Annotated in this window: 59 protein-coding genes (1 of these 59 only partly in view); 44 read left to right on the top strand and 15 right to left on the bottom strand. The window is 48.5% G+C overall.

The features are described from left to right. The first annotated feature begins 246 nt into the window (after positions 1-246). From ACFSUS_RS21260 to ACFSUS_RS21285, 6 genes are all read left to right on the top strand, one after another. Complete coding sequence (locus tag ACFSUS_RS21260; RefSeq protein WP_381525766.1) at positions 247-1,044, top strand: alpha/beta fold hydrolase; 798 nt, start codon at positions 247-249, stop codon at positions 1,042-1,044. Positions 1,045-1,146: 102 nt separating this feature from the next. Then, entirely contained in the window at positions 1,147-1,848 is a 702-nt protein-coding gene (locus tag ACFSUS_RS21265; protein ID WP_381525767.1) for an SAM-dependent methyltransferase, read from the top strand. Between the two features lie 99 nt (positions 1,849-1,947). Further along, positions 1,948-2,586: an MBL fold metallo-hydrolase gene (locus ACFSUS_RS21270; RefSeq protein ID WP_381525768.1), complete on the top strand. Its 639-nt coding sequence runs from the start codon at positions 1,948-1,950 to the stop codon at positions 2,584-2,586. Then, a complete protein-coding gene (gene pssA / locus ACFSUS_RS21275; protein ID WP_381525769.1) occupies positions 2,583-3,269 on the top strand; it encodes a CDP-diacylglycerol--serine O-phosphatidyltransferase in 687 nt (228 codons plus the stop codon). Before ACFSUS_RS21270 ends, pssA begins: the two co-directional genes overlap by 4 nt. A gap of 91 nt (positions 3,270-3,360) precedes the next feature. Beyond that, positions 3,361-3,612 carry a phosphoribosylformylglycinamidine synthase subunit PurS gene (gene purS, locus ACFSUS_RS21280; RefSeq protein ID WP_381525770.1) on the top strand — a complete coding sequence of 84 codons (252 nt, stop codon included), beginning with the start codon at positions 3,361-3,363 and terminating at the stop codon, positions 3,610-3,612. A gap of 119 nt (positions 3,613-3,731) precedes the next feature. Next, complete coding sequence (locus tag ACFSUS_RS21285) at positions 3,732-4,739, top strand: 3-oxoacyl-ACP synthase III family protein (RefSeq protein WP_381525771.1); 1,008 nt, start codon at positions 3,732-3,734, stop codon at positions 4,737-4,739. Between the two features lie 44 nt (positions 4,740-4,783). Here the strand turns inward: ACFSUS_RS21285 and ACFSUS_RS21290 are convergent, their stop codons facing one another. Next, complete coding sequence (locus ACFSUS_RS21290; protein ID WP_381525772.1) at positions 4,784-5,158, bottom strand: CoA-binding protein; 375 nt, start codon at positions 5,156-5,158, stop codon at positions 4,784-4,786. Positions 5,159-5,475: 317 nt separating this feature from the next. Between ACFSUS_RS21290 and ACFSUS_RS21295 the strand changes: the two genes are divergently transcribed. Beyond that, the gene (locus tag ACFSUS_RS21295; RefSeq protein ID WP_381525773.1) at positions 5,476-6,099 is read left to right on the top strand and encodes an HNH endonuclease; all 624 of its coding nucleotides are present in this window, start codon (positions 5,476-5,478) and stop codon (positions 6,097-6,099) included. Between the two features lie 98 nt (positions 6,100-6,197). Here ACFSUS_RS21295 and ACFSUS_RS21300 read toward each other — a convergent pair whose 3' ends face one another. Continuing rightward, positions 6,198-10,070: a sensor histidine kinase gene (locus tag ACFSUS_RS21300; protein ID WP_381525774.1), complete on the bottom strand. Its 3,873-nt coding sequence runs from the start codon at positions 10,068-10,070 to the stop codon at positions 6,198-6,200. A 135-nt stretch (positions 10,071-10,205) separates the two neighbouring features. After that, positions 10,206-10,508, bottom strand: a complete 303-nt coding sequence (locus ACFSUS_RS21305) for an iron-sulfur cluster assembly accessory protein (RefSeq protein WP_381525775.1) — start codon at positions 10,506-10,508, stop codon at positions 10,206-10,208. Between the two features lie 135 nt (positions 10,509-10,643). On the opposite strand from ACFSUS_RS21305, the gene ACFSUS_RS21310 reads away from it, so the two are divergent. Beyond that, entirely contained in the window at positions 10,644-11,168 is a 525-nt protein-coding gene (locus tag ACFSUS_RS21310) for a DUF7935 family protein (RefSeq protein WP_381525776.1), read from the top strand. A gap of 62 nt (positions 11,169-11,230) precedes the next feature. Here the strand turns inward: ACFSUS_RS21310 and ACFSUS_RS21315 are convergent, their stop codons facing one another. Together ACFSUS_RS21315 and ACFSUS_RS21320 are read right to left on the bottom strand one after the other, a co-directional pair. After that, positions 11,231-12,073 carry a hydroxymethylglutaryl-CoA lyase gene (locus ACFSUS_RS21315; RefSeq protein WP_381525777.1) on the bottom strand — a complete coding sequence of 281 codons (843 nt, stop codon included), beginning with the start codon at positions 12,071-12,073 and terminating at the stop codon, positions 11,231-11,233. Beyond that, the gene (locus ACFSUS_RS21320; protein WP_381525778.1) at positions 12,070-12,420 is read right to left on the bottom strand and encodes a transmembrane 220 family protein; all 351 of its coding nucleotides are present in this window, start codon (positions 12,418-12,420) and stop codon (positions 12,070-12,072) included. The genes ACFSUS_RS21315 and ACFSUS_RS21320 overlap by 4 nt, the downstream gene beginning before the upstream one ends. 353 nt (positions 12,421-12,773) lie before the next feature. Between ACFSUS_RS21320 and ACFSUS_RS21325 the strand changes: the two genes are divergently transcribed. The 5 genes from ACFSUS_RS21325 to ACFSUS_RS21345 all read left to right on the top strand — a co-directional run bounded on the left by ACFSUS_RS21325 (position 12,774) and on the right by ACFSUS_RS21345 (position 19,971). Then, positions 12,774-14,060 carry a hypothetical protein gene (locus ACFSUS_RS21325; protein WP_381525779.1) on the top strand — a complete coding sequence of 429 codons (1,287 nt, stop codon included), beginning with the start codon at positions 12,774-12,776 and terminating at the stop codon, positions 14,058-14,060. Between the two features lie 574 nt (positions 14,061-14,634). Further along, positions 14,635-15,771: an oxygenase MpaB family protein gene (locus ACFSUS_RS21330; protein WP_381525780.1), complete on the top strand. Its 1,137-nt coding sequence runs from the start codon at positions 14,635-14,637 to the stop codon at positions 15,769-15,771. Next, on the top strand, positions 15,768-16,454 hold the full coding sequence (locus ACFSUS_RS21335; RefSeq protein WP_381525781.1) for a transmembrane-type terpene cyclase: 687 nt from the start codon (positions 15,768-15,770) through the stop codon (positions 16,452-16,454). The genes ACFSUS_RS21330 and ACFSUS_RS21335 overlap by 4 nt, the downstream gene beginning before the upstream one ends. After that, positions 16,444-17,835: a sensor histidine kinase gene (locus ACFSUS_RS21340; protein ID WP_381525782.1), complete on the top strand. Its 1,392-nt coding sequence runs from the start codon at positions 16,444-16,446 to the stop codon at positions 17,833-17,835. Before ACFSUS_RS21335 ends, ACFSUS_RS21340 begins: the two co-directional genes overlap by 11 nt. 150 nt (positions 17,836-17,985) lie before the next feature. Beyond that, on the top strand, positions 17,986-19,971 hold the full coding sequence (locus tag ACFSUS_RS21345) for a response regulator (RefSeq protein WP_381525783.1): 1,986 nt from the start codon (positions 17,986-17,988) through the stop codon (positions 19,969-19,971). Between the two features lie 53 nt (positions 19,972-20,024). Here the strand turns inward: ACFSUS_RS21345 and ACFSUS_RS21350 are convergent, their stop codons facing one another. The 5 genes from ACFSUS_RS21350 to ACFSUS_RS21370 form a co-directional block, all read right to left on the bottom strand. Next, entirely contained in the window at positions 20,025-20,996 is a 972-nt protein-coding gene (locus ACFSUS_RS21350; protein ID WP_381525784.1) for a PI-PLC domain-containing protein, read from the bottom strand. Between the two features lie 147 nt (positions 20,997-21,143). Continuing rightward, positions 21,144-21,467, bottom strand: a complete 324-nt coding sequence (locus tag ACFSUS_RS21355; protein ID WP_381525785.1) for a hypothetical protein — start codon at positions 21,465-21,467, stop codon at positions 21,144-21,146. Positions 21,468-21,767: 300 nt separating this feature from the next. Continuing rightward, positions 21,768-22,649 (bottom strand): sugar phosphate isomerase/epimerase family protein, encoded by an 882-nt coding sequence (locus ACFSUS_RS21360; protein ID WP_381525786.1) that lies wholly within the window; start codon positions 22,647-22,649, stop codon positions 21,768-21,770. A 174-nt stretch (positions 22,650-22,823) separates the two neighbouring features. Beyond that, positions 22,824-23,513, bottom strand: coding sequence for a tetratricopeptide repeat protein (locus tag ACFSUS_RS21365; RefSeq protein WP_381525787.1), 690 nt, complete (start codon positions 23,511-23,513; stop codon positions 22,824-22,826). Then, positions 23,491-23,766 carry a hypothetical protein gene (locus tag ACFSUS_RS21370; RefSeq protein WP_381525788.1) on the bottom strand — a complete coding sequence of 92 codons (276 nt, stop codon included), beginning with the start codon at positions 23,764-23,766 and terminating at the stop codon, positions 23,491-23,493. Before ACFSUS_RS21370 ends, ACFSUS_RS21365 begins: the two co-directional genes overlap by 23 nt. A gap of 38 nt (positions 23,767-23,804) precedes the next feature. On the opposite strand from ACFSUS_RS21370, the gene galK reads away from it, so the two are divergent. From galK to ACFSUS_RS21385, 3 genes are all read left to right on the top strand, one after another. Further along, a complete protein-coding gene (gene galK, locus ACFSUS_RS21375; RefSeq protein WP_381525789.1) occupies positions 23,805-24,959 on the top strand; it encodes a galactokinase in 1,155 nt (384 codons plus the stop codon). A gap of 98 nt (positions 24,960-25,057) precedes the next feature. Continuing rightward, entirely contained in the window at positions 25,058-25,726 is a 669-nt protein-coding gene (gene fsa, locus ACFSUS_RS21380; protein ID WP_381525790.1) for a fructose-6-phosphate aldolase, read from the top strand. A gap of 87 nt (positions 25,727-25,813) precedes the next feature. Further along, positions 25,814-26,494, top strand: coding sequence for a cell division ATP-binding protein FtsE (locus tag ACFSUS_RS21385; RefSeq protein ID WP_381525791.1), 681 nt, complete (start codon positions 25,814-25,816; stop codon positions 26,492-26,494). Positions 26,495-26,643: 149 nt separating this feature from the next. On the opposite strand, the gene porX is transcribed toward ACFSUS_RS21385, so the two are convergent. Then, positions 26,644-28,209 carry a T9SS response regulator signal transducer PorX gene (porX, locus tag ACFSUS_RS21390; RefSeq protein ID WP_381525792.1) on the bottom strand — a complete coding sequence of 522 codons (1,566 nt, stop codon included), beginning with the start codon at positions 28,207-28,209 and terminating at the stop codon, positions 26,644-26,646. 408 nt (positions 28,210-28,617) lie between these two features. On the opposite strand from porX, the gene ACFSUS_RS21395 reads away from it, so the two are divergent. The 4 genes from ACFSUS_RS21395 to ACFSUS_RS21410 all read left to right on the top strand — a co-directional run bounded on the left by ACFSUS_RS21395 (position 28,618) and on the right by ACFSUS_RS21410 (position 32,128). Further along, positions 28,618-29,790 carry a LysM peptidoglycan-binding domain-containing protein gene (locus ACFSUS_RS21395; protein ID WP_381525793.1) on the top strand — a complete coding sequence of 391 codons (1,173 nt, stop codon included), beginning with the start codon at positions 28,618-28,620 and terminating at the stop codon, positions 29,788-29,790. Positions 29,791-29,794: 4 nt separating this feature from the next. Further along, the gene (locus ACFSUS_RS21400) at positions 29,795-30,013 is read left to right on the top strand and encodes a hypothetical protein (RefSeq protein WP_381525794.1); all 219 of its coding nucleotides are present in this window, start codon (positions 29,795-29,797) and stop codon (positions 30,011-30,013) included. Between the two features lie 67 nt (positions 30,014-30,080). Next, positions 30,081-30,911 (top strand): TIGR02757 family protein, encoded by an 831-nt coding sequence (locus tag ACFSUS_RS21405; RefSeq protein WP_381525795.1) that lies wholly within the window; start codon positions 30,081-30,083, stop codon positions 30,909-30,911. Positions 30,912-31,096: 185 nt separating this feature from the next. After that, positions 31,097-32,128 (top strand): aldose 1-epimerase, encoded by a 1,032-nt coding sequence (locus tag ACFSUS_RS21410; protein ID WP_381525796.1) that lies wholly within the window; start codon positions 31,097-31,099, stop codon positions 32,126-32,128. 75 nt (positions 32,129-32,203) lie between these two features. Here ACFSUS_RS21410 and ACFSUS_RS21415 read toward each other — a convergent pair whose 3' ends face one another. Then, entirely contained in the window at positions 32,204-32,761 is a 558-nt protein-coding gene (locus ACFSUS_RS21415) for a hypothetical protein (protein ID WP_381525797.1), read from the bottom strand. Between the two features lie 394 nt (positions 32,762-33,155). After that, positions 33,156-34,694, bottom strand: coding sequence for an L-piperidine-6-carboxylate dehydrogenase (gene amaB, locus ACFSUS_RS21420; protein WP_381525798.1), 1,539 nt, complete (start codon positions 34,692-34,694; stop codon positions 33,156-33,158). 138 nt (positions 34,695-34,832) lie between these two features. Between amaB and ACFSUS_RS21425 the strand changes: the two genes are divergently transcribed. The 5 genes from ACFSUS_RS21425 (at position 34,833) to ACFSUS_RS21445 (ending at position 41,021) form a co-directional block, all read left to right on the top strand. After that, the gene (locus tag ACFSUS_RS21425; protein WP_381525799.1) at positions 34,833-35,903 is read left to right on the top strand and encodes a fasciclin domain-containing protein; all 1,071 of its coding nucleotides are present in this window, start codon (positions 34,833-34,835) and stop codon (positions 35,901-35,903) included. Positions 35,904-36,122: 219 nt separating this feature from the next. After that, positions 36,123-36,677, top strand: coding sequence for an RNA polymerase sigma factor (locus ACFSUS_RS21430; protein WP_381525800.1), 555 nt, complete (start codon positions 36,123-36,125; stop codon positions 36,675-36,677). Beyond that, complete coding sequence (locus tag ACFSUS_RS21435; protein WP_381525801.1) at positions 36,674-37,489, top strand: anti-sigma factor; 816 nt, start codon at positions 36,674-36,676, stop codon at positions 37,487-37,489. Before ACFSUS_RS21430 ends, ACFSUS_RS21435 begins: the two co-directional genes overlap by 4 nt. Positions 37,490-37,643: 154 nt before the next feature. Beyond that, positions 37,644-38,171 (top strand): peptide-methionine (R)-S-oxide reductase MsrB, encoded by a 528-nt coding sequence (gene msrB / locus ACFSUS_RS21440; RefSeq protein ID WP_381525802.1) that lies wholly within the window; start codon positions 37,644-37,646, stop codon positions 38,169-38,171. 258 nt (positions 38,172-38,429) lie between these two features. Further along, entirely contained in the window at positions 38,430-41,021 is a 2,592-nt protein-coding gene (locus tag ACFSUS_RS21445) for a penicillin-binding protein 1A (RefSeq protein ID WP_381525803.1), read from the top strand. 85 nt (positions 41,022-41,106) lie between these two features. Here ACFSUS_RS21445 and ACFSUS_RS21450 read toward each other — a convergent pair whose 3' ends face one another. Both ACFSUS_RS21450 and ACFSUS_RS21455 read right to left on the bottom strand, forming a co-directional pair. Next, positions 41,107-41,835 carry a LytR/AlgR family response regulator transcription factor gene (locus tag ACFSUS_RS21450; RefSeq protein ID WP_381525804.1) on the bottom strand — a complete coding sequence of 243 codons (729 nt, stop codon included), beginning with the start codon at positions 41,833-41,835 and terminating at the stop codon, positions 41,107-41,109. Further along, entirely contained in the window at positions 41,828-42,874 is a 1,047-nt protein-coding gene (locus ACFSUS_RS21455; RefSeq protein WP_381525805.1) for a sensor histidine kinase, read from the bottom strand. The genes ACFSUS_RS21450 and ACFSUS_RS21455 overlap by 8 nt, the downstream gene beginning before the upstream one ends. Positions 42,875-42,994: 120 nt before the next feature. Here ACFSUS_RS21455 and ACFSUS_RS21460 point away from each other — a divergent pair, with 120 nt between their 5' ends. The 19 genes from ACFSUS_RS21460 to ACFSUS_RS21550 form a co-directional block, all read left to right on the top strand. After that, entirely contained in the window at positions 42,995-45,412 is a 2,418-nt protein-coding gene (locus ACFSUS_RS21460; protein WP_381525806.1) for a TonB-dependent receptor domain-containing protein, read from the top strand. A gap of 48 nt (positions 45,413-45,460) precedes the next feature. Next, entirely contained in the window at positions 45,461-45,631 is a 171-nt protein-coding gene (locus ACFSUS_RS21465; RefSeq protein WP_381525807.1) for a class I lanthipeptide, read from the top strand. 146 nt (positions 45,632-45,777) lie between these two features. Continuing rightward, the gene (locus ACFSUS_RS21470; RefSeq protein WP_381525808.1) at positions 45,778-45,909 is read left to right on the top strand and encodes a hypothetical protein; all 132 of its coding nucleotides are present in this window, start codon (positions 45,778-45,780) and stop codon (positions 45,907-45,909) included. Between the two features lie 202 nt (positions 45,910-46,111). Next, the gene (locus ACFSUS_RS21475) at positions 46,112-46,288 is read left to right on the top strand and encodes a hypothetical protein (protein ID WP_381525809.1); all 177 of its coding nucleotides are present in this window, start codon (positions 46,112-46,114) and stop codon (positions 46,286-46,288) included. A gap of 21 nt (positions 46,289-46,309) precedes the next feature. Beyond that, on the top strand, positions 46,310-46,459 hold the full coding sequence (locus ACFSUS_RS21480) for a hypothetical protein (protein WP_381525810.1): 150 nt from the start codon (positions 46,310-46,312) through the stop codon (positions 46,457-46,459). Positions 46,460-46,527: 68 nt separating this feature from the next. Continuing rightward, positions 46,528-46,740, top strand: a complete 213-nt coding sequence (locus tag ACFSUS_RS21485) for a hypothetical protein (protein ID WP_381525811.1) — start codon at positions 46,528-46,530, stop codon at positions 46,738-46,740. A 13-nt stretch (positions 46,741-46,753) separates the two neighbouring features. After that, positions 46,754-47,149 carry a hypothetical protein gene (locus ACFSUS_RS21490; RefSeq protein WP_381525812.1) on the top strand — a complete coding sequence of 132 codons (396 nt, stop codon included), beginning with the start codon at positions 46,754-46,756 and terminating at the stop codon, positions 47,147-47,149. 120 nt (positions 47,150-47,269) lie between these two features. Beyond that, positions 47,270-47,398, top strand: a complete 129-nt coding sequence (locus tag ACFSUS_RS21495; RefSeq protein ID WP_381525813.1) for a hypothetical protein — start codon at positions 47,270-47,272, stop codon at positions 47,396-47,398. A 211-nt stretch (positions 47,399-47,609) separates the two neighbouring features. Further along, positions 47,610-47,774: a class I lanthipeptide gene (locus ACFSUS_RS21500; RefSeq protein ID WP_381525814.1), complete on the top strand. Its 165-nt coding sequence runs from the start codon at positions 47,610-47,612 to the stop codon at positions 47,772-47,774. Positions 47,775-47,820: 46 nt separating this feature from the next. After that, positions 47,821-48,000, top strand: a complete 180-nt coding sequence (locus ACFSUS_RS21505) for a class I lanthipeptide (RefSeq protein WP_381525815.1) — start codon at positions 47,821-47,823, stop codon at positions 47,998-48,000. A 150-nt stretch (positions 48,001-48,150) separates the two neighbouring features. Next, on the top strand, positions 48,151-48,321 hold the full coding sequence (locus ACFSUS_RS21510; RefSeq protein WP_381525816.1) for a hypothetical protein: 171 nt from the start codon (positions 48,151-48,153) through the stop codon (positions 48,319-48,321). Positions 48,322-48,588: 267 nt separating this feature from the next. Next, positions 48,589-48,894: a response regulator transcription factor gene (locus tag ACFSUS_RS21515; RefSeq protein WP_381525817.1), complete on the top strand. Its 306-nt coding sequence runs from the start codon at positions 48,589-48,591 to the stop codon at positions 48,892-48,894. A 204-nt stretch (positions 48,895-49,098) separates the two neighbouring features. Next, positions 49,099-49,305, top strand: coding sequence for a hypothetical protein (locus ACFSUS_RS21520; RefSeq protein ID WP_381525818.1), 207 nt, complete (start codon positions 49,099-49,101; stop codon positions 49,303-49,305). A gap of 52 nt (positions 49,306-49,357) precedes the next feature. Next, positions 49,358-49,495 carry a hypothetical protein gene (locus ACFSUS_RS21525; RefSeq protein WP_381525819.1) on the top strand — a complete coding sequence of 46 codons (138 nt, stop codon included), beginning with the start codon at positions 49,358-49,360 and terminating at the stop codon, positions 49,493-49,495. Between the two features lie 79 nt (positions 49,496-49,574). Next, the gene (locus ACFSUS_RS21530; protein WP_381525820.1) at positions 49,575-50,348 is read left to right on the top strand and encodes a GLPGLI family protein; all 774 of its coding nucleotides are present in this window, start codon (positions 49,575-49,577) and stop codon (positions 50,346-50,348) included. 1 nt (position 50,349) lies between these two features. Then, positions 50,350-52,995 (top strand): peptidase associated domain and porin domain-containing protein, encoded by a 2,646-nt coding sequence (locus ACFSUS_RS21535; protein WP_381525821.1) that lies wholly within the window; start codon positions 50,350-50,352, stop codon positions 52,993-52,995. Positions 52,996-53,449: 454 nt separating this feature from the next. Then, positions 53,450-53,779, top strand: coding sequence for a hypothetical protein (locus tag ACFSUS_RS21540; RefSeq protein ID WP_381525822.1), 330 nt, complete (start codon positions 53,450-53,452; stop codon positions 53,777-53,779). A gap of 1 nt (position 53,780) precedes the next feature. After that, entirely contained in the window at positions 53,781-54,992 is a 1,212-nt protein-coding gene (locus ACFSUS_RS21545) for a lanthionine synthetase LanC family protein (RefSeq protein WP_381525823.1), read from the top strand. A gap of 22 nt (positions 54,993-55,014) precedes the next feature. Then, positions 55,015-56,628, top strand: the 5' portion of a protein-coding gene (locus tag ACFSUS_RS21550) for a lantibiotic dehydratase (protein WP_381525824.1). Its footprint extends 1,545 nt past the window's final position; only the first 1,614 of its 3,159 coding nucleotides appear in the window; its start codon is at positions 55,015-55,017; its stop codon lies beyond the right edge, outside the window.

Here is a 56,628-nt window from a genome sequence, read left to right on the forward strand (position 1 = left end):
GGACTGGCCTCTGAATCGGCCCATGGGTCTGCAGCCCAGCCGAGCGATAGGATGTGCCAGTCCGTTTTACTTGCTGGCAAGCTACTCCATTCTTGGAATAATCTCACCCCACAAACCTAAAGGCCGAAGCGGGGTGGTTGACAAATAACTCTCCCTAATTCGCCCATTCACTCTTTCACTCATTCGACCTTTCACTCCTTCGCTCATTCGCTCCGCTTCGGCGGTCCGATTTCACTCTTTAATCAAATGAAACTATTCTTCCGCCAAACGGGCGAAACGGGGCCGGCCATTGTTATTCTGCATGGCATATTTGGTTCATCCGATAACTGGTTGACCACCAGCAAAGCCATTGCCGCACGAGGCTACCGCGTTTTCGCCCTCGATCAGCGTAATCACGGCCAGTCTCCGCACTCCGACGAACAGGATTACCAAAGCATGGCGGCTGACCTCCACGAATTTATCGTCGATCAAAAGCTTGATAAGCCTGTTCTGGTAGGCCATTCGATGGGAGGAAAAACCGTTATGCAATACGTGATGAGTTACCGTAACGACCGGTACGCCGGAGCGGGACCGCACAGTACGTTTGATAAGCTGGTGGTTGTGGACATTGCTCCTAAGTTTTACCCGGTTCATCATGCCGAAATCATACGTGGGCTGAATGCTATCGATCTGATGTCGATTGCGAACCGAAACGACGCGGACGCTATCCTGAGCAAGTACGAACCTATACTGTCGGTACGTCAGTTTCTGCTCAAAAATTTATACCGTAACGAGCAGGGGCGTTTCGACTGGCGGATCAACCTTCCGGTGATCGAGCGTGAATTGCACACCGTGGGTGAAGAACTGACTAACCCACGTATTGTGACGGAGCCAACGCTGTTTATTCGCGGGAGCGAATCACCTTACATACTAGACGAGGACATTCCCACAATCAAACGTATCTTCCCGAATGCCCAAGTCGAGACCATTCAGGGAGCCGGTCACTGGGTACAAGCAGAAAAACCCGTGGAGTTTGTAGATGTTCTAATGAAATTTGTTTCTTAACCGCAGAAGTAGCAGCGGATTACGCAGAGAAAAGAGAGTTTCTTTGTATTTTCTGTGACAACTCTGTTTCTCTGCCGGTCCGCCGGTGCGGTTTAACCACTTATGCCAACGTTATACCTCATTCCTACCCTACTCGCCGACGATACGGCTGAACAGGTCTTGCCAACCCACATCCGGGACGTCATTGACCATACGGATGCTTATTTTGTGGAGAACGTCCGCTCTGCCCGCCGGTTTATCACCAGCCTGAAAACGAATCGGGTTATTGACGAAACTACGTTTTTCGATCTGAACAAAGATACTCCACCGGCCGATACGCGTCGGCAGATTCAGGAGTTAATGGAGCGTAAACGGAACGCCGGTGTTTTGTCGGAAGCGGGTTGCCCCGGTGTAGCTGATCCAGGGGCGGTGGTCGTCAGCATGGCGCATGCGTTGGGCTGGCGCGTTGAACCATTGGTGGGTCCGTCTTCGATTCTGCTAGCCCTGATGGCATCGGGCATGAGCGGACAATCGTTTATCTTCCACGGCTATTTACCCATTGACCGACAAGACCGAGCCAGAGCCATACGGCATCTCGAAAAAGAAGCGCAGCAACGGCAGCAGACCCAGATTTTCATGGAAACGCCCTACCGGAACGACGCCCTCTTTGCCGACGTAATTGCGAATTGCCAGCCTAACACACGGCTTTGCGTTGCTAGTAACCTAACGGCGCCCGACGCGTTCGTACGTACCTTACCGGTTCGGGAGTGGAAAACGCAGGTACCCGATTTGCGCAAAAAACCAACGGTGTTTCTACTTTTGTAAGAGTAACGCGATGGTTCGTTCGCCACTGCGACGGTCCGCCAGTGCGGTGGAAACCCGCGCTCCATAGTTATCATCGCGGATTTCAGTCCGCCTTACTGCATGATCCAAACATTTGAATTTTCGCCCTTTCAGGAAAATACATACGTCATCAGCGATGACTCAACTGGCGAAGCCGTCATCATTGATCCTGGATGTTACGAGCAGGTGGAGAAAGAAGCGCTGAGCCAGTTCATCACCGACCATAAGCTGACAGTAAAATATTTATTACTCACCCATGCTCACCTCGACCACGTATTTGGCTGTGCTTACGTTAAGCGCAAATATGGTGTTAAGGCGTATCTGCATGAGTTAGACATGGTTATTTTCAATGATGTCCCAACGCGTTGTGCTCTGTATGGGCTACGAGGTTATGAGCCAAGCGAGATTGACGCGTTTCTCAAAGAGGGTGACCAATTTAAATTTGGCAATACTGTTCTGGACGTAATTTTTGTGCCGGGTCATGCACCGGGGCACGTAGCGTTTGTGAATCATGCGGATCGCTACGTAGTTGGGGGTGATGTTCTTTTTAAAGGAAGCGTCGGCCGGACTGATTTCCCCTATTGCAATCATGCCGACCTTATCAACAGCATCCGAACTCAGTTTTTCACCCTGCCCGATGATTACGTCGTTTACCCCGGCCATATGGACCCAACCACCATTGGCCAGGAGAAACGTACTAATCCCTTTGTTCGCTTATGAATCTACTCAAACACCTGCCCAATGCTATGACCTGCGGCAATCTGCTGTGTGGGTGCATTGGTTTGGTTATGGCCTTACGCGGGCATCTGGAACTGGCATCGTGGCTTATTGGCTTAGCCGCCATACTCGACTTTGGCGATGGCTTTGTCGCTCGTCTGGTCAATGTGTCAGGGCCGTTTGGTAAGGAATTGGATTCGTTGGCCGATGTCGTAACGTTTGGCGTATTGCCCGCTACAATTGTGTTTCAGCTTTGTTGGTTTCAGGAGTTAGGCTTCATTTCCTATGGCGCTTTTTTAATCGCAGTGTTGTCCGCTTTACGGTTAGCCAACTTCAACATCGATACGCGGCAGTCAGAGTCATTCATTGGCTTACCGGTTCCGGCGAATGCCATGCTGATTGCGGCTTTCCCGCTTATGGGCCGCTACCAGCCTCAGCTCGATACCATCTGGCAAAACGACATTGGCCTCGGTATGATGATTGCCTTTTCGTTCATGCTCGTCTCCGATGTACCCTTGTTTGCGCTTAAGTTCAAATCGTTCGGCTGGGCCGAAAATCGGATTAAATTCAGTTTTTTGCTGGCGTCCCTATTGCTTCTGTTATTTTTGCAGTACGCAGCCATACCGCTGATTATCCTGCTTTACATTATTGTTTCACTAATTTTTAAAGAGCGAAAGAGTGAATGAGTGAAACAGCGGCCCGTCGGTTATTGATCAGACACGGGCTGGCCTGTATTCTTTCACGCGTTCACTCATTCGCTTTTTCACTCTTTCAAAAATGAAATACATCGCCGAAATCAACATCATGACCCGTTCCGAAATTCTGGACCCGCAAGGCAAAGCCGTTAAGCTAGGGCTGCATAACCTCCAGATGGACACCATCGACAACGTTCGTATCGGTAAGCACATTCGGCTCGAAGTAGATGCAGAAAACGAAGCCAAAGCTCGGGAAACAGTTGATTCAGCTTGCCGCCAATTACTGGCGAACCTGATCATGGAAGATTATTCCTTTGAATTACGGGCAGCTTAAGGTTAGCAATTGTTTTATTCCGATACCAATAGCACAGTTGGGCACTCACGTAATATAGCCTCGGAAATAAGTACTAATTTTACCGGCTATTTTACGGTCCGCTATGCGGTCATCAACGAATGAATACGACTTACTCAAAGATCACCGGATTAGGTTATTACGTGCCTGACAATGTTGTCACAAACGATGACCTGAGACAATACATGGATACCTCCGACGCCTGGATTCAGGAGCGGACCGGCATTAAGCAACGGCGTTTTTTCACCTACGGCAAAGAGACCAATGCCAGCATGGCCACGGCGGCTTCTCGCATGGCACTCAGCCGAGCGGAACTTGAGGCCAGCGACGTTGATCTTATCGTGTACGCTACCCTTTCGCCCGACTATTACTTTCCGGGTTCAGCGTTTTTGATGCAACGCGAGCTGGGTTTAGAGGGTATTGCCGTGATCGACATTCGTCAGCAATGTTCGGGCTTCGTTTATGCCCTCTCGATTGCCGATCAGTTCATTAAAACTGGCATGTATAAGACCGTTCTGGTGGTTGGTTCCGAGATCCAGTCGACGTTGATGGATAAAACAACCGAAGGACGAGGGGTAGCCGTTATTTTTGGTGACGGCGCAGGAGCGGCCGTTGTGCAGGCCACGACTGATCCGAAACACCGCATTCTGTCAACCCATCTGCACGCGGATGGTCGTTATGCCGAAGAGCTTTACCTAAAAGATCCGGGCAGTAGCCGTCCTGATCGCTTCGTATCCACAGATATGATGGATACGGGTGGCAGTAGTGTGGTTATGAACGGTAATGCCGTGTTTAAGCATGCCGTGGTGCGGTTTATGGAGGTCATTAACGAAAGCCTCAACGCCAATGGTTATAAACCTGACGACATCTCCCTCCTAGTGCCTCACCAAGCTAACATACGTATCTCCAACTACGTACAGCAGCAAATGAACCTGCCTGAGGATAAGGTATTTAACAACATTCAGCACTACGGCAATACCACAGCGGCCTCCATCCCGATTGCCATGACCGAAGCCTTTGACCAGGGTCGCATCAAACCCGGGGACCTGATTTGCCTGGCCGCTTTTGGCAGCGGCTTTACGTGGGCATCAGCCCTGATAAAATGGTAAGGTGGTGGGTAGAGACGCAATACTATGCGTCTCTACCCACCACATCAATACGTCCCCACCGACAGCATAACCAGCGTACAAGCATCAATCGGCTCGATGCCCGTCTCACGCAGCTGTTTTGCGAATTCCGGATTCTCGGCACCAGGATTAAAAATCACCCGGCGGGGCTTTAATTGTTTGATGTAATTATAAAGCCCAGACTGATTACGGGCGCCAACGTACATGGTTACGGTATCAATATCCTGCAAGTCGGGCTGGCCTGTTCGTATCGGGTGACCAGCGATCTGCCCCTCCCGTAATCCTACTAGTTCTATGTCATGGCCATACCGAAGCAAGCTATGCGCTGCTCGGTTAGCATACCGTTGTCCATTTTCGGTGGCACCAACAATTAGCGTTTTCCCGGATTTTGTGTTTATCATATCGCCAAGTAGCTTTCTGTTGTACTTTTTTGCTTCCTTAACCAATCTGAAATGGAAGCAGTTTCTCACTCCTGAGCTCTCTAAGGACTATTTTGTTTAACCTTGGCAGTAGTTTTTCTGCTTTTACAAAACGTTTAGGTAAACATTTGTATCTATATACGTCTTTGCTTATAGCTACCAAACTGATTTTCAACGTTTTTTTTCAATAAAAAATTAACTATTTTGTTGTAGCTTTGTTAAGGTTTAGTTAAACAGATAATAGTAACAGAAAAAGTGTCATTATCGGATATTCTCTAGGCTCATAACTACCTCCAGCCATGGACGACAAGAAGAACCAAAGTTTTTGGAATGAGAAGTGGGTGCCTATTGCGTTCGAAGGTGTTGAGAACCCGCCACGCTATGAGGTTTCTAATTATGGTCGCTTACGCAGTTTTCAGTCGTCACCATCAACCCGACGAAGTGGTGTAGCAACGGAGCCTACCAGCACGCTTATTAAAGGATCAGTTATTCAGGGGTATCGATCGTTGAACATCCGATCCGAGAATAAAACGCTCAATCGTTACGTCCATAAATTGGTAGCAGAGCACTTTGTTACCCGCGATCATCCCGAACAGACGTTCGTTATCCACCTTGATCATGATAAGGTGAACAATTACTACCAGAATCTACGCTGGGTAACGAAGGAAGAAATGATTGAACACAACCGGAACAACCCAAACCTTAAGAATCGACAGATTCCCCGGCAGACCCGAAATTATAAGTTGACCGAGAGCAAGGTTAAAATCATTAAGAAGTTGTTGCGGAATGACAAAAACCGGCTGAAAATGATTGCCAAGCAGTTTGGCATTACGCACACCCAGCTCAACCGAATTCGATCGGGCGAGAACTGGAAACATGTAACCATTGAAGAAGAGGTTCTTAGCCAATCTTCTAAGAGCTAAAAGATAATGATTAGAGCGGTGCTCTATCTTTTAAGTGATGTTTGAGATTTCAGCTACAGCCGATCGGGTTTCCTGACCGGCTGGCTTTTTTATGGCCATCAGGGTTGACTAACTGATGAGCTCGTAACCGTCGGAATAGAGATGCCTGCCAGAGGCAGCGATACAAAGAAAGAGGTGCCGACGTTTTCGACTGTCTCGAACCAAATAGTGCCGCCCGCATGTTCAACCCCGCGTTTAGCAATGGCTAAGCCAAGCCCTGACCCGCCCCGTTTCGTACTGAAGTTTGGCAGGAACACCTTAGCGCGGATTGCCTCCGGAATACCCGCCCCGTTGTCATGAATCTCGATCTGTACTTCGTCAGACTTTGTGTATAGGCGCAGGTCAAGCTGGGGCTTACGGTCGGAAGGTACGGACTGAATACCGTTAATTAACAGATTGGTTATGATACGTCCAATCAGTTGTCGGTCGCCAATGGCCATCACCGGGCCGACCGTAATTTGGCGCCGGACGGATATGCGGTTATCGTCGGCGTATAAATCGGCAGCTTTATTAAGCACGGAGGTTACCTCGAAAATCTCATTCTTAGGGAGGGGCATCTTCGCAAAGTCAGAAAACGAGGTAGCAATGTCGCTCAGGTTATCAATCTGATCCAGAAGGGAATCAAAAGTTCGTTGAATGACCCGCCGAGTGGCCAGATCACTCGCTCCAATCGACGATTCGCTCGCGTTTGGAAACGTGCGCTGCAAATGCTGCAATGTCAGCTTCATCGGGGTCAGCGGATTCTTGATCTCGTGAGCCACCTGTTTTGCCATCTCCCGCCAGGCCGATTGTTTTTCATTCTGCGCCAACGCCAATTTGCTTTCTTCCAGCTTAACAAGCATCCGGTTATACTCCCGAATCAGCAAACCAATCTCGTCGTCGGAATGCCAGGGTAACGGGTCGTTCGGGCGGTCCAGGTTAGTTTTTCTAATCTTTTGCGTCAACAGCCGCAAGGGCTTGGTTAACACATGCGATGCGAAGTAAGACAGAATCAGAAAGAACAGGAATAAGCCAGTGAAAATGCTGAGCGCCGAAGCAATAACCTCAATAATCTGGCGGTCGAGTTCAGGGCGGGCGTAGAAGTAAGGGATGCTTAACACACCTAACAATCGCCCGTCATACGATTTAATGCCTGCATAAGCTGTTCGGTACTCTTTGCTTCCCAGCGATTCATTCAGCAGAATCTGGTTTTCTTTATCTTCAATGACGTGAATGTAAGCCTGGGGATTGATGTGCTTAGAAAGATACCCACTTTCGTAAATGAGCGGGCGAGTTGAGGTATACAGGCGTCCCTGCGTGTCAAACAAGTTAATGTCGATGCTGGCATCGCGAGCAATCTTGCTCAACTCCTCTTCCATCGACGCCTTACTCCGTTTTTTAGCCTGTAAATGTTCATCCAGGTAATTCACAAAGTTGGCGGCAATATTACGGGTGTTGCTGATGTATGTGCTCTCCTGATTGGTGATGTAGTTCGAGCTAATCACGCTCAGGATAATAACGATTACCAACAGCAGTGGTAGAAAAAATGCCACATTCAGCAGAATCTGAATACGGGTTGAGTAATTGATGTTGAACTCTGAAAAGCCGTAGTTGATGGCGTAGGCGATGATGACAACAATAACTGTCAGGACCAGCAGTAGGTACAGAAATGAGAAATTAGAAAATATATTTCGAAATGGGTACTCTGCAGACGAAACCACGACAATGCGGCCATCACTTCCCCGCTTTGCTACGTGCTGATAATTGTTGGCAACAATGCCTTCTGAAAACAAAGTTGGATTGCTTAATAAAGCTACCGGGAATTTGCGCTCATAGTTATAGCTACCATTGCTGTTGAGCGTTCGATACCGCGGCTGATTGCTTCCGCGCGGATCAGACTTTAGCGAACCAGCAGTGGGACGGCTACTGAAGATAGCATAACTGTACTCCTGTGTGTCAAAATTTTGAATGAACTTCGTATCGACCAGCAGTTCCGGATAAACACTTTTGGGCCGCTCGTTCCGGAGTCGCAAGTCGAGCACAACGTAGCCAACGGTGTCTTCCTTAGCAATGGCATCTCCACTTTGCAATGATGCTGGATTTGGTTGCCGAATCGCCGTAAAACACAGGTATTGCTTAATGAATTCGTTACTGACTTCATTGACAAAATAAACACCAGGGTACTCCGTCTTATAGGTAGGCTGGCTGTAACGAGCCATCAGTGTAGCCAATGACTTAGCCCCCGGACTGATGTCGAGCGGTTGGCCGTTTGCACGAAACGAAAAAACTTCAATGTCGTATTTGTCGAAGTATTTGTCCAGATACACACTCTTGATTCGTTGTTGAATGCGTTCGCGGACGAGCAACGTATCTGTTCGCAGGGAGCGAGCAATGTCCGTGTCTTTCGAGATCGACTCCTGAGCTTTACTCATCAAAAACTCGCCAAACTCATCATTCTCAGCCAACAGCTGCGCGGCAAATTCGCGTTCGTGAACTAGTTGCTTTTTAATCTCCTGGTTATAGACTACGCTCGCAGTTGTGACTGCACAGACGAAAGCTGCCAGAAAAAAGTAGATTGATGTTTTATAGCGAAACGTATACAATGTTTTCGGCAACTGGCTGAGATAGGCAATCAGGAAGTAGAAGCCATTTAACAGAAACACCCAATCCAACGGCCATCCCAAAACCGCCAAAAAACCGGTTACCAACACTGTTCCAATAAGAATGATGATAACACCACGGCCCAGGTTGCTCATTCGATTGTAGCGCAAAAAGAGGCTAGCAAGCAAGTGGGTTATCAGAAAGTAGATGATTGAGATGGTTATAAAAACCAGCAGGCAAACTACTTTAAGCAGCGAAAATTGGATGCTGAGGGTTATATCAAGCGTAAACTGTGACTTCTCATAGATGTTATTCAGCTCAACATAACACAACGAGAACACTACGTAACTCAACACAACGCATCCCAGCGACAGAATAGCCTTCAGCCAACTGGGTAGGCGTACCACAAATGCGTAACTCCGGGAATGATAGTAGTGATTAACCCAATAAAACGCCAGAATGGCTACAACTATAACATTCAGCAGCAGATCGCCCAGAGAAGGCACTAGTACTGATGACGCATAAAATTTAGGATTAAACAGGTCTGATTCGATAAACAGAAACGGAACGCCGAAGTAAAGCATTACCCCCCGAAGCAATACCAGATAGACCGCTAAACCAATAAAACCCAGCTCATACTGACGCCGTCGCTTCAGCTTCCGCATTAACTGAATTACATACAGCCCCAGAAAGATGACTCCTAACGTAGCAAGGATGACGGTGTTGACCGGCGTAGAATGGTTTCGATAATCATCAATCTTGGGAGGAACTACCGAAAACAGGAATACGGACGAATTATCGTAAATCGAATGGAAAGTGTTCTGCCGCTGCTCAGTAATTAACTGAGGATCAAGCGAGAATATCTCTGTGTTGTAACCAGTTTGCAAATAGGCATTGTTACTGCGGTAATAATGGTAAATGTTTACGAGCGAGAACACATCTACCGTATCGGCCCCTTTGGCTATCCGCTGATGACTAACGATGTACCGTCCCTGATCAAAATCGATCAACCTTGGAGTTTTTACCGAGGCAACCCGGCTAAAGCTTGGAATGAAGCGGTAATCAGACCAGAAAAGAAGCCGGCGATTCTGATACACGAAGTAAGGGTACTTCGTTGGGATGTTAAGGTCAGAAAAAGAAGGTTTCGGTTTGTACTTCAGTATCGACGCTACGGAGTGTAACTCGCTGGTACTGATTTGCATTTCTTCTTTAACCCGTTGTTGAACAGCACTTAAATACTGCTCTTCGGTGGCGCCGGGTGCGTTCTGCTCCAAAAAAAGGAAGCACAAAACAGACAGACCAACAGCCAAAACTGCCAGCAGTAGAAAAATATGTTCTTCGATACGCTTCAAAATACTGGAGTAAATTTCTTGTTAGAACCAGACCTAAAATCATGCCAGTTTTACTAACTGTAGGCTGTATTCTGCATTAAGCATACTTATTTTACTTACCCTTCGGGTTGACTACCAAGACAATGGCGAAGTTATTTAATGCGTTGAACGAACGTCTCCGTGCTTTTCAACCGTGTAGCCGCCCGGTTCGTAGCCAATTTCTGCGCCCAATACATAAAGCAAATGCTTACGGTCAATAATGACACGGACCCCTTCCACGTTATACACTTCGTCGGCGGGACCGGGCAGGTCGAACCCTAACAACCAGGATGACCCACAACCTCCTCCACGAACGCCCACGCGTAAACCATAGTCTGCTGGAATCTTGTTTGCCTGTAACGTATCAATTATTTGTTGCCGCGCTTCGGGCCGTACACGGACCGGATTATCAAGTGTCATTACGCTAAGTTTATTCAAAGTATTGTTTAGATATTTAGTATTTACTATACCTATAACATGAAAACTAAATACCTATAAATCAGAAACTTCTTAACCAAAGTTACTTTTTTTTAATCAAACAACGTTGTTCTTTACATGGATCTACTCAGTGATTTTCTAAAGTTGATTGTGCCGGCCGGTTTAGTCTTATATGGCATGTACTTAACCGTCAAATTATTGCTCGAACGCGAAGCTGATCGACATCGGTATGAAGTAAAAACGCGCTATGCTGAAACTGTAGTCCCCATACGCCTGCAAGCTTATGAACGAATGGTGCTTTTTCTGGAACGTATCAGCCCAAACAATTTATTGGTACGGTTAGGCAGTAGCTCAACGACTGTCATTGAGTTTCAACAACGTCTCCTGCAAGAGATTCGGGACGAGTACAATCATAACCTATCGCAGCAGGTATATATGAGTCAGCCCGTTTGGGACCAGATTCAGGCAGCTATGAATGAGGTTACAACTCTCATCAACCAGGCCTCCGGCGACACTCGCCCCGACGCGCCAGCGCTTGATCTGTCTAAACGAATTTTTGAGCGGATTATTCAGAAAGAAAAACAGCCTACCTCCGATGCGCTTAAGGCGGTAAAAGAAGAAATTCAGGCCATGTTCATGTAACACAGCGGGAAACAGTCAGTCAGCAAATAACATGTTTACATTTGTTTGCTGACTGTTCCGTTTTAGAATACGCCCGCCGACAGGGCCATAGCCTTTTGAAATGCAGCCTGGTTAATGCCAAGATCAATTCCTTCCTGAGCCAGCGTCTGCAAAATCTCTTCGGTTGGCATGTTGCCAGTGAGCGTATCAGTAGCCAGTGGACACCCGCCAAACCCACGCAATGCTCCATCCATCCGCTGCACACCAGCCCGAACAGCAGCACGCACTTTGTTGGGTGCTTCGCCCGGCAGCGTGTGCAAATGAGCGCCAAACTCAACCTGCGGAAACGCCAGAATCAACTGCTGAAACAATTCCTCTATAGTGTCGGCTGTAGATGAACCTACGGTGTCTGATGGCGCAATAATCGTGATGCCCATCTGCACGAGTCGCTCCGTAAGCTCGACGACAAGCGCCAAACTATACGGGTCACCATATGGGTTGCCAAATCCCATCGACAGGTAAATAACCAGTTCCTTACCGGCTCCCGCGCATAAACGTTGCATCTCGCCCACGTCATCAAATGCCTGCGCAATTGATTTATTGGTGTTACGTTGCTGGAATGTTTCGGAAACAGATAGTGGAAAGCCAACGTACTGAATTTGCGGATAACTGACCGCCTGTTCGGCCCCGCGCCGGTTAGCCACAATGGCTAGCAATTTGGTTCTGGTTTGGGACAGATTAAGACCGGCCAACACCTGAGCCGTATCCTGCATTTGGGGAACCGCTTTCGGCGATACAAAACTCCCAAAGTCGAGTGTATCGAAACCAACCTCAAGTAGCGCATTCAGGTACCGGATTTTAAGGTCAGTTGGTACAAAGTGGTCCAACCCCTGCATAGCATCGCGAGGGCATTCAACGAGTTTCATCGGCGAACGGGTTGACGAGTGAGGATGGCTAGTACTACCATTACAATGGCACAAATGGCCAGTCCACCGGCTTCGCGGGCCATTTCGATGTTCAGGCTGCGCATGCCCACTTCACTGAACAAAAAACCTTCGAATATGGGAGGCCACTGGTAATACGCTGCGACAAAGTAAATGAGTGCCATTGCAGCAAAGAACCACCACCTACCAACACCCGCGTAGGCCATAAAACAGGCCATGGCAGCAAAGCCATAGATCGGAATCCAGACTTCAGGGTCGGGGTCGTTATATTGAAAAGCCGCAAACAGGGTGAACAAAAGCCCAAAAACAATAGAAAGAATTTTAAGCATTTTAATGAGAACGTGAGTGAGAGTAAAGCAGTGTGTTGAGTAATAACGTACATCTGTTGCTAACTGAACTACAGCTCACCCTTTTTATTGCTAAATTAATCTGTTTGCAAAGAAAGCTACTTCCGGCTTACACAGAGAGACTCGTGTGTATTTAAAGGCTTCAGGAGGTATCCCTCTTACGTAGAAACATCGCAAGCAAGGTCTTAAAGCCACACAATGGCCAATGAATTACTACGAACTCACTATAGCCTTACCAATTTAAGGCACTAGCCTGCACATGTCCCAAAAATAGGTGTCTTTGTCCGAAAAGTGGGTGCCTTTGCTACTGTGAAGCCGCAATTTTGCTACTGTCAATGACGCATAAGCACAACGTTATCAATGGCTACAACGTGTTGATTGACAGGCCGAAGCCGAAAAGCCTTAATCGAGTAGGCACACAAACCTTCCTCTTTTTGATCAGTATGGGCTTCCTACAACTCATTCCGGCCGATAAACTGGCCGCTCTTTACGACACTAGTTCACGCCAACTGCGACTTTTTGCGAAAGGTAATGCGCAGCAGTTCACGAGCGGTATTTCGTTCTACCGAGATCCGCAATTTGTTGGTGGCTTAAAATTTGACCTGCAAGGATGGGTGGGGCCACTGGGTACCGGCCAGGAACCGTACACCAAAACCCAAAATTTTAGTATTCAGCTGCCTTCGCCGGTGATCAACTCCAAATCGGTTATCATCGCTGATGCCAATCATCCCGAGGGTGTCCAGGTTGAGATTCACTACACAGGTTTGGGCACAACGGCGGCTGATCTCAACGGAGCGGGTGAGTTTTGGGCTATCCCCGCTGCTGAGGTAGCGCCTACTCAGCTACCGGGTCAGGAAACTATTCGGGCCTTGTTCAAAGAACCGTTTTCAATTAAACAGTCGGCGGGCGTATCAAAACAAGGAGGTTCCGTTGACATTAAGTTCGACCCAGCTTTTCTGGAGTTGACTGATGCGGGCATTCAGGGGGGCGACATTGCCTGGACGTTTAATTCGCTGCAAATGGGCAATACCCAGGTGATTGTCACCATTTTTGGCGGCATCGCCAAGTTTGTCATGCAGCGGGTTTACGACGTTACTATTTTCGTATTAGCCGATGCAAAACCGGCTACAGATACGTTGATCCTGAATTTCTTAGGCCGGGTTAACATTGCCATGCGGCTAATTCGTGAGCAATATCCCGATGCGCAACTATACGAAGTACAGGCAACGGGTAAACGCCCATCTACCAACCCGAATGATATCTCCCAATTGAAAGTTGTTTGCCGGGCCGGTAAAGGTACGGCAATAATCAGCTCAACAGGCTGGGGAGAGTTTGGTCCGGTGAGTTACGTTGACCAGCCCTGGCTGGAAGACGTAGTGATTAACTGGCCGGTCAGTATGGACCTGAGCGAAGCCGATTCGCTGCTGAAACAAGCTGGTTTTACTGGTTCATACGGCAACGTAACCCTCCGACATCCGCTGTATCCAGGCGTCGATGAGCCCTACTACATTTTCGGCATGACCTCTGGTCAGTACGTGTTCGTCGGTGTCAACGATAAGAAAGTAACCGTCAATCGGGCGGGCCAGCCGACCGTAGTTGACCAACAGCAAGCCACGGCTTAAGACCACAAACCCATTCTACCTTCCTCTTTTTATTAGCAGTCGTTAGGCAGTCAACCGCCTAACGACTGTAATATCCTTGCATCGTTAAAGCGGCCCAGTTAGTAAATACGATTACAGCGAGCAAGGAGCGTTATGCTAACCGGTTAACCAGCTATTGAATACGTAAGACAGCCTGGCGTGGTTATAGATTATTTCGTATGATCTATAACCACGCCAGGCTATTAATTGTCCTGACAAATGCCTAATCGCTTAGTATTTAATGCCTCTGTCGAGAACAGTCGAAAATAGGCTTGGTGGTATAGCAGCTCCATGATGTCGACTAGTCAGAACTTAGAAGCCAGGACACTACCTCGTACGTAATAAGTTTTGAGTATTTACAAAAAACGCTCATATTACGCAAATCCTCAATCTTATCCTTTGAATGGAACATTTCCTCACTATCAGTGCACTAGCAATAGTGTTAAGTGCACTATTATGGCTTATTTGGTATACCAATTTTCGCCATCGAGAGTCTCTCTCCAATAAAATAAAGCGTATACAAGAGCAACCCACCCATGATTGGTCACCCGATTTTTTGGGCAAGTTTCGCCATCAAACAGACCCGCTAGCTGATCAGGTTATTACTGATATTCTTAAGCTCGGAGAAGAAAATCTGGTAAATCAGTTGTTGCAGGAACTGACCCAAAATAGCGATGGCTTACCCCAAAACTTACCGCCCGAAGTAAAGGCCTACTTTGACCGCACCGCCCATTTGCCAGCCTGGGCCGATCGGGAATTGATTGCGTTAGGACAGGATGTCTTCGCCCGGCACGGTATGCTAATTAGCATGATTCTGTCCTGCAAGTCGCTACCTCAGACCTACGTATGCGCTAATGGTGCCATGGTTCTCTACAAAACGGGCCGGCTTGGTGAGCAACGGGGTCAAATGGAGGCCTATACTCACCGGATCGTCGAAACCGCTCAGTTTGTGGTAAATGTCATGTCGCCGGGTGGATTATCGGCTTACGGAAATGGAATTCGTACCACGCAAAAAGTACGATTGATTCATGCCACCATTCGCTACTTCATTCGCAAATACGGTTGGGATAGCGCTCTTTATGGGGAGCCCATCAATCAGGAAGACATGGCTGGTACGCTGATGGCCTTCTCTGCCCTTGTGCTGGAAGGCCTGGAAAAACTTAATGTGCAGCTTACAGCGGCAGAGAAAGAGGCTTACATACACTGCTGGCGTATTGTGGGTCATATCATGGGCGTTGACGAGCAGCTGATTCCGAATAATTTATTAGATGGCTTCAAGCTGGGCTATGCGATCATGAATCACCAGATGGCCGAAAGCGTTCAGGGAAAGGCGCTCGCTACCGCCTTGGTCGCCTTTAAGGAAACCATCTCACCCGAGGGTAAGCTGATTGGCATGGTACCAGAAATGATCCGTTTTATGGTCGGCGATGAGATTGCAACCATGCTGGGCGTAGTGGCCGATCCGATTCGTGAGCAAGAGGCAAAGCGACGCGCCCGTGAAATGGCCGGCATAGCCGAAACGATTGAGCACGCTACTTTTTGGTCAGGACCCATTGCCAACCTCATGAGCAAACTCATGCTGGAGGGCATGTTAGTGTACATGGGTCGGGGCCAGCGCATTCGCTTTCAACTTCCTGAATCGCTCCGAAACGACTGGCGCCTGCAAACCCCTCAAGCAACCATTAAGTCATGAATCAGCCTTTAATCAATGTGGCCGACTACCCTCCACTGGGCCTGGCGCTGAACGGGATCGGGTGTTTGTTTTGGGTAGTCGCTTATGCTGTGCTGATCTGGAACATCCGACAAAAGAAGTTTGTTGAAATGCCCGCCTACGTAGCCTGCGCCAACATAGGTTGGGAATTTGTCTGGAGCTTCATCTATCAACCCGATACGGGTCTGCTGTATGCTTTGAGTTACCAGGCGGCTTTTCTGCTGGACTGTTATATTTTCTACTCACTACTGCGATACGGCACTAAACAGCCAATGGCGAAAGGGCTACAGCATCATTTCCGGCTATTCTGCCTGTTTAACTTCGGGTTCTGGATCTTTTTCTGTTACTTCTACAAGAACGAAGGCTTCGACACGGCCATTGGCGCTAACTCTGGTTATATCATCAATGTCATTCTGTCGATACAGTGTGTTATGCTTCTGTTGCAAACGCACGATACTCAACAATTTTCGAAGGTATTGGCGATTGCTAAAATGCTTGGTACCGGCCTCATCAGCGCGTCAATGTTTGTGCTGTACCCCACCAATCACTTCGTTCAGTTTTTGGGAGCAACCTGCTTGGTAGTAGATAATGTGTACATCTATCTGTTGTGGACCAGACACCGCACTTTTCGGCCAGCTCAAAAGCATACGCAGTATGTTAACTAAACTAATCAGTTATTTCATTCCTGAAGCGGCCCACCAGACCACCGAATCGCTCCGCTCGGCCCGCATTATGGTTAGCGTGTTCCTGGTAACAGGGGTACTCAACTTTCTGTTTATCAACGTCGCATCAATGGCTCAGTTCCGTTTTGTCGATTACATTTTACTGGCTAACGGAGTCATTTGTTTGCTGATGGCTTTCCTGCTCAGACAGGGCACACCGCCCCTCCTATGCGCGAACCTATATCAACTGAATGAATGGGTCGGCACAGTAAGCACGATCTGGGTTGCCGGCGGTTTGCATTCGACAAGCACGGCTGGCCTATTATTGACGCCCATGACGTCGATGCTGATTGCCGGTCGACGAAGCGCTACAGTTTGGTTGTTCGTCTCAATTGCCTCATTAGGTTTCATTTATTGGTATGAAGTTGCCGTAGCACCACTTCCCGAACTGTTCGACCGGAATCAGCGATATCGGCTCATGTTATTCAATATGATCGGTATCATGGCCGCTTTGTTTGTAAATACGCTGGTTTTCGACATCGAGAAAGAACGGGCCATCAATAATCTGATAGCTAAAAACGAAGAGCTAAAAACCGCCCAGCAGCAACTGATTCAAACCGAGAAGCTGGCGGCCCTGGGCGAACTGACGGCTGGCGTAGCCCACGAAATCCGCAATCCGTTGAACTTCGTTAACAACTTCGCCGAGTTATCAGTAGCGTTAGTTCAGGAGTTAAAGGCGGGGGTAGAGACGGATCAGACAGCACGGACGCAAACGGTACTTACTTTACTGAGCGATAACCTAACCAAAATTGCGCACCACGGCAAACGAGCTACGTCGATTGTCAAAAGCATGCTTTTACACAGCCGTGCCGACGTCGGTGCCAAGCGCCCAACAGACCTCAATGGCCTGGCCAACGAGTACCTCTATCTAGCCTATCATGGGCTGCGGGCCAAAGACAAAAGCTTCACTGCCAGGTTGACCACCGAGTTCGATCCGGCTACCGGTCGCGTTTACTGCGTGCCTCAGGAACTAGGTCGAGTCTTATTAAATCTGTACAACAACGCCTTCTACGCAGTTCAACAAAAGCAGCGCACCATTGGCAGCGCCTACGAACCCGAAGTCGTCGTGACAACCCGGCGTTCCAGTAAGGGGGTCGAGGTACTCGTTCGGGACAACGGGTCTGGCATAGCTCCGGGTGTGCAGACAAAAATTTTTCAGCCTTTTTTTTCGACTAAGCCAACCGGCCAGGGCACTGGTTTAGGCTTATCCATCGGCTACGATATTGTAACGAAAGGCCACGGAGGGGAGTTGACCGTCGAATCCGTTGACGGCGAGTTTACCCAGTTTAGAATCTGCCTACCCATAAATAATGCCAGCACATAATACAGTCTTTGGCTGTCGATGGTCGGCAAGGTATTCTTTCAACGATTGTTTTAACAAGAACTTCATTGGGAGAATGTCACTCAACGAATAACTCTTCTATCTGCGCACTTGAACGGTCAAACAATAAGAATCTCAAACACCTAACGGCGCATGAGTACTAAAATATTGGTTATTGATGACGAAGCCGATGTAGAGTCGCTATTACTACAGCGGTTTTGGCTTAAAATACAGGAAGGTACGTACCAGTTTCAATTTGCCGAGAGCGGATACGAGGCCCTGTCGGTGATACGGGCCGAACCGGATTTTGATGTGCTGTTAGTCGATATTAACATGCCAGACATGGATGGACTAACCTTGTTGGGGCACCTCCCCGATTTATTGCCGAATGGCCGCGCTGTAATGGTGTCGGCTTATGACGATATGGATAATATTCGCACGGCCATGAACCGGGGGGCCTTCGACTTTGTCTGCAAGCCCATTAATTTCGGTGATCTGGAACTGACCATCGAAAAAACGGCTCAGCACGTTCGTCAGCTGCGTGAATCAGCGAAAATGAAGCTGATTGCTGACTTAAAAACGCACTTTTTCGACAATATAACGCATGAATTTCGCACCCCCCTGACGCTGATCCTGGCGCCCGTTGAGCGCTTACTTCGGCAATGGAACGAGTACGACGTAACGTACCGGGATCTATTGTCCATCGAGCGCAATGCCCGCCATCTGCTCCGGCTGATTAACCAACTCCTTGATCTGGCTAAACTGGAAGTGGGTCACCTCCGCGTGAATCTACAACCTGGCAATCTGAACGAATTTGTTGGGCAGTTGGTCCAGGCATTCATGCCCGTAGCAGAACAGCGCGAGCTTACCCTTTCTTACCATTCCGATGTATCTGGCCAGTGGTTGTTTGATGCCGAAAAAGTTGGGCAGATTGGGTACAATTTAATTGCTAACGCCATTAAGTTCACCGCAGGGCCACATCCCCAAAAGGCGGGTGCCGTAACTGTGCGCCTAACGAGCGGACCACCTGTGCGCCTGACGGTTTCAGATACCGGTGTCGGCATTACAGCCGCTAACTTACCGCATATTTTTAACCGCTTTTATCAGGTCGATTCGGTGGTACGGCCGTTGCAGCCGGGCACCGGCATTGGCCTGTCGCTCGTTAAGGAGCTAACGGAATTAATGGGGGGCACGGTATCAGTAGAAAGTAGCCCGGGAACCACAACGACTCCCTCAGGCACTACGTTCGCCGTCGACTTACCGATCAGTCCTCTATCAGACGACGAGCCGACAGCCAACGATAGCTTTCCAGTACAAGAGTGGTTCCCTCACCCAGCGAGTGAGTTGAGCACCAGCCTTCCACCAACCACCCCAGCCGAAGATGCTGCGCTGATTGTTGTGGTAGAAGACAATGACGAGTTACGCAAGTTCTTAGCCGAAGAGCTCATGCAGCATTACCGGGTCCTCACGGCGGACGCCGGAGAGCAAGGCTGGGCGTTGATTCAGACCGAACTTCCCGACGTGGTCATATCTGATGTTATGATGCCAGGCATGGACGGTTATGCCCTGACGCATCGCATCAAAACCACTCCGGCAACCGATCATATCGCGGTTATTTTACTCACGGCCAAAGCCACCAACGATAGCCGAATGACCGGTCTGCAACAAGGGGCCGACGATTACTTGACAAAGCCCTTTCTTATCGAAGAGATGACGCTACGCCTGCGAAACCTGTTGGCGCGTCAGCAGCGACTGCGCATGCTTTACCAGCAACAACTGGCCCGGCCCGAACTACCCCAACCGATGGAAACCGTTCAGGATGGGTGGTTGCGAACCTTGTATTCGGTGTTAGATGCTCACTTAGACGATTCCTCATTCAGCGTTGAACAGTTAGCTCAATACATGGCCCTGAGCAGTAAAACCCTACTTCGCAAGATTCAAGCCCTTACTCAACTCTCGACCAACGATTTAATTCGACGGTACCGGTTGCGCAAAGCCGTCGACCTGCTACGCGCCGGACACGGTGTATCCGAAACGGCTTACATGGTTGGTTTTGATACGCCTTCGTACTTCGGTCAGTGCTTTAAGGAAGTGTATCACGTTACGCCCAGAGAATTTGCCGTATCAGAGAAAACGTAGAGCTGTTTTAGTGAGCAGTATGCATAGGCATTGATTGTACCAACCATGGCTCTCTACACCGCAACAGAGGCTAACAGATTTGTATTCAACCACATCGCGACATCCAGAACAAAACTGTCGGCATTATCCACATAAAGCAGATTAGGCAGGGTGCTCAGCGTTATTTTACCTGCGTTGTATTGGGCTGTGATATTTGAATACAGAACGGCATCCGCCTGATCGGCCAAGTCCAGTATAGATGTTGCGCCCGGCACCCCACAACCAACTGCCTGACCAGGGCTTTGCGTCAGAGTCCACGATAACAGGAACAGATTGCCAGTATGGTTTGCTGGATTGGCTAGCTTACTAAACTGATCCGAAATCATCGTATTCAAATCGTTGGTATTTGAATACTGGTCAAATACGACCAGATCAGCCGGTCCGGGCATATCGCCATACGAATAAACGCCGGTAAACTGCTGCTTGACAACATTAGTCAATTGATCGAAAACCGCCAGCACTTTACCCGATGAACCAATGTACTGATTGATCAATACGTCAGCTAATGTGCCCGAACCGAGTGGTGTATCATAGAGCACGTTTTGCAGTTGCGACGTCACCAGACTACAGAGCTGCGTCATCTGCTCCTGCGAAAAACTTTGCTGACCGGTATCAACATCGATGTAATGCGAGAATTTCAGAATCACTAAATCATGGGAGCTTTGCATGAACGTTGAAACCTGCTCCAGAATGACTGTCAACGCAGGGCCACAACACCCTAAAAATCCAATAACAGAATGGCTATAGTGACCGGTGTATAATGTGCCTCCGGAAATAACCGGCCGCAGGTCGAAATAACGAATTCCATTTTGAAGTTGCTCTAATATCGTCAGCGTCTGGGTTTGCGTATTGCAGGTATTGGCCCCAATAGAACAGTTTTGTAGTTGACACATACCTGCGTCATGAGCAGCGGGCATCACAATATGATTCAGTGGTTGATTGCCCAGCAGCTCTAAATTTTCGGACATCCAGTTTGAGCGATCCATATAGAGGAATGGTGGTTTTCGAAAAATTATTGAACTAGTCCGGCAAGAATCGACAGGCCTATGCCCCGTCTTCGCAGGTACTGACAATACATACACCCTAACGTTAAGCCGGCTACGTACTATCAGTACCTGAAAAGCCAGAAACGACTAGGTGTTAGCGTAAACTTGCACCGTGAAATTGCCCGAAGCGTTTCTTGGATTAGCGATGTACAGCGAGCGGTGAGGGTCGGTGTAATTACTTTGAAAACCATTGTAGGCATCCGAGTAACGGGTGGGGTCAATGCCCATGCTAACGTCCTGCATGACATCGAAATGAATGATGTCGGGATTTGCCGTATTGATCACTTGAAATGAAACATACTTCGTTCCCGACGGCATGGAGTCGGTAGAAAAGTTACCACTTGAACGATGCTTTTGGCCTGGTTGCGGCTGGGGGTCAGAAACGACGGTGGCTAATAGGGTTTGTGCCATTTTGGTATTATTTTGATTGAGTAGTGCTTACTCTGTTTAAGGCTTTTCAGCTACCGCCTTTATCATAGAGGACATGACAAAGGTAGAGCACGGCCAACCCCGGGAATATTACAAAATGGACAAAGACTATCAGTTTTAGGACAGGCTCGAACGCAACCAGAGCAGTGAGCGCAGGGCCACCATTTTAAGGAGTTTGACAAGATAATAAACAGCAAAAAAGCAGGCTAGCCTGCTCTGTAGTTCTTGGTTTGCTTGTTTCTGGACAGGAGTTAAACGTAGTGAGGACAACACTAGCGTTCGTTAGACCTTAGCAATCATCCGATCAAAAACCTCGCGCTGGGCTTTCATTGAACCAACCTTATCGGTCGGATTGGTATGGCACTCCAACAGTACCCAACCTTTATAATTCATGTTGACCAGGTTGGTCAGCAGCTCCTGATAAGGATAGTCAGTGCGGTCCAGCTCCCGAACGTGACAGGTGGCCCCAAACCGATCTTTTACTAAATCGAAGTTGGATTGAAACCCTTTCCCGTTCAGATCTTGAGGATTGCAGTTCCAGCAGATGGTTGCGTTAGGATGCACAGCCACGTCCATGATTTGCTTAATGGCCGGAAGCTCCTGGGTTTCTTCGCCGTGTACTTCAAGCCGGATCTGCTGCCCGAAGTCGGCTCCACATTTGGCCAGCTCATTTAAGGCCTGGCCTATTTGAGTAAGCGTTTTTTCGGCAGGCACTTCTTTATGTAGGGCGTTGGGCTTCACTTTCACGCCCGAGCCGCCTACATCGGCGCTTAATCGGATAAACTCTTTTGTCCGCTCAATAGATACCTTAAGGCGCTCGGGTTCTACAAAGTCAAATTGCTGGTTTGTGCCAAGCCCCACCAACTGCACCGGGCTGTCGGCAAACTGTTTTTTGACTTCCAGTCGCTGCGCCGAACTCAGATTAGGCATTACTTTGTGGGCATGGTCGACGCGCAGCTCCACACCTAGTATGTCGGTATCCTTACAGTTTTTGATCAGGGTAGGTACGTCCCAGTCTTTCCCCCATAAATATGTAACAAACCCCAACTTGATCGCCGATTTTTCCCGATCCGATAAAACAGCTAATGCCGGTCCCGATAGTATCGAAGCCCCAGTCAGTAGACTGATTTCCCTGAGAAAAGTCTTTCTATTAATAAGAGACATAGGAGTCGGAAAATAGAATGGATGACAAAATTCGGTTATCAACCAAATAAAGTTGATGGACCGACTCGTCTACCTATCAATTACTCCCTGTGCACTGCATCAAGGCACTCATGCGAGAGTGCCTCTTAGTTAAGCATTCCTGTAAAGCCAGAAACAAGGCCCTCTCAACCTGGCTTATTGGCTGCAATATTCGGTTACCGCATTTACTGCATCGGCATAGCCTAAGTTCTGTGCCTGCTTCAAGCTTAAGCAACCTTCCTCGCGTTTATCCTGTATAATTTGGGCGATGCCTAATCCGTAGAAAGCCTTCCCAAACTTTGGATCAGCCTTGACAGCCTGCTGAAAATCGGCGGTAGCCGCAGTCAACTCTTTCTGTTGAAATCGTAAGTTACCCCGGTTATACAGCGCCAATGCATTGTTTGGATTCAACGTAATAGCTTGCGAAAAATCAGTCAGAGCCGGCTGCGTTTGCCCCTGCGCGGCAAACAGTTGCCCCCGGTTCAGAAACAACTCAGCCGTGATGCTTTTGCTTGTATCAGGGGCTAAACGAATTGCATCCGAATAATCCTTTAAAGCGCCGGGCAGATCATTCTGGGCTACTTTCAGTAAGCCCCGGTTGTAATAAGGCCGGTAAAAAGTAGGATTAAGCTTAATGGCCTGGTCATAATCAAGAGCCGCATTAGCGTATTCTTTAAGCTCAAAATAGGCTACGCCCCGGGAGTTAAAGGCGTCAGGATTGTCGTCATCGGCTTCGATAGCCTGGTTGAGCGACTGCACAGCCTCCCGAAATTTACCTTCTTTTAAATAATTTCGCCCTTGTTCAACATATTCATCCGACGAATTACAGCCGCTGATAATGAACATTATACCCAAGATACTGTACCACCAACATTTCATAATTACTCAATTTAACCGCAAAGGTACGGGTGAAATTTGGTCGTTTGTCTAACAAATCCTTAACTTTGCATCGGCAAATCGGTGCTACCAGCTCCTGCTGAATCCCCCAGGTCTTGACCGAAGCAAGGGTAGGTGGTCGTAGCGGTGAGACATTGGTTTGCCATTTTTTGTTTCCACCCGTGCTCGTCGGGGCGGTTGCTTCGTTTAGCGGTTTGTGCATCTTAGTCGTATCAGGTCGCTAAATTACTTAGACCCAATATGGACCTGCTCAACCAAATTAAGGCGTCATTCCAGAACGCATTTCACACCGCCCCGTTACTGGTCTGCTCGCCCGGCCGGGTCAATCTCATCGGCGAACATACTGATTATAATGAAGGATTTGTGCTTCCGGCTGCTATAGACAAAGCCATCTTCTTAGCCGTTAGTCCTCGTCAGGACAACGAACTTCATTTTATAGCGCACGACCTCGACAAAACCTACCAGGGTTCATTGTCTACCTTAACGCCAACCCACACCTGGGCCGATTACTTGCTGGGTACCGTAGCGCAATTTCAACTAGCGGGTCATCAGCTCAGCGGTTTCAACTGTGTTTTCGGTGGAACCATCCCGATGGGTGCCGGTCTGTCTTCGTCAGCAGCCCTCGAAAACGGCGTTGGCTTTGCCCTCAATGAGATGTTTGGCCTGGGCGTCGATCGACTTTCGATGCTAAAGATGTCGCAACGGGCCGAAAATGACTTCGTTGGCGCTAAAGTGGGCATCATGGACATGTTTGCCAGCATGATGGGTAAAGCCAATCACGTGATTAAGCTAGATTGCCGCTCACTTGAGTATACTTATGCGCCGTTCGAGATGGAAGGCATTAATATCGTGCTTTGCGACTCGCGGGTGAAGCACTCACTGGTAACGTCGGAATACAATACACGCCGGGCCGAGTGCGAAGTGGGCGTTCAGGCACTCAAGCCTTATTATCCCGAAATAAAAAGTTTGCGCGATGTCACGATGACTATGCTTGACAAGCACCTGCGCGACAAACAGCCCCTAATTTATCGGCGGTGTGCCTACGTAGTCCAGGAAAACCAGCGCTTGCTCGATGGCGTAATAAAGCTCGAAGCGGGCGACATAGCCGGATTTGGTCAGCTTATGTATGGCTCACACGAGGGCTTAAGTCACTGGTATGAGGTAAGTTGCCCAGAGTTAGACACGTTGGTAGATATTGCCCGGGGGCAGGCGGGTGTGCTGGGTGCCCGGATGATGGGTGGAGGCTTTGGCGGCTGCACCATAAATTTGGTGCAAGAAGACACCCTTACCGAATTTCAAAACGAGATTACCGAACAATATAAACTCAGAACCGGTAAAGATACGTACATTCACGTCTGCAAAATCCAAAATGGAACGCAGCTTGTTAGCCAATAGGTTAGTCAGTAAGTCCACATACCGAGTTACTAGAAAATCGGTGTACTAACAGCTGACCAACTCTCTGATTAACCAACTGATTAACTTTAATTTAAACTATGAAATTTTTCATTGACACAGCCAACCTGGCTGACATTCGCGAAGCCCAAGACATGGGTATTCTTGACGGCGTAACTACCAACCCATCGCTGATGGCCAAAGAAGGCATCACCGGAAAGGACAACGTGATGCGTCACTACAAGCAGATTTGCGAAATCGTAGAAGGCGACATTAGCGCTGAAGTCATTTCGGTTAAGTATGACGAAATGATTAAAGAAGGCGAAGAATTGGCTGACCTCGACGAGAACATCGTTGTGAAAGTGCCAATGACGGCTGATGGTATAAAAGCAATCAAATATTTCAGCGAAAAAGGCATTCGTACGAACTGTACGCTGATTTTTTCGGCAGGCCAGGCCTTGGTAGCCGCTAAAGCGGGGGCGTCGTACGTATCGCCGTTTGTGGGTCGTCTGGACGACATCTCAACCGATGGTATGGCCCTTATTGAGCAGATTGTGACCATATTTACGAACTACGGTTATACGACCGAAGTACTGGCAGCCTCCGTACGTCACCCAATGCACATCATTCAGTGTGCCGAAGTAGGTGCTGATGTGATGACTGCTCCTTTGAGCGTTATCAAAGCGTTGCTGAATCACCCACTAACCGACAGCGGCCTGGCTAAATTCCTTGCCGACCACGAGAAAGCTGCCCTGCCCGTAAAGCAGTAATTTAATTACCAGCTAACAGCCAGCAGCCAACAGTGTCTCATTATTGAAATCACTGTTAGCTGCTGGCTGATAACTGTTCACCGTACTATGTTTTCCAGCGAACCCGTTCTTATTCTCGACCACGCCGACATCTACCAAGGTAGTAAGTTAATTTTAGGCGATGTCTCGTTTCAAATCAACAAAGGCGATTTTGCGTACCTCATCGGGCGCACGGGTAGTGGAAAATCATCGTTGCTGAAGACGCTGTATGCCGACCTGCTGTTGCAGAACGGGAAAGGACAGGTAGCTGGTTACCAGCTCAATCCCATCAAGCCACGCGACATCCCGTACCTCCGCCGAAAAATAGGGATCGTGTTTCAAGATTTTCAACTGTTTTCCGACCGTTCTGTAGAGGATAATTTGAAGTTTGTGCTCAAAGCAACGGGCTGGAAAGACAAAGGCGAAATGAACAACCGCATCGCTGAAGTACTGATGCAGGTTGGCCTGGGAACAGCCCAGAAAAAAATGCCCCATCAGCTCTCCGGGGGCGAACAGCAACGCGTGGTTGTGGCCCGGGCAATGCTCAATGAACCACAGATCCTGATTGCTGACGAACCAACGGGAAACCTCGACCCTGCCGTATCCGATCAGATCATGAAAGTGTTTCAGTCCATCAACAACGCCGGAACAGCCGTGCTGATGGCGACTCATAACTACGAACTTCTCAACAAATACCCCGCTCGCGTGCTACGCTGTCAGGAAGGTCAGGTTATTGAGTTAAACGGCTAGTGAGTGTGATAAACAGAGAGAGGGGTAGTAAGTGAAGCTCTTGTTTCTTCACTTACTACCCCTCTCTCTGTTTATCACTGGTTGTAACGTGGGTGGAAACCCGCGATTCCAAGCTAAATATTGCGGGTTTCCACCCACGTTACAGCGCGTTACTTCGCTTTCAAATACGCAAAAGGAATAATCATCTCCTCAAGCGACACCCCTCCGTGCTGGAACGTATTGCGGTAATGATTCACGTAGTAATTGTAGTTGTTCGGATACGCGAAGAAGTAGTCCTCCAGCGTAAACACGTAAGCCGTTGATACGTGCGGCTTGGGCAGGAAAAGCCGTTCGGGCTTACGACCCACAAAGAGGTGGTTATCTTCAAATCCTAAGTTCTTCCCTTGTTTGTAGCGCAGGTTCGTGTTGGTTTCGCGGTAACCAACAATTTTAGCTGGCTTCTGAACCCGGATCATACCGTGGTCAGTGGTGACAACGAGTCGTCCCCCCTTAGCCGCAATTTTTTGTACAAACTCCAGTAGGGGCGAGTGCTGAAACCAGGACCGCGTAATCGACCGGTAAGCCGATTCGTCGGGGGCCAATTCCTTAATCATTGCCATATCGGTTCGGGCGTGCGACAGCATATCCACGAAGTTGTACACAACAATATTTAACTGATTCTGAAGCAGGTTATTGAAGTTATCGACCAGTGATTTACCCTGATTAACATTCAGAATTTTGTGATACGACATTTTGATATTCAGACGGCTCTGCTCCAGTTGCCGACGCATGAACTCGTCTTCGTGGTTGTTCAGGCCCTCATCTTCGTTGTCGTCGTTCACCCATAAATCCGGGTGCTTACGTTCCATCTCGCTCGGCATCATACCCGAAAAAATAGCGTTTCGGGCGAAACCAGTTGTAGTAGGCAGAATGGAGTAATACGAAGATTCTTCTTCAACCGTGAAATACTCACCTAATAGGGGTTCAATAGCTTTCCACTGATCGTAGCGCAGGTTGTCAATCAAGATGAAGAACAGCGGAGCCGAATTCCCGCTCTGATCCAAAAGTGGGAATACCTTCTTACGCATCAATTGGTGCGACATAATCGGGCTATCCGTCTTGGGATCGTTCAACCAGTCTTCATAGTTGTCCATCACAAACTTACAGAAGGTGGCGTTGGCTTCACTTTTCTGCATGTTCATGACCTCCGACATACTCTTATCCTGCGAGCTATCAAGCTCTAACTCCCAGTAAATAAGCTTCCTATAGACTTCAGCCCATTCCTCAAAACTCATGCGGTCATTATACTGCATGGAGATGTTACGGAAGTCCTGCTGATAACCAATGTTCGTTCGCTCGGTTACGAGTCGCTTGTTGTCCAGAATCTTTTTGACAGAGAGCAGGATCTGATTCGGATTGAGCGGTTTGATGAGGTAATCGGCAATCTTAGAGCCGATTGCCTCTTCCATAATGTGTTCCTCTTCACTTTTGGTGATCATAACCACCGGCAGGTTGGGACGCAGTTGCTTAATCTGGGAGAGCGTTTCCAGCCCGGTCATGCCGGGCATCATTTCATCCAGGAAAACAACATCATAATTTGTCTGCTCGACCTGATCGAGTGCGTCGGCTCCGCTGTTAACGGACGTAACGTCGTAGCCTTTATTTTTGAGGAAAAGAATGTGAGGTTTCAGCAGATCAATCTCATCATCGGCCCAGAGTATCGAATAGTTTTGCATACGTTCGAGGGGGTAGTTTGTAGTTTATGGTTTATTCGTGCCAACTGTCGTGGATTGACTACCTAAACCGTTCCTTATTTAACAGCAAACGCCCGCTTCTGTTTAGGTGGTTCATATTTAACAGAATTTAACAACCATCGTTTCGCTGAAAGCAGCCCTACAGTGGTGATTAGTACATGGATCGTTGGGGCCATTTTAACGTCTTTTAAACCTTATCACTCTAAATTGATCAACACAAGTGAGGACTGCTTAATCGTTTACTCGGTCATATACGGTGGATAGATACACCTCGCTAAAAATGCTTTGTTACGTAAAAAGGGGCGTATTTTACCTTACTTTTACAATTGATATCGTTTGTGCATGGCGAGCCAGGCAAATGTCCGGCAGCATCCCGGCTGAACATAATCCATGAAAAAATATCCTATCATTTTTGCTTCATTCTTAGTAGGCATCATTAGTTACGTTCAGGTTAGCCAGGCTTATCCAGTATTGTCTGAGCGGTTGACCGCCTTCGATTCGGTGGGCGTGGAAAAGAAAGACGGGAAGCGGTTTATTCTGCACCGGGTTGATGAAGGCCAAACGCTGTTTGCTATTGCCCGACGCTATCGGCGATCGGTTGCCGAAATTAAAGCGGCCAATCCAGACATGAACGAATCGGTTCGATACGATCAGCTGGTACGTATCCCGATTCCAGATGGTGCCTTGAACCGTAAGGAAGCCAAGGCATTGGATAAAGCGATCCGTAAAGAAGAAAAACAGCAGAAGCGGGAAGCCAAAGTTGACGGGAAACCAGCCTCAACGGACGAAAAAAAAACCGCTAAAGCGGAAAAGAATCCAGAGAAAGACGCTAAGAAGAATGAAGATCCCGCCCGGTCAGGCATTCACGTAGTTGAGCCGGGTCAGACACTATATAGCTTAGCAGTTCGGTACGGTGTTCCCCAGTCAGACCTTCGCAAGTGGAATAACTTGTCTTCTAATAATGTATTGATTGGTCAGGCGCTTATTGTGTCAGAAAAAGCGTATCAGGCACGGGTTCCATCGTCGCCGGCGCCAAGCGTAGCCATTAGAACATCCGATACGCCAACCCGAACGGAGACCGCTAAACCCGCTGAGACGCGCCCGGCGGAGCCTAAGCCGACAACAACCCGACGCACTGACCCGCCCGCCGAAACCAAACCCGAGCGAACCACGCCTGTAGCTGAAAACCGACGGAATGAACCAACCCCAGCCCCCAGCACGAAACCGGCGGCCGAAGTAGAAATTGAGTCCCCTCGGCCGGGTAACGATGCGCCCATTCCGATGCGCGGCCGACGTATTTCCGATAGTGGTGTAGCGGAGATGATTGAAGGTGCCGATGGGTCGGGCAAATACCTCGCCCTGCACCGGACTGCGCCAATCGGAACTTTGGTGCAGGTACGCAACGAGTTCAACAATCAGAGCCTTTGGGTAAAAGTTATTGGCCGGTTGCCCAACACGGGTGTGAATGACAAGATATTAATCAAATTATCGGCCCAGGCGTTTGCGAAACTTTCACCCGAAGACAAGCGTTTTCGGGCAGAGGTCAGTTACATTGTCCGCTAACGATATGGAAAAAGAAACGAAAGAAGAGCGTATTGCCCGACGGCACCGCGAACGCGATCAACAAATGAAGTCATCGCCGGGCTACGTGACATTTAGCGTCATGTTTACGCTGGCTTATCCGTTTATAGCCGTCTTCACCTTCGTTATGTCTACATTACTAGCCTTCTTTTCGGGTATTTCCCGAGCTATGGCATGGGTTGTTAGCGGAGGCCGTTCGCATTAATTTCTGACCATTTGATGAACTGCCCCATTAGCCAGTCAATTGGCCTGCCTCATCGGGCTTAATTAGTATGAGTGAACCTGAACTTATTGATTTTTTGAATAGGAAGGCCGATCAATACAATCGGCCTTCATTTATTGAACGCGATCCCATCAGCATTCCGCATCGTTTCAGCCGGAAGCAGGATATTGAAATCATGGGGTTCTGGGCTGCCGTGCTGGCCTGGGGACAGCGTCCGGTGATTTTGAAGAAGTCGAATGAATTAATCGAACTCATGGATGGCGCTCCCTACGATTTCGTACGCAACCACGAAGAGAGTGACCTCAAGCGCTTTCTGGCCTTCAAGCACCGCACATTCAACGCTACGGATGCGCTCTATTTTCTGCACTTCTTTCATACGTATTACCAGACAAACGATTCGCTGGAAGATGCTTTCATTAATACAGCGGCTGGAAAGCCGCTTTTTGATAGTACAAACCGAAGCGGCTTTCCAGCCGCTGTACCGACAGTAGAATCGGCTTTGATTACCTTCCATGACCGTTTCTGCTGCGATCCGTTCTTTCCCGAACGCACTCGTAAACACATTGCTACGCCCGCCCGTAATTCATCGTGTAAACGACTACTTATGTTTTTACGCTGGATGGTTCGGCACGATGACCGCGGAGTCGATTTTGGGCTATGGACCAGATTACGCCCTAACCAGCTAGTCATACCAATTGATGTGCACGTTAACCGCGTAGCCCGTACCCTTGGCTTGCTTACCCATCGGAGTGCCACGCTACCCCAGCCCGATTGGAAAGCAGCCCTATCGCTCACAGAAACACTTCGCCGGTTTGATCCAGCAGATCCGGTACGATATGATTTTGCCCTTTTTGGCCTGGGAGTAGAGGGAGAACTGTAATTTCGTTAAGTGAGCGGTCAGTTATTGTCAAACGTTGTCAGGAAGGGTCAAGCAGTTGCCACGAGCCATAAGACACCTGACCATACTTGGCTGAACCTGACTACTCCTTTTTGGCTGTTTGCTAAGGCATGCAAACAATATTGTCGATATAAGATTACTAATCTTGTTGACATGCTTATTAAACCATGCCGTTCCAGATCACTACTCAGCCCTTCGGTCCACTAGCTACCGAAAGCGAACCTCTTACCGAATACATCCTCGAACACCCTGAGACAGGTGAGTTTATCAGTGTACTTCCTGGGTTTGGTGGTATTCTCCGCCGGTTAGTTCTGCGTAAAGGTAAAAGTCTTTTTGCGCTGATAAAGGCTCCTGAGTCGCCCCAGGCCCTGCTCGCCGACGAAGGTTACGCCAGTGCGTTGCTTTATCCTTTTCCAAGTCGGATTCATCATGGCATTTACCGCTTCGATGGCGAAGCGTATGCCCTGAAAATGAACGAAGCCAATCGCGACAACGCCCTTCATGGATTTGTGTATGGCCGCGAGTTTTCGGTAGTCAGCCAGGAGGCTACACCTACCCACGCTCGACTTGTTATTCAATACAATTACGTTGGCGATACGGTTGGGTATCCATTTCCTTTTTCGCTTACCGTTACTTATGAGTTGATTCAGGCTAACTTACTCAAGCTAGGTAGTAATCCTGCTAACGACAAGATGTGCGCTCTGCGGATAAGTTACGCGGCACTTAACACGGGGACGACGCGAAGTCCGGCGGCTTTTGGCTGGCATCCTTACTTTACGTTTTCGGAGGAAACTATCGACGAGCTAACGCTGTCGCTGCCCGCCAGAACGCCCATTACCCTTGATGACAATATGATTGCGAGCGGTCGCCAGGCCCTTGAAAATGCTGAAACATTCAACCTGCGCGACCGTCAGTTAGATACGCCATTCGCTGTTGAGCCAACCGGTATTCCAGTTGATGGTGAGCCTTTTGCCGAAACAATGTTAACTTCGCTTAAAACTGGAGTTCGGCTCGTTATTGGTCAACAAACCGGCAAGGATAAACTCAATTACCTTGTTTGTTTCACTCCTCCCCGGCGCGACAGCATTGCCATTGAACCCCTGACGGCCAATGTCGATGCCTTCAACAATGGCGATGGGTTAACCATCTTAAACCCTGGCGATACGCTTTCGGGCACAATTTGGGTCAGGTTAGACTAAAGAAAGGTATAAAAGACCAGAAGGAGCTGATACATCCAGCTGTAAAATCAGGTTTATTAGCTCCTTCTAACTACTTTACCATGTGACTGCTTTTAAACGCACACCTTGCGGATTTTCTGCATCGGACAGTTTAATGGCCGCCTTGCCCGGCTCGACCAGGTAGTTCATTCGTTCTTGTATCAGTTCATTAGGTTTAGCCTCCCGATTGACGTTGCTTTTAGGAGCACAAGCGTAAAAACCTCGATACTTTCCGCTGGTTGGTATGATGACAAAAGATTGATTGGTCTCATCAACCTGAATCTTGCCTTTAAAATACGTATAGGCCTCTGTCCGACAATTATAACTGGTTGTTGAGTTGATGACGTATTCCTCGTAAGTACCGTCAGCGTGAAATTCAAATGCCAACGCCTGCTCGTAAGCATTGCCAGCGTAAGTACCATCATAATTCCAGAAATTAGTCGGAGAAAACGAGCCATACGACCATTTCCCAACTAGCTCAGCCGGTATTTTGCTGGTCGTAGACGGTGAACCGATGGGGGAATTTTCTTGGGGATTAACCTTACCCGCTTCATCTTTTTTACAAGCGGCAGATAACATTACTAGCGCAGAGAGCGCCATGAAGAGCTTTTTCATAAGGATTCCTAATCTCTTTACTTTCTTCTGATCGGGTACAAAACAAAGTAAGAGGATACCTATGCCCCAGAAGCCTCTTGACCAAGAAGACAAACTGATAACTCAATTGCCAAAAAAAGGAGATGAATTGTGGAGCGAATTCGTGAAGGACCTGAGTTAAGTGGAGCTTCATGTAGAACACCGTCTTAAACCATGCCCTACATGAAGCCATCGAGCTGCCGTCGCGATCTTTGACTAGAGTAGGCAACTCAGGAATGAAACAAACCTCATTTAACGCTGACAACAATAGCGAATGTTAATCGTAGTCTGGGAACTACGATCCAGCATTACCCGGTCTCTGACCGGAGCTACCAGCTCACGAAAGGAACCCTATCTAACGATAAACTCATTAGCCTTACAACTCGAACGTAATGCCCTGCGCAAGTGGCATGGTAGTTCCGTAATTGATGGTGTTGGTTTGCCGACGCATGTAGGCTTTCCAGGCATCAGACCCAGACTCACGCCCGCCACCGGTTTCTTTTTCGCCACCGAAAGCGCCACCAATTTCGGCACCCGACGTACCGATGTTGACATTGGCAATACCGCAGTCAGATCCACTCGCGGCCAGGAATCGTTCGGCCTCGCGCATGTTTAAGGTGAAAATAGATGACGACAGTCCTTGCGGCACTCCATTTTGCTGGGCGATCGCATCGTCCAGCGTGGAGTACTTCAGTAAATATAGGATAGGTGCAAACGTTTCGCGCTGAACAACTGGCCAGTCATTTTGCGCTTCAGCAATGCATGGACGAACGTAACAGCCCGATTCAAAGCCTAAACCGTCTAGCAGGCCAGGCTCTACAACAAAGCGCCCACCTGCCTGTTTGATCTCTTCCACAGTTGTCATGTAATTTTTAACAGCCGCCTGATCAATCACAGGTCCTACATGAAATGACTCGTCTAATGGATTACCAATGCGAATTTGTGCATAGGCATTTTTCAGCCGGTTTTTCACGTCGTCGTAAATACTCTCCTGCACAATAACCCGGCGGGTAGTGGTACAGCGTTGTCCGGCCGTACCGACAGCACCAAATACAATCGCCGGGATTGCCAGATCCAAATCAGCGTGTTCCGAAACAATGATGGCGTTGTTGCCACCCAGTTCCAACAGCGTCCGTCCCAGCCGAGCAGCTACAGCTTCAGCCACGGCTTTTCCCATACGGGTGCTACCTGTGGCTGACACCAGCGCTACCCGCGGATCGCGCGCCAGCCACTCGCCCGCATCGCGACCACCCGTGACCAGGCAGGAGACCCCTTCGGGTACGTCATTATTACGTAATACTTCGCCAATAATCTGCTGGCACGCTAACGCTGTCAGCGGTGTTTTTTCGGATGGTTTCCACACGCAAACGTCACCACACACCCAGGCAATCATGGCGTTCCACGACCAGACAGCCACGGGAAAGTTGAAGGCCGAAATAATGCCAACGATGCCTAAAGGATGCCACTGTTCCAGCATGCGGTGAGCCGGACGTTCAGAGTGCATCGACAATCCATAGAGCTGCCGCGACTGACCCACCGCAAAATCACAGATATCAATGATTTCCTGTACCTCTCCAAGGCCTTCCTGCAGTGACTTACCCATCTCGTAACTCACGAGCGTCCCTAATTCCCGTTTATACTGCCGAAACTGCTCACCCATTTGCCGAACGATCTCGCCCCGCCTAGGAGCTGGCACTTGTCGCCATTCTGTAAACGCTTGCTGTGCCGTTTCGATAACACGGTCATAGTCAGCCCGGGTTGAGACGTTTACCCGTGCAATTAATTGGCCATCTGCTGGCGAATAGGAATCAATTGTTTTCGTACTGCCTGACCGATCTTTAGTATCCCAGAAATGCTGACCGGTACTGGTTCCAGGTTTAGTAGGTTGTGTTGGCAAAGGAAGAATGGACTGCATATATATCAGGATATGGTTTGTTGACAACACGGCAAAACTACCCGCCTTGAGGCATACTATGAGTCTGAGGCAACAAACTTTTTAGATAAATTTTAGTTAAAACATGATGATTTGTTATTTCCAAAACAGCACAACGTTATGAAAATCAATAAACTATTTGGGCTACTAACGCTGATCCCAGCGTTAGTATGTACCGCCAGTCTGGCCCAAACAACGCCCACTGGAACCATTAATCCCACTACCTACCCGCAAGGAGCTATTGCACCAGATTCAACCTTATCGTCAAAAATGTCACGCAGTCAAAAACGAGCCATGCGACGCGACGAAACGAATCGGAACAAAAAAGCTCAGAATACCCGTAATTCGGGTAGTGCCTCCAATACCTCAACTCAGGATGGCGAGTTTCGGGAAAGTTCGGCTAGCAACGGTACAACCATTAACAATAGCAACTCCACCAACTACAACAGCAACAACGTAACCAATGCCCCAACTGGCGTAGGCAGTAATCCCACCACCACAGCTAACCCAGCCAAGCCGGAAGATCAGGCCGGTAATGGAAATATGAACACGTCCAGTTCGGGGGCAACCGGCACAAACGTATCGGGCACCAGCGTGAGCACATCAGGTACCACCACCGATAGCCAGCTTAACAATGGGGCTACAAAAACGGGAACCGCAGCAGCAATATCTGGCGCACGTACTACCGAAGAACCCGCGGTGAAATCGGGGAGCACAGTCCGCAATGCAAGCATCGGGGACTTTATTTCATCATCACCGAATTACGTAACCTTGCAAAACGCCCTCCAATCGGTCAAGTTAGACGAAACGCTGAAAGGTAATGGTCCTTATACACTATTTGCTCCATCGAACAGTGCATTTAAAAAGTTACCCCCTACCATACAGGGCGGTTTGTTAGAAGGCCGTAACGTCGATGCGCTGAAGCAGTTATTGTCGTATCACGTCGTGAATGGATCATTAGACGCAAATCAATTAACGAAACAAATAAATGCGGGCAATGGCAAGGCTAGCTTGAAAACCTTGGCTGGGGGCACACTGACGGCGCAACTTGAAAACGGGCGCGTAGTGCTTACCGATGAGCGGGGCGCCAAAGCAACTGTTGAAGCCGCCGATAATCGTCAGGTCAACGGTATTGTTCACGGTATAAATGCTGTACTCATGCCCAAGGTAGATGCGAATACTATCCGTTAATGTAAGTTACTGATAGAACGAATAGTAAAAGAAGAGCCGCCGATCAACTGCATAAAACGTTGATCGGCGGCTTGTTTATTTTCCATAAAAATTTCTTAAACAAAATAGTTAATCAACCTTGTTTATAAGGCTCCGTAAGCCTGCTTGTAAAGGCATTGCTTATAAACCTGTTTACTTTTTTGATTTTCTCTTATATTTGGCTCACTTAACACCGTTTGCGTGAAACGCCAATCTTCTCTAGTCTCCGAAAGTGTCTTGATCGAAAAGCTTACGCGACGCGATCAACAGGCCTTTCAATGGCTTTACGACCAGTATTCACCTGCTCTGTATGGAGTTGTTCTGCGCATTGTTCGCGAGGAGGAACATGCTCAGGACCTCTTGCAGGATATCTTCGTCAAAATCTGGAAAAACTTAGATGCTTACGACGCCAGCAAGGGCCGTTTATTCACCTGGATGCTCAATGTAGCCAGAAATACGGCTATCGATGCCTTACGAGCTCGTAAAACGCAACCCTTCGGCGCAATCCGAACCGACGAAGAGAACGTACATATAGTTGATCGCCAGCATCACACTGAACAGCCCAATCCCGACCACATTGGTGTACAAGAGGTTGTGAGCCAGTTAAGGCCCGAACGGAAACAGCTAATTGATTTGGTCTACTTTGGAGGGTACACTCACGAGGAAGCCGCCGAAGAACTGAATCTGCCGCTGGGAACTGTTAAAACTCGGATTCGGGCCGCGTTGCAGGAGCTAAAGCAACTATTTAAATCATGAACGTAACAGAATACATAGAGTCTGGTATCTTAGAGTCCTACGTCATGGGCGCCGTTAGCGACCAGGAACGACGCGAGGTCGAGTGCCTGTCATCTATCTATCCTGACATACGGCGCGAACTTGACCAGTTATCGGTTGCACTCGAAAACTATGCCATGGCGTATAGCATCGAGCCACCAGTATCGGTCAAAGACAAGTTATTAAAACAACTTGACTTTGAGCAGCCGGTAGAAACCGAAACTGTTGTTCGGCCCATGCCAGTCGAACGTTCCACATCGACGTTTCGCACTACCTGGATGGTAGCCGCGTCTGTGGGACTCTTATTGCTGATTTTCTCTTTTTTCCTTCTCTCGCAGCTGCGTAACAGTCAGGAAACGTTGACGTCACTTCGTACGGCAAATAGTTCACTGCAATCAGAAGTACGGCAGCTACGTGATCACCAAACACAATCCGATCAGGCGCTGGCTTTATTACGTCAACCCGGTACCCGAACGTTGGAGCTGAAAGGGAATGAAAAAGCCCCCCAGGGCGATATGCTTGTTTTCTGGAACCCCCAAACGCGTCAGGTTGCAGTAGAAGTGAAGTCACTTCCTGCCCTACCCGCCGACCGGCAGTATCAGCTCTGGTCGTTGGTAGGTGGCAAGCCCGTAGACGCTGGCGTGTTTGACGTAACGAATACCAATGCGCTGATCCAGAAACTTAACCGTCCTATTGACAAAGCCGACGCCTTCGCCGTGACCGTTGAAAAGCGGGGGGGAAGTCCCACGCCTACCCTATCGACGCTGCTGGCTATGACACCGGTCGACGCCTGAACGTTGCTTTCTTTAGCTTTGTTTTCTTATTGACAATGAGCTTCGCCCGGCAGCTTTTGGCTCAGTCGGGCGAAGTTTGTTATACGATCTTTGCCCCAGACTTAAGTGTTATAAGCTGGCAGTTTATTAGTACCTTATTTTTGAACAACAGACCATGAAAAATCCCCTGTTAGTACTGTTGCCCTTGTGGTTACTAGTGAGCACTTCCTTTGTGAGCGCCTGCCAGTCTACTTCTGCCAATCAGGCGATTAGTGATTCAAAAAGCCTTACCGATGAGAAACCACCGGGGGGCAAACGGGTGGTGAAAACAAACGCTGAGTGGAAGAAAATTTTGACGCCTGACCAATACGCGGTCTTACGCGAACATGGTACCGAACGAGCTTTCACAAGTCCGTTAAACGACATCCACGATCACGGTGTCTTTTATTGCGCAGGGTGCCACAATCCGCTATTCTCGTCTGACACCAAATTCAATTCGGGTACTGGCTGGCCGAGCTTCTATGCGCCCATTGCCAAGAATGCCGTTCGAGAATTGTCTGATAAAAGCTACGGTATGGTTCGCACGGAGGTTCTCTGTAACGTATGTGGTGGGCACCTGGGCCACGTTTTCGATGATGGGCCTAAGCCAACCGGTCTGCGTTATTGCATGAATGGCGTCGCCATGACATTTGAGAAAAAGTGATGAACGGCGCGCCAATGCACACTATAAGTAATTAGCTGATTACCTTTGTTTTCTGGTTGCTAAACAACTAGTTCACAAAAGCCGGTTTGCGTATGCAAACCGGCTTTTGTATATCAGATCGGCCGAAAATACGTTATATTTGGTGCCCGAACAGTTCACCTCCAAGGTGAATGGACAAACCGTATTAGCGGACGGGCAGTTAGCTGCTTTCGAGCAACGCCATTCGTAACTAGCAAGATCTTCTTCGACCGAAAACGCATGAGTGAGTATAGGGAGCGATTCCGCGCTGTCCGGCACGCCTTCGGGGCGTTTCGACAACGAATCCGACAACGTCGAGCCCGAATCGGCAATGTCAGGCGCGGAGTCAGCCGACAAATTTTTAGGCAAACCGCACGGATTGCCGGGGAGGAACGAGTCAGTACATGGACACAAGGGTATCGTCAGTATCGAGACCGCCTTCGTTCATTCGTTCACCAATACATCGATCCTGAGTCATGGTATTATCCTTACCTTAAAAACGGGCTAAAGGCAATCCTGTATGTAGCCTTAGCTTTGGGTTTCTACGTCTTCGTTCTCAACTATAATTTCCTGTATCTGACGGGCGAAATGCCTAGTGTGGAGGAATTGCGTAATCCTAAACTGAATCAGTCGTCGGAGATTTACTCGCAGGACGGTGTCATGATTGGTAAGTTTTACGCCGAAAATCGGACGCCTATCAAGTACGAAAATATTCCAAAGTCGCTCATTAACGCCTTGATTGCCACTGAGGACGTCCGTTTCTACGAACATAGTGGCGTTGATCCCCGTGCCATTGGCCGGGCGGTCATCAACCTAGGAAGCGAGGGCGGTGGCTCGACCATCACACAGCAGTTAGCCAAAAACTTATTCAAGACACGGCGCAAAAATAGCTCAGGCCTCTTAAATAAGGTTCCGTTTCTTCGAAAAGTGATCTACAAATCGAAGGAGTGGCTGATGGCCCTAAAGCTAGAACGCAACTTCTCGAAGCAAGAAATTATTACGTATTACTTTAATACCGTTGATTTTGGCAGCAACGCTTTTGGTTTGAAAACAGCCGCCCGTACGTTTTTCAACAAAGCGCCCGACAGCCTGAACGTGCAGGAAGGCGCAGTGCTGGTTGGCTTGCAGAAGGCCACAACAAACTATAATCCGCTTAAGAACCCCAAACGTTCTAAAGAGCGCCGAAATGTAGTATTAGGTCAGATGGCTAAGTATAAGTTTCTGACAAAGGCGCAGGCCGATTCCATCAGTGCCCTTCCTCTCGTAACCGATTACACGCCCGAAAACCCTTACTCCGGCCCGGCCAGTTATCTGAAGAACGCCGTGCAGGATTTTGTCAAGAAATGGGGGGAAGAAAATGGGTACGATTTGAACACCAGTGGTTTGAAAATTTATACGACCATTGATTCGCGCATGCAGACGTACGCCGAGCAGGCTACGAGCGAAAAGATGAAGCAGTTACAACGAACCTTTGACAATCATTGGCGGGGCCGCAACCCGTGGACCGATGAAGATGGCAAGGAACTACCTGGCTTTATTGATTCGGTAGCCCGTCGGACGGAACGTTATAAAACGTTGAGCCGACGTTTCTTACCTATGTACCCCGACTCGATTACGTACTACATGAAACATGTGAAGTACAAGATGCGGGTATTTAGCTGGAAGAGTAAGCGAGGCTATGACTCGACTGAGATGACACCTTACGACTCCATTGCGTATTACAAGCATTTTTTGCAATCGGGTATGGTGGCGATGGACCCGCATACGGGCTACATCCGGGCTTGGGTTGGTGGTTTAGACTACGATTATTTTAAGTATGATCACGTTAAGCAGGGCAAACGCCAACCAGGCTCTACGTTTAAACCGTTTGTGTACACTGCTGCTATCGACGATACGCTGGTTAATCTTAGTCCCTGCGACCGCATCCAAGACCGCCCGTTCCGCAAAGAGTTTATCAACGCGGATGGTGAAGAGGACGTTTGGGAGCCGCGTAATTCGGTTGGCTACTTTAGTTACTCGAACATGACCCTTCGTCGGGCTTTGGCTCGTTCGGTTAATTCTATCACCGCTCAGTTAACAGATCGCGTTACGCCCGAACGCGTAGCTCAGTACGCCCATCGGATGGGTATAAAAAGTCGGTTAGATGCCGTACCATCCATTGGCTTAGGGTCGTCGGATGTGTCATTGTACGAATTGGTAGCGTCATACTGTACGTTTGTCAATGACGGCGAATCCATTGATCCAATCATTGTACAACGAATCGAAGATCGTGATGGCAACGTAATTGAGACCTTCTCGACTCAACGCAAACGGGCCATCAGTCCAGAAACAGCCTTTTTGATGCGTTACATGCTACAAGGAGGCTTACAAGAATCGGGGGGTACTTCACAGAATCTTTGGTCATTTGACTTGTTCAAGAACCGGAACGAAATAGGGGCCAAAACCGGAACCACGTCTAACAACTCAGACGGTTGGTTTGTGGGTGTATCCAACAACTTAGTAGTAGGTGCGTGGGTTGGTGGCGACGACCGAAGTATCCACTTCCGTTCAACGGATTTAGGAGAAGGTGCCAAAACAGCTTTGCCTTTAGTCGGCAGCTTTCTGGAAAAAGTATATGCCGATCCGAAGTTTAAGCAGTTACAAGGTCCCTTTCCGAAACCTACAGTTCCGATTACAAAAAACTATTTAAATTGCGGGTATGACGACGAAGAGGAAAGCAGCAGCGAATCAGACTCGACAAGTACAACGGGAGAAGTAGGTGACTCGACGTTTGTACCAACGGCTCCGGCCACGGACCCGGCGGCTCAGCCCGATTCGACCAATACGCTCTAACAGAGTTGTACATAAAACGCTGATTTCTATGATAGTTTGTATAAAATCATAACCATTATAAAAATCAGCGTTTTATTTGTTCATCTTACTTACTACTTCCTCCCAGCATTTTCTGCCTGATACTCTGAAATATTTTATTCCGATACGTATTACCAATCGGTATCCTGACTTCTTTCTTATCAGTCCGCGTAATCACCTCATTACCGTCAATGCCCGAAATCTTATTTACGTTAATAATGTAGGACTTATGCATCCGCATAAATTGATTAGCAGGCAACCGTTCTTCCAACTCCTTGAAAGTAAGCAAGACGATCACTGAGTTCGTCTGTAAGTGAAATGAGACGTAATTCTTGAGCCCTTCAATGTAAACGATTTCGTCGTACCCAATCTTCACCATTTTGCTCTTATTGTCTACTTTCACAAAAATCTCGTTGTCTTCAGTGCGTTGTTCTGCGGGTTGAATAGCATTGTTAAGCGCTTTCTGCGTTCCTTTTAGGAAACGCTCAAACGAGATTGGCTTGAGCAGATAATCCAGAACGCCCACCTCAAATGCCTCTACAGCAAAATCCTGATAGGCCGTTGTGAAGATGATGTTGGTCTTCGGCGACAACATGCGGGCTATCTGTAAACCAGACAAATCATCCATATGAATATCTAAAAATACCAGGTCAGGCTGTTGCTGCGTAATGGCGCTTAACCCCTCTACTGGATCGGTAGTGGCATACAACAGTGTAAGGTATGGCGTCCGGCTAACGTACATTTTCAGTAAGTCGACGGCATGTTCTTCGTCGTCAATGATTACACAGCTAAGCATAGGTAGATACCGAGTTGAGTGTTATAGATACATCGAAATAGGTGTCATCCTGGTGAACTATCAACTTATACTGCTCTCCAAACAACAGGTTAAGGCGTTTGCGCGTGTTAGCCAGGCCAACGTTGGTCGATTCGGGCATCTGGGCAGTGTGTTTACGATTACGGATATGAACCGTTAACTGGTCATCTACCCGCACATCGATTAATAGCGGCTCCCGTTTCAGATCACCGTGTTTAAATGCGTTTTCAACCAGTGTTAACAGACATAGCGGTGGTACCGAGGCCCGGCTTAAGTCACCCTTGGTCTGATACTCGACTAATAACTTATTGTTGAAGCGGAGTTGGTTTAATTCTGTAAATAAATTTATACTTCTTAGTTCGTGCTCCAACGGCACCATTGTCTTGAATTCGGTCGTCACCACGAAGCGCAACAGGTTCGATAAAGACAAGATAGCGTTTGCTAAATCAGCCGAATACAGACTAGCCTTTGAGTAGAACATATTCAGCGTGTTGTACAAAAAGTGCTGATCAATCTGCGACTTGAGAAAGTTAACCTCTGCCAACAACTGTTGCCGCTGAGCACTTGCCCGTTGATGTTCTAGTTTTAGGTTGTACCGAAAGTACCAAAACGTCAGGCTAATGGCGGTTACCTGCACCACGTCGTAAAAAGCGCTGATGGCAAACCGGAATAATTCACGAGACTCATTTCGCAGCCGTTCGTCCTCCGGAATTGTGACAAGCGTGTTCGTGATCGTTACCCGGTTATAATCAATGAACATGAACACCCCCACTGCAATCACGTAGAGCAGACTGCCTAGCACGTAGTTCTTTTGCTCAAAAAGGCGGGGAAAGATAAAGTAATAACAGGCGTAGAAAAAAGTAATGGTAACTATGTAATAGACACTTAGCCCAATTATTGTTGCTGCGGACAAGTCAGCATTAGGATTTTGGGCAAATATGGCGGAGGTGTAATAAAAGATGTAAGCTGTCCAGCCAAGAGAGTTCAATCCGATTGCTCTTACTGATTTGCTCACGTTCATAGGCGTATAGATGTCCTTTCAAAAGTCGAGTTTGTCCGATTAATCGGCTAGTTGGTGTAGTTTTTTTTCAGAGCCGGGGGTTCAGCGCCAAGTTTGTATCATCAAATCAGGCACAAAATTATGAACCGATTACGAAACATCTTCCTCTTCCTGCTGCTGGCCTTCGGTAGCCATCGGTTATCAGCCCAGTCAGCCGAAGTCGCGTTATCTGGATCAGTAATTGATTCGCTTAGCCGACAACCTATGCCTTTCGCCACCGTTGCCTTGTTAACATCCGGGCAGGCACTCGTAGAGACGGCTACTACCAATACCACAGGCACGTTTTCGTTTAAGAAAACTAATGTAGGGAATTATGTATTGTCAATATCTTATATAGGGTATAAAAACTACTCCCAACCTGTTACGCTTACCGCCGAGCAGACAAACCTAAGCATACCACCGGTTCTGTTAGTACCCGCTAATGTTAATCTGAGCGAAGTAAAGGTGCGGGCAACGAGACCTTTCATTCAGCAACAACCGGGCAAGATTGTATTAAACGTGGCCGAAAGCATCCTGGCCGCCAGTAATTCAGCATTAGATGTCTTACGTAATGCGCCCTTCGTGCAAGTAGGCCAGCAGGGCAATATCAGCCTGAAAGGAAAAGCGGTAGTTGTTTACATAGATGGTAAGCAGACCAACCTCTCCGGCGACAATCTAGAGTCTCTGCTGACAACACTAGCGGCCCAGGGCATTGACCAGATCGAATTGATCAGTCAACCGTCTGCCCGCTACGAAGCCGCTGGCGCTGCCGTCATCAACATTCGTACGCTTAAAATGCGGAACATGGGCTTAAATGGTACCGTAACCGCTGGTGTGGGAACGGGTCGCCTGCCACGCTCAAACGCGGGTCTGCAACTCAACTATAAAACTGACCGATTGAACATCTACGGTAACTACGACTATCAGTTCAATCAGCAGCATTACGACAACCGAAGCGAACGGGTAATTTCGTCACCTGGGTTAGTTAGTCAGCGCATTGTTAGTACTGAAGCTGATCTCCGCCGTCGTAATCTGAATTCATTTAAAGCTGGTCTGGATTATACCTTAAGCAAAAAAACAACGGTTGGTGTCTTGTTGCAGGGCAATTACAACAGTCGTAACCGGACGTCGCAGGTGCTTACGCAACTCAATTCAGCAGGGTCGTTACCAGATTCAACAGTTCGGACTGACAACCGGGGGTATGCCGCCTTCAACAATATTAACTTTAATGCTAACCTGCGACATACTTTTGATTCTACCGGACGTAGCTTAACAATTGACGCCGATTACGGACGATTCAATAACCCCTGGGACGATGCGATTATAAACCGATACGAAAAGTCGGATGCTCCAGCGCTCACCGAAGTTCTTCAGTTACCCCGTAGCCAATACATCAACATGAGCGCTCTTAAGATTGGTTACAATCAACCCTTGTGGGGTGGTTCGCTGGAGGCCGGTCTGCAAACCCGGTATACGGAGACGAATACCAGCTTCAACTTCCAGCGTTTACAGAATGATCGCTACGTAACAAATCCTGATCTTAGCTTCAGCTATTTGTACACAGAAGCCGTTAATAGTGGTTTTTTGAACTACAGCGGGCGCGTTCGCAAAGTACAATATCAGGCAGGCTTACGACTTGAGCAGACTTCGGTAAAGGGCGTCACTGCCGGGGACAATCGCCCCAACGAACAGCACTACGCTAACCTGTTTCCCTCGCTCAGTATGGTGTATGAGCCGTCCGACAAAAGCCAGTTTTCGCTCAGTTATAGTTCCAGGATTGCACGTCCTAACTACCAATCACTCAACTCAGCTATTATCTATGAATCTCCTTTCTCTTACATCAAAGGCAATCCGTATCTAAAACCAGCACTGGCGCATTCTGTGGAAATAGGCTACTCGTTCAAGCAGTCGCTGATGCTGAGCCTAGCCTTCACTTCAACGAATCGAGCCTTTACCAGCTTGCCTATTCAGCAGAGTAATGTAACGATCCTTCAGGACCAAAATTTCGATAGAACCCAGCTGGTCTCATTCGACGTGATGTACAATAAGCAGCTTACCCCCTGGTGGATGACGTCAACGGGGTTTCAAACGGTCTACAACCGTAATGTGCTCACTAACCTGGGATTACCTACTAACAGCAGCCTGTTTTATTACGCCTACACCCAAAACGCAGTCAGCTTAGGGGCACTTACAAAGCTACAACTGACAGCTATCTACATTCCCTCCCGCACCATGGGCGTTTACCAGTACAAACCTTATAGCAACGTCGAACTTGGTTTGCAGCGTTCTATACTAAATCGTAAGGCCGACGTCAAACTGAGTGTGAGCGATCTCTTTAACACAATCATAGATCGCAGCGAGTATCAGGGACCAACCCTTCAGCTAGTTCAGCGTAACAAAGTAGAAACGCGGTTTGTACGACTCACGCTAAACTACAAATTTGGCAACCAGCGCGTTCGCGTGAAAGAGCGTAAGTCGGGGCTGGATGCCGAGAATAATCGCATTAACCTGGGTAAGTAAGTTAATATAATCAATAAATTAGTCTCCAAATCCAAACTCTCAAGTGTCATGAAAACCAAAACTACAACCAAATTAACCCTCCGCAAGAAGTCGATTGCCAAGCTGGACAACAATGCACTTCGTCAAATTATGGGAGGTAATCAAGTGCTGGAGGGTCTCCTGCCCGAACCACCAGACAGCTGTGACTGCCACATCAGAACTGGCTCTGGCACCCGCTAAGCTCAATACCCTACGGCCAAAATAACACTCGCACTGTTGTTCTGGCCGCCTGAAAGAGAATATGTCTGTTGCGCAACACATACATAGGGAGCGACCGCCGAAAAGCTCTGAAAGAGTAGGCACAACCAATCCAATCAAACACAATCATGAAACTCGACAACGCACAACTCGCTCTGATCAACGCTGGTATGGCCGATGGTGGTGAACTCAAAATCGACATCCACTACAGCCAGAAGGATGGTGCCTATGCTGGTGCCACCTACACCATCAAGTTCTAAGACACTTCCTGCTTTATCTAAGGCCAGGCACAGCCTGTTATCTGCCCTCCCCGACCGGATTGCCCCTCGCACGGGCACCGGTACGCAACCCTGCTGGCAGCTTAATTCGTCAGCTCGTGACCTGGCCTTAGTGAAAGCACCTTAGAACAACCGTTAGAAAGCTTACTAAAAGCAGGCACAACCAATCAAGCCAAACACAATCATGAAACTAACGATCAACAAACTGGCAATTAGCCGCCGATCGATTGCGTCTCTGGATGCCAATCAACTACAGACCGTTCAAGGGGGAAAAGACACGTTCTATTATCCAACGACCAAATTACCTCTCAGCCGTGATTGCGCTTATCTGACCGTGGTTAAAAACCCGGAGACGCTCTAATTCGCTGAGCCACGAACGATCATGAAATTGACAATCAATAAGAAATCAATCGCTCGGCTAGCCCCGTCTCAATTAGCAACGCTGGTGGCAGGGGCCGTTGATACGCAAGTGGGTACCGTACGTGTTGTTGGTGAGTCCTGTGCTACTTCCTGCATTCAGGTTACTCGCTAACTAAGCCATCCTAAAGGCTTCCTGCCTTTGCAGAAAAGAACATCCATTAATTTAAACTAAACACAATAATGAAAACGAGTATCGTTTCCAAAATCGATCTGCTGCGCAATCAATCAGCCAGCCAGGCTGAGTTCATGCGTAAACTGGCAGAGCTAGATGCAAAAGGCCCTTTGTCTGCCGATTTGCTGTCACGTATCAATGGCGGTCAGATTGAACCCGTCAAAGGTGGCGTAACCTGGGGTATGAGGCCTCCCGAGCCAGATTCAACCATCAAGTTCTAAAACCAAACGTATCATGGCTTCTCTTCTTTGCCCCAGTTCGATTGCTAAGCCAGGTGCCGATTTATTCGGCGTTGTTGATGACACTGGCCATGTTGAATACCTTGAACAGCCGGTTACGGTCGACGAGACGTTTGTCGATGCGGCCCGCCAGGGTAGAGCACCCGAAGAGCGATTTCGCTTTGCCAGCAACTGTATCAAAAAAGGCTGTATGCAATGGGATGCCAACAGCGCCGGGTGTGGACTGGTTGGCAAGATAGTAGAGGTTATGAACCAGAAGGCCGAACAAGCCTTGCCTGCCTGCCCAATCCGGCAGCGATGCCGGTGGTATCATCAGCAGGGTGCATTAGCCTGCGCCAATTGCGATGAAGTCGTCCGCAACATACGCATGGAAGAACATGCTAGCGTATAGACAATACCGTTAGAAGTTTGTGAACAAAATCAGCTTAGCCTATATGGAAGAAACCTTCCATAACTCGGCAGCTGAACACTCAATCAATTCTTAATTAATAACTTTAAATCAAACACAATCATGAAACTTGACAACTCACAACTCGCTCTGATCAATGCTGGAATGGCCGATAACGAATTCCGAATTGACGTTCATTACAGTGAAAAAGACGGATGGTACGCTGGTGGTCAGCTCACCATTAAGTTCTAAGACACTTTCTGCTTCAGTCAGGGCCGGAGCACCTTACTTTTAAACCTTTGCCTTTCCGACCGGTTCGCCACTCGCACCAGGCTCCGGTATTCTTTCTCTCCGCATAGCGTTTAAGCAATGGTGGTCTGGCCCTGGTAGAAGCCCTTTATTCATGAGCGAGTGCCGAAAAGCTCTAATTGAGCAGGCACAACCAATCAAACCAAACACAATCATGAAACTAACGATCAACAAAAAATCGATTGCTAAACTAGCTCCGGCTCAATTATCAACTGTAGGCGGTGGTGCTGCCGCCACTCCTCAAGACCGTCTCATATTCCCATCGGGGTGTGTATGCCAAACCGGCGAATCGTGTGGTATTCATTGCAATTCGTTTTAGAGCTAACGCTTCTCCAGCAACTCACTCTATTCTTTTTCACAAGCAGATGAAGCTTACTACGTCCAATAAACTTTCGCTCCGTAAGATGACGGTTGCGTCGTTGAACGGTACACAACTGGCGGTCATACAGGCAGGTCAGCAGAGCTTAGTCCGCAATATGACGGATATTCCGAGCGACAGCACATCCGTTGGCATACAACGATCCTGCATGTGCCCAAGCTTTTAACAGATCCTAGCCATTGGTATTCGTTTCAACATGTCCCCGGATTCTCGCACAGTCTGGGGACATTGTATTAACTGAAAAATCAGATAGTTAAGGAACCAGTACAGGCCGCATACATCAATTTATCAACTAGCGTTTAGCACACAAACAATCATGAAACAATCGAAACTTCAATTAGGCAAACGGGCCGTTGCCCGCCTGGAAACTAAACATTTAGCGGCTATACAAGCGGGGCACCTCGCTACTCCAGCCGGCCGCACATCGGGCCGTGATTGCACCTACATCAATTGCCCAGGTCCTGATACAGTCACTATCAGTTTTTAAATATTTCGTCTTTTATTCCGAAGCGCCGGACCGAAATTTATGGCTATCTGCTTAAGCCTGATTTCCAGATGTCCGGCTACGTGCCAAGTTCATCCGCTTACTCCGAACGTTGGTGTATTTTTTTTGCCTACCCTTTCGGCAATCGATAGCTTCGGACCACATCAAATAGCATATCCGTAACACCATCGGCCCCCAAGCCGCTTGCTCTTTCAACCACGATCTGCGCTTGATCTTCAGGCCATTGACAACCGTTAAATTCATTCAACAATGAAACCTTTTCCCGAACATAAACTGGGCGTAACGCTTCAAACGCGCGACATTTTTGAACTCACCCGCCGAGAGTGGGATGTGCTGCTTCAGGTAGCGAACGACTTAACAAATGCGGAGATTGCTGAGCAGCTTTGCCTGACGCCCAAAAGCGTTGAAAATTATCGGGCGCGCATCGGCTGCAAGCTGAACATGAAAGGAACCAGGCTACTGGCCCGCTTCGCCCGACAGCACGGTCCAGAGCTTCAGCAGTGGTTCCAACTGGTAACGGGCGAGTCGGCGCAACTTAGCGTAACTCACTCATAGCTAGACATTTTCCGAAACAACTGACCGAATTAGACGTAAAACCCCTCAAGATTCCGGGGGGTTTCTCCCAAAGAATTGAGATGTTTTCTCTCTATTTCAGCAGCAGCAGGTGGTCTACCTTTGACATAAGAAAAACGACAAGCACACGCCGGCAATGCTGAAACGGTTTCTGAATTAAACATCTCACTCTAAACAATTTTTCCAATGAAAACGCTAGTAAAATCGTCACTCATGGTCACGCTGTTAATCGGCGCAATGCAAACGTTCGCAAGTGTTAACGCTCACAATGCTTCGGCTAAAAAAGCGGTATCGCCAACCATCAAGGGTCAATCAGCCAAGTTTGCGGACACATGCATTCGGGTTCGTAGCAACGCCGACGGCACCAAGACCGTTACCCGTTATTCGTGCTAGTCGCACCTCCAACTCTATTTCTTACATCTTCACAATCAAATCTCAAATCAACATGAAAAAAGTAATCAAATCAGCCCTTGTTCTTGCCATGCTTTGCACCGCTACCGCTTCTTTCGCCGATGAGTGCTACCGGGTAAGCGTCAACTATTTAACCCAGCGCGCAACACTAACGCCTGTAAAGTGCCCATAGTCTTCGCCTGCTTCGATTTCCCCAAGCTTACCTGGGCTTGGGGAAATCATTATTTCTAACCACTAAATCGCCAGAACAAATGAAAAACATAGGCTTGACTCTATTTTGCGCGGCTCTGACTCTCACAGCATTTGCGCAGGAAAAACCGAAACAAAGCCGGTTCCGGTATCAAACAACAATGACCCTCCTATCTACAGTTGTCGACTCCAGGGTTGAAGATTTGTTTTACAATGGCACTGAGAGTGTGTACGTTACGTATGCTCCAAAACCCAGCCAATTGCCCGACACGACGGTGATGAAAGGCGATACTCGCCTGACTATTGAACAGGTTGATTTTGGCGACGGTAAAGATTTTACAGTTTATCAAAACTTTCGGACTGGCAAGATGGACTTACGGACTGTTTTCTCAAACGGGAAAATATGCATTGTCCACGACGACGTTCCCAAGTTAGACTGGCAGCTTGAACCCGAAAAGAAGCGAATTGGCCCCTACGAGTGCCAGAAAGCAACTACTACGTTCCGATGCGCCAAATACACCGTCTGGTTCACAACGGCTATCCCCCTCTCAATTGGACCAGCCAAACTAAGTGGTTTACCAGGCTTGATTGTTGAAGCACTCAATGAGCGGAATGACGTTTCGTATAAGCTCCTCACAGCCGACTATCCGAGTACAGCCAAGCCCTATATTATTGCCCCACCCAAAACTGGAGATCAGGAATATTCGTTCGAGGCTTTCCGGCAAATCGAAACGGTAGAGGCCGACAAGGTTGCCAAGTTTATTGCTGCTTCTGCCGAAGATCCTCAAAATCCGCCCATGATTACGCCAACTGCTGAGTGTCTAACTAACAAGTAACATGAAATCAGTGCAGATAAGATGGTTACTGGCAGCCTGGCTGTTGGGTCTGCTGGCTGACGGACACGCCCAACCGCTTCGGGGGATTGTGCGCAATCAGAGCACCCGTCAGATCATCGAGTCGGCATACGTTACCTTAGGCCGTGCCCCAGACAGTGTCGTGGTGGCCTTCACCCGAACCAATGCAACGGGGCTGTTTGAGCTGGTTTATGCCCTTGAAACCGGAAAACAATATTACCTCAACGTATCACATATCAGCTACCGAACTGCCCTCCAGCCAGTTTCGTTACCCGTCAGTAATCTGGTGGAGATTGGCATGGAGCCCGGTGGCTTACTACTGAATGAAGTACAGGTAACGGCCCGCATTCCCGTGCGTGAACAGGGCGATTCTACCCGCTACAAAGTTGACGCGTTTCGCAATGGCTCCGAGCGAACGCTGGAGGAGGTTCTGAAGAAGATGCCAAACGTACGGGTCGAGCAGAACGGCGATATTTACTTTAAAGAACGTCGGGTTGAAAAAGTGCTGCTCGATGGCGACGACCTGATTGGTGAAACCTATCAGCTGGCCACCCGAAGCATTAACCCGGCTCTACTCAATGAAGTACAGGCTATCGAAAATTTTTCGGAGAATAAATTGCTCCGCAAAATTGAGCAGTCTGAAACCACCGTTCTGAATCTAACGGTCAACAACAGTCAGAAGGCGCTTCTGTTTGGCACGGTAGACGTTGGCGTCGGTCCACAACGGTACAACGGGATCACCAACCTGTTTTCCTACAGTAAGTACGCCAAGGCGTTCGCGGTGTTATCGGCTAATAATGTGGGCACCCGCCACCTCGACTTGAGCGATGCAGCTGCCAACGTCTTAACCGACGCCCGACCCGCGTCGGAATTACTCGTTAAGCCATTTACCCAAACGTCGCAGCCGTTTATTCGGAATCTGAATTCGCCTTTAGAAAATGTAAATAACGAGCGGGTTGGTACGTTCAATGTAGCCATTAATCCGGTTAAGGCCCTGAAAATAACGGCGAATCTGTCGTTACTGCGCGATCAGGTACAGGCGGGGCGATCCCAACGTTATGAGCTCATCGGTAGCGATACGCTCCTGCGCTATCAGCAAACCGACAGCCTGCGCCAACGCCCAACACTGGCCTTGCTGCGATTACGGGCCGATTATTCCCTAACAGACCGAACGGCTTTAGTTTACAAGGGCACTACGGGCACAAAAACAATTAACCTAAGCCAGGCAACGCAGTTCACGACGGGTGACGACGTATCACGGTTTCCGCAGCAGTTCACAAATCAAATTTATGATAGCCAGCACCTGCTCGAACTGACTCATAAGCTGACTACAACGCAGGCACTGGTGTTGTCGGCCCAGGCAACCGACACGCGTCTGACCGAGCGGTACGACACTCGCCTGGACTCCGCGCTGGCAACGGCTACTTTTGGTACCAGATGGCTACCCGGTGGTGCCTTTGAACAGCTGGTTAGCCAACGTAACCAATTGTATGGTGGACAGCTACAATGGATGTACGGCACAAAGCTCAGAAAATTTGAGCAGCAAGTCGGCTACACAGACAACCAATTTGAGGCCGCTGTGCATCAGCGGGAAGGTGGCTTTCCGATAAACAACACTCCACTTTCTCTAAGTCGACAAACGATTTACAGCCGAACAACGGGAAGATTACTCTGGCCTCGTCTTGAAATAGCCGGTATATTTCAACTGAGTCATGTTTCGGCAACCATCAACCAGCAGTTCAGCCGTCGAACACCGATTCAGGCCAACCTGACCGTTTCGTACCGCACATCGAACTTAAGCCGTTTAACCCTGGCGTATGAGCGGCAGGCTACGCCGGTATCAAACACTTACCTGCTCGACCAGGCTGCCGTCACCGACTTTCGATCAGCCCAGCGAGGGTATCGGGGACTCCTCTTCGACGAACGAAACCAGCTGTCTGCAACCTATCTGTTTACCGATATGGCGTTCCGGCACATGACGTTCTTACTGAGCGCTTTTGCCACACGCTCCAACAGCTTCTGGAACATGGGCGACCTGCGTTTTTCACCCGATTACTCGGTTACCACGCTCATCAACACCCCCGGTGTTTATACTCTAGGCGTGACCAGTACGCTGGAAAAACTTGTTTATCCGATCAGCGGCAATATCAGGCTCAATGTGAACCTAATGCAAAACCAGGCGCAGCAGATGGTGAATGGTCAGCCAAGGAACACCAGCCATTTCATGCCGATCGTGACGGCCAAATACGTATCGGTATTCGAGTCACCATTCAATGTCGAGTTTAGCGGCACCTATCGGCATACGCTGGTAAGTGGTACACAGGAAGATCAGTCGTTCAGGCAAGCGTTCACGGCTATGAACGGCTATTCGCAACTATTCTACCGACAGAAAAAGTATCAGATAAGCTTAAAAGCAGAAGTTAACCGGATTCGGCAGGATAACTATACGTTTCTGAACGCAAACGCAACGTACCAACTGACGCCCAAACTGACCTTGCGAGCCGAGGCACTCAACCTCCTGAATCAAACCACCTACAAGCAGGTCAGCATTACGCCCACTACCTACTCCATGGGCATTTACCCCTTACTTCCACGAATGACCTTGCTGTACGCCCGGTACAGTTTCTGATTACTCAAAGGCAAGCAAGTACTACCAACAAAAAATCCCCAGACTCTCGCACAGTCTGGGGACATCCTATCATTGGGAGACTGGATAGGCACAATCATGAAACTGTACAAAGATGCAAAACCTGTTTTGATAAATCAAAAAACATAGCGGATTTTAAAATCGGAATCTCAGTTGAACGTAGTCTCCAGACTACCGCACCGGCGGACCGGTTCCAGCGTTATCCGGTCTCTGACTGGAACAACAAGTTAACAACCGGTCGGAGACCGGGTAACGCCTGGGCATAGTCTGGAGACTATGCCCAGCCCAAGCTTCGATTGCCTGCTCAGCCGTGATTTTCCATTTCAACTAGTCCGGTTTGTGGGCTCGTTGGTCCGCCCAGAAGCTGCGTTGGTGTATTTTATTTGCCCACAGTATGAGTGGGTAATAATTTCAATCATCACAAAACAGCACTGTTATGAAATCACTCCTCATTATGTTGCTTGGTTGCTCGTCATCTGTGCTTGTGTATGCCCAGCAACCGGCCTCATCGCTGAAGACTTCGGCAGATACGGAGGCCACAAAGAACAAAACCGTTACCTACGAGCAGTTTGTAAAAAGTCAGTCGGCGAATACGTTTGCCAACCCGTCTGTTCTTCCGGTAAATCTGGATATACCAGCCTCCACGTCTCGTCAGCCACTGTTTATCATCAACAATGGCAATACCAACGAAAAGAAAAAGGTTAAAGTCTTCCTGAACATGAGTGCTGAATCGCCTATAGATCTCAGAACCATAAAGAAGCCTTAACATGACTATCATCCTGCCATCATCCATTTCCGATCTGCGTCCAGTGCAACGAATCGCATCTACATATTTAAAAAAGCTTAATGGTTTGATTGAGCAGGCCAGTGTTCCTCACGATGGGCTACTGAGCGGTAATCTGGGGGTAGTGTGGTATTATGCCCATTTGTGGCTGGCTACGCATGAACAAACGTATTTCGATCAAACGCAGACCCGGCTGGAGCAGGTGTTCGACCATATGAATACCGAACCTCAGCTAACCGGCGCTTCACTGGGCAGTGGCGGAGCTGGGTTTGGTTATGTACTGGCGTATTTGCGGCAGCGGAACATCATTGATCTGGACCTCGATGAGGAGTTGCAGGAGCTGGATGCCTATCTTCACCAAACAGCCCTTGAGTGGATAGCCAGCGACTTTATCGACTACCTGCACGGAGCCACCGGCGTCCTTCATTATTTCACCGAACGGCTCGGTAATCCAGCTATTTATAGCTACGCGAAAGAGATCGTTGAGCAATTATTGGCTAAAGCAATCGTTGACCAAAGAGGGCTACGACTACGTAGCTTCCTGATGGACCCTCAGGAATGCGCCCAGACTAACTTTAGTCTGTCGCACGGTCAGGCTGGTTTTCTTTCCGTTCTTCTGAGAGCTTATCAGCGGGGGCTGCGACTTGATATCATTCCACCGGCGATTCGCCAGGGAGCTGATTACTTCATGAACAATCGCGCCCCGATCAGTGCTGAAACCAATCAGCATTCGTTCTTCCCCTTTACCCTTGATGAAGCCAGTCGCACCCCCACTTTCGGGAATCGATTGGCCTGGTGCTACGGCGATCTGAACGCTATTCTTTTTCTATATCAGGCCGCCGATCTGTTAAAAGATGCTCAATTACGTAAGCGAGTAGACCTAATGGGCGCTTATACTTTGTTACGCACAAATCAGGAAACGACATTGGTCAAGGATGCTCATTTCTGCCATGGTGCAGCTGGCGTTGCCCAAATGTACCGAACCCTGCATCGCTTAACGGGCCTTGACATCTATCAAACCGGCTACCGGCAATGGATGGACACCACCCTGTCATATATTGACGAAGATCTACAAAAAGCCACCTTCGACGACAAAGCGGCTTCCCTGCTCGAAGGTTGGGTTGGTGTGGCGCTAACCCTGCTATCCTACGTCTCGGAGGAAGAACTTCACTGGAGCCGAGCCTTTCTGTTGTAACCTCAATCCTCTACTCAACTTCATGAGCCAGCTCTATCGTTTCCATAGTCAACTCGTGCTACGGACTCCCTATTTACCGTTTACTCCTGATGCCCTAACTGAGCAATCACTCCGGGCGGCTCTGGCCGAACCCTGGTTTCAGGATGCCTTGTATCTGGCGTCGCCCACGTTGTTTCGCACGGCACTGGAATGGCGCGACGGGGTTGTACTCGATGCCAAAAAGCAAGCCAAGCTCATAGCGTCGCTGGTTAAGTATTACAGCCGTATGATGAGCCGCTGTACGCCATTCGGTTTATTTGCGGCTTGTTCGTTGGTCGACTGGAGTGATACGCCCACCGGCATACAGTTTAGTAAGAGCGGTTTTCAACGGCATACTCGCTTTGATATGCACTTTTTATGTGCATTAGCTCAGCACTTAGCTACGCTGCCACTGCTCAAAATGAATTTACTGTATTACCCGAATAGCAGCTATTATCGGGTTGGCGACGAGATTCGTTACGCGGAGTATTTATATGTGGAAGGAAAGCGATCGCATCGCATCAGCGCCGTGACGGCTTCCCACCACCTGGACCGCATTTTGGCGGCTGCCGTGAAGGGCGCTACGTATGAACAACTGACACAGACAATCCTGGACGACGACGTAACGCCCGACGAAGCGGCTCAATTTCTTGACGATATACTAGCCGCTCAACTGCTGGTGAATGAGCTAGAGCCGGCCATAACGGGCGACGATTTTCTGGCTCAACTGATTGTTACCGTCGAAAAAATCAATAACCTCGACGCTAAAGGCGAACTAAACGGCTTGTGCCAGTTTCTGCAAAATGTACAAACGAAATTGGCCAGGTTAGATGATCCGTCAACGGACCAAATTGCTACGTACCGGCAGATTCAGGAACAGTTGGCCGCTCTCCAATTACCGTTCGACGAAGCTAAACTCCTACAGACTGATCTATTCCGGTATCCAGATGAGCAGACAGTTTCGGTCGATGCGCAATGGCAAAATCAGCTCATAGACGCTCTGCATTTGCTCCGTCGTATCGCGCCAAAAAACGAAACCGACAATCTAAAGTCTTTCGCCCAACGTTTCTATGACCGCTACGAAGACCAGGAAGTACCGCTTTTGCAAGCTTTGGACGTAGAGACAGGCATTGGCTACCTGGATCAGGGAACCAGTAACGACATTACGCCCCTGATAGACGATATCGCGCTCCCCTCGGGCCGTGACCCGCTGGAGTATGGGCTCCCCTGGAACAAAACTCAAAATTGGCTGCATACCAAACTCCTGGAAGCTAGTCAGCAGCAAGCCTATACAGTTGACATCACGGACGCAGATTTCGGCGAGTTTCCAGCCGCTGATTTAAGTGATTTGCCTGCCTCACTGGCCGCTATGTTCCGACTTGTTGACACAGAAGCCGGTACCAAGCACGTCCTGCTGGAAGGCTTCAGCGGCTCAAGCGCCGTTAATTTGCTGGGGCGGTTTGCCCACGGTCACGCTGGTATCTGCCATGTGGCACAGTCAGTAGCTACTGAGGAACAACGGCTTAACCCCGACGTCTTATTTGCCGAAATCATTCACCTGCCAGAGAGCCGTGTGGGTAACATCTTATTACACCCTCCGTTTCGGCCCGTTGAAATA

This window comes from Spirosoma soli (assembly GCF_042684525.1).
Taxonomy (GTDB): Bacteria; Bacteroidota; Bacteroidia; order Cytophagales; family Spirosomataceae; genus Spirosoma; species Spirosoma soli.

What these genes read in the sequence shown, in the direction of transcription:
- ACFSUS_RS21260 (WP_381525766.1), top strand. Translation starts at nt 247, where the DNA reads ATGAAACTATTCTTCCGCCAAACGGGCGAAACGGGGCCGGCCATTGTT.
- ACFSUS_RS21480 (WP_381525810.1), top strand. Translation starts at nt 46,310, where the DNA reads ATGAAATTGACAATCAATAAGAAATCAATCGCTCGGCTAGCCCCGTCT.
- ACFSUS_RS21495 (WP_381525813.1), top strand. Translation starts at nt 47,270, where the DNA reads ATGAAACTTGACAACTCACAACTCGCTCTGATCAATGCTGGAATGGCC.
- fsa (WP_381525790.1), top strand. Translation starts at nt 25,058, where the DNA reads ATGAAATTTTTCATTGACACAGCCAACCTGGCTGACATTCGCGAAGCC.
- ACFSUS_RS21435 (WP_381525801.1), top strand. Translation starts at nt 36,674, where the DNA reads ATGAACGTAACAGAATACATAGAGTCTGGTATCTTAGAGTCCTACGTC.
- msrB (WP_381525802.1), top strand. Translation starts at nt 37,644, where the DNA reads ATGAAAAATCCCCTGTTAGTACTGTTGCCCTTGTGGTTACTAGTGAGC.
- ACFSUS_RS21350 (WP_381525784.1), bottom strand. Translation starts at nt 20,996, where the DNA reads ATGGATCGCTCAAACTGGATGTCCGAAAATTTAGAGCTGCTGGGCAAT.
- ACFSUS_RS21315 (WP_381525777.1), bottom strand. Translation starts at nt 12,073, where the DNA reads ATGAAACTCGTTGAATGCCCTCGCGATGCTATGCAGGGGTTGGACCAC.
- ACFSUS_RS21465 (WP_381525807.1), top strand. Translation starts at nt 45,461, where the DNA reads ATGAAAACCAAAACTACAACCAAATTAACCCTCCGCAAGAAGTCGATT.
- ACFSUS_RS21545 (WP_381525823.1), top strand. Translation starts at nt 53,781, where the DNA reads ATGACTATCATCCTGCCATCATCCATTTCCGATCTGCGTCCAGTGCAA.
- ACFSUS_RS21290 (WP_381525772.1), bottom strand. Translation starts at nt 5,158, where the DNA reads ATGATAAACACAAAATCCGGGAAAACGCTAATTGTTGGTGCCACCGAA.
- ACFSUS_RS21320 (WP_381525778.1), bottom strand. Translation starts at nt 12,420, where the DNA reads ATGCTTAAAATTCTTTCTATTGTTTTTGGGCTTTTGTTCACCCTGTTT.
- amaB (WP_381525798.1), bottom strand. Translation starts at nt 34,694, where the DNA reads ATGCAGTCCATTCTTCCTTTGCCAACACAACCTACTAAACCTGGAACC.
- ACFSUS_RS21450 (WP_381525804.1), bottom strand. Translation starts at nt 41,835, where the DNA reads ATGCTTAGCTGTGTAATCATTGACGACGAAGAACATGCCGTCGACTTA.
- ACFSUS_RS21510 (WP_381525816.1), top strand. Translation starts at nt 48,151, where the DNA reads ATGAAACAATCGAAACTTCAATTAGGCAAACGGGCCGTTGCCCGCCTG.
- ACFSUS_RS21335 (WP_381525781.1), top strand. Translation starts at nt 15,768, where the DNA reads ATGAATCAGCCTTTAATCAATGTGGCCGACTACCCTCCACTGGGCCTG.
- ACFSUS_RS21360 (WP_381525786.1), bottom strand. Translation starts at nt 22,649, where the DNA reads ATGTCTCTTATTAATAGAAAGACTTTTCTCAGGGAAATCAGTCTACTG.
- ACFSUS_RS21460 (WP_381525806.1), top strand. Translation starts at nt 42,995, where the DNA reads ATGAACCGATTACGAAACATCTTCCTCTTCCTGCTGCTGGCCTTCGGT.
- ACFSUS_RS21490 (WP_381525812.1), top strand. Translation starts at nt 46,754, where the DNA reads ATGGCTTCTCTTCTTTGCCCCAGTTCGATTGCTAAGCCAGGTGCCGAT.
- ACFSUS_RS21505 (WP_381525815.1), top strand. Translation starts at nt 47,821, where the DNA reads ATGAAGCTTACTACGTCCAATAAACTTTCGCTCCGTAAGATGACGGTT.
- ACFSUS_RS21405 (WP_381525795.1), top strand. Translation starts at nt 30,081, where the DNA reads ATGAGTGAACCTGAACTTATTGATTTTTTGAATAGGAAGGCCGATCAA.
- porX (WP_381525792.1), bottom strand. Translation starts at nt 28,209, where the DNA reads ATGCAAAACTATTCGATACTCTGGGCCGATGATGAGATTGATCTGCTG.
- ACFSUS_RS21370 (WP_381525788.1), bottom strand. Translation starts at nt 23,766, where the DNA reads ATGCACAAACCGCTAAACGAAGCAACCGCCCCGACGAGCACGGGTGGA.
- ACFSUS_RS21500 (WP_381525814.1), top strand. Translation starts at nt 47,610, where the DNA reads ATGAAACTAACGATCAACAAAAAATCGATTGCTAAACTAGCTCCGGCT.
- ACFSUS_RS21345 (WP_381525783.1), top strand. Translation starts at nt 17,986, where the DNA reads ATGAGTACTAAAATATTGGTTATTGATGACGAAGCCGATGTAGAGTCG.
- ACFSUS_RS21305 (WP_381525775.1), bottom strand. Translation starts at nt 10,508, where the DNA reads ATGACACTTGATAATCCGGTCCGTGTACGGCCCGAAGCGCGGCAACAA.
- ACFSUS_RS21295 (WP_381525773.1), top strand. Translation starts at nt 5,476, where the DNA reads ATGGACGACAAGAAGAACCAAAGTTTTTGGAATGAGAAGTGGGTGCCT.
- ACFSUS_RS21425 (WP_381525799.1), top strand. Translation starts at nt 34,833, where the DNA reads ATGAAAATCAATAAACTATTTGGGCTACTAACGCTGATCCCAGCGTTA.
- ACFSUS_RS21310 (WP_381525776.1), top strand. Translation starts at nt 10,644, where the DNA reads ATGGATCTACTCAGTGATTTTCTAAAGTTGATTGTGCCGGCCGGTTTA.
- ACFSUS_RS21455 (WP_381525805.1), bottom strand. Translation starts at nt 42,874, where the DNA reads ATGAACGTGAGCAAATCAGTAAGAGCAATCGGATTGAACTCTCTTGGC.
- ACFSUS_RS21520 (WP_381525818.1), top strand. Translation starts at nt 49,099, where the DNA reads ATGAAAACGCTAGTAAAATCGTCACTCATGGTCACGCTGTTAATCGGC.
- ACFSUS_RS21475 (WP_381525809.1), top strand. Translation starts at nt 46,112, where the DNA reads ATGAAACTAACGATCAACAAACTGGCAATTAGCCGCCGATCGATTGCG.
- ACFSUS_RS21445 (WP_381525803.1), top strand. Translation starts at nt 38,430, where the DNA reads ATGAGTGAGTATAGGGAGCGATTCCGCGCTGTCCGGCACGCCTTCGGG.
- ACFSUS_RS21355 (WP_381525785.1), bottom strand. Translation starts at nt 21,467, where the DNA reads ATGGCACAAACCCTATTAGCCACCGTCGTTTCTGACCCCCAGCCGCAA.
- ACFSUS_RS21325 (WP_381525779.1), top strand. Translation starts at nt 12,774, where the DNA reads ATGACGCATAAGCACAACGTTATCAATGGCTACAACGTGTTGATTGAC.
- ACFSUS_RS21470 (WP_381525808.1), top strand. Translation starts at nt 45,778, where the DNA reads ATGAAACTCGACAACGCACAACTCGCTCTGATCAACGCTGGTATGGCC.
- ACFSUS_RS21410 (WP_381525796.1), top strand. Translation starts at nt 31,097, where the DNA reads ATGCCGTTCCAGATCACTACTCAGCCCTTCGGTCCACTAGCTACCGAA.
- ACFSUS_RS21265 (WP_381525767.1), top strand. Translation starts at nt 1,147, where the DNA reads ATGCCAACGTTATACCTCATTCCTACCCTACTCGCCGACGATACGGCT.
- ACFSUS_RS21400 (WP_381525794.1), top strand. Translation starts at nt 29,795, where the DNA reads ATGGAAAAAGAAACGAAAGAAGAGCGTATTGCCCGACGGCACCGCGAA.
- purS (WP_381525770.1), top strand. Translation starts at nt 3,361, where the DNA reads ATGAAATACATCGCCGAAATCAACATCATGACCCGTTCCGAAATTCTG.
- ACFSUS_RS21270 (WP_381525768.1), top strand. Translation starts at nt 1,948, where the DNA reads ATGATCCAAACATTTGAATTTTCGCCCTTTCAGGAAAATACATACGTC.
- ACFSUS_RS21540 (WP_381525822.1), top strand. Translation starts at nt 53,450, where the DNA reads ATGAAATCACTCCTCATTATGTTGCTTGGTTGCTCGTCATCTGTGCTT.
- ACFSUS_RS21535 (WP_381525821.1), top strand. Translation starts at nt 50,350, where the DNA reads ATGAAATCAGTGCAGATAAGATGGTTACTGGCAGCCTGGCTGTTGGGT.
- ACFSUS_RS21525 (WP_381525819.1), top strand. Translation starts at nt 49,358, where the DNA reads ATGAAAAAAGTAATCAAATCAGCCCTTGTTCTTGCCATGCTTTGCACC.
- pssA (WP_381525769.1), top strand. Translation starts at nt 2,583, where the DNA reads ATGAATCTACTCAAACACCTGCCCAATGCTATGACCTGCGGCAATCTG.
- ACFSUS_RS21415 (WP_381525797.1), bottom strand. Translation starts at nt 32,761, where the DNA reads ATGAAAAAGCTCTTCATGGCGCTCTCTGCGCTAGTAATGTTATCTGCC.
- galK (WP_381525789.1), top strand. Translation starts at nt 23,805, where the DNA reads ATGGACCTGCTCAACCAAATTAAGGCGTCATTCCAGAACGCATTTCAC.
- ACFSUS_RS21395 (WP_381525793.1), top strand. Translation starts at nt 28,618, where the DNA reads ATGAAAAAATATCCTATCATTTTTGCTTCATTCTTAGTAGGCATCATT.
- ACFSUS_RS21285 (WP_381525771.1), top strand. Translation starts at nt 3,732, where the DNA reads ATGAATACGACTTACTCAAAGATCACCGGATTAGGTTATTACGTGCCT.
- ACFSUS_RS21340 (WP_381525782.1), top strand. Translation starts at nt 16,444, where the DNA reads ATGTTAACTAAACTAATCAGTTATTTCATTCCTGAAGCGGCCCACCAG.
- ACFSUS_RS21365 (WP_381525787.1), bottom strand. Translation starts at nt 23,513, where the DNA reads ATGTTCATTATCAGCGGCTGTAATTCGTCGGATGAATATGTTGAACAA.
- ACFSUS_RS21530 (WP_381525820.1), top strand. Translation starts at nt 49,575, where the DNA reads ATGAAAAACATAGGCTTGACTCTATTTTGCGCGGCTCTGACTCTCACA.
- ACFSUS_RS21515 (WP_381525817.1), top strand. Translation starts at nt 48,589, where the DNA reads ATGAAACCTTTTCCCGAACATAAACTGGGCGTAACGCTTCAAACGCGC.
- ACFSUS_RS21385 (WP_381525791.1), top strand. Translation starts at nt 25,814, where the DNA reads ATGTTTTCCAGCGAACCCGTTCTTATTCTCGACCACGCCGACATCTAC.
- ACFSUS_RS21485 (WP_381525811.1), top strand. Translation starts at nt 46,528, where the DNA reads ATGAAAACGAGTATCGTTTCCAAAATCGATCTGCTGCGCAATCAATCA.